Below are 55,005 nucleotides of genomic sequence, written 5' to 3' on the forward strand. Positions count from 1 at the left end.
GCCCACCACGCTCGATCGCGACATCGACTCGCTGCTCCCGCTGCGACAACACTGATCGATTCGCCGCAACAAGGTGTCACCGCCGGACGCTTACGGCTGGAAAGCCCTGGGCGCAGTGGAGCCGCTTGGCGCGCCTGCGTCCCGGCCGGCGCAGACGACAACCGCCGCCGCGCCCTGTCCGCACCTTCCGTGCCCGTGCTCAGGGCGGCGTCGTGCCCCAGTCGGTGCCCGTTGCCATGTCCAAGGTGTGCGCAACCTGCCGCGTCCGCGCCTTATGCCAGCGAGGTGATCCGGAGAACCACACGCGATCGGGAACTCCAACCCGGCCACCCCAACCGCAGAGAGCGGTTGATCGCGCGGCGCCGCTCAGTTGACCCGACGCCGCTCGTGCGAAGGTGCAATCCTCAGCTGTTCCCGATACTTCGCGACGGTCCGTCGGGCGACGTTGAGCCCGCGCTGCTTGAGCAACACCGCGATGGCCTGGTCGGACAGCGGCTTGGCCGGGTTTTCGGCGGCGATGAGTTCGCCAATGACCGCGCGCACCGCGGTGGCGGCGGCATCGCCATCGTCGCCGGCATAGCCGGTCGAGAAGAAGTGGCGAAGCTCGTAGACGCCGCGCGGCGTATGCAGGTATTTGCGTGCGACCGTGCGGGAAATGGTCGACTCGTGCAGGCCGAGTTTCGCCGCGATGTCCTTGAGCATCAGTGGACGCATGGCCTGCGGACCGTTGTCAAGGAAGTCGCGTTGCGCTTCGACGATGGCGCTGGCGACGCGGAACAGGGTGTCCTGGCGCTGTTGCAGGGCGCGCAGCAGCCAGCGTGCTTCCTGAAGGCAACCGCGCAGGTAACTGCGCGCCTCGCGCCCGGCCTCCCGTGCCATGCGCAAGTAGTCGCGGTTGATGCGCAGCTGTCCCTGCGCGTCTCCCGGAAGCGCGACGCGCCAGCCATCGCCGTCGCGCAGGGCGTAGGCGTCGGGCTGGATGTATTCGGGCGCGGTGGCATCGAATCGGGCGCCCGGCTTGGGATCCAGCGAGCGGATCAGTGTCAGGCCGGCGTCGATGTCCTCGGGTTCCTCGCCGAGCGTGCGCGCCAGCTGGGCGCGGTCGCTGCGCGGCAGGTTCTCGAGATGGGCATCGACCAGCTGTCGGGCGACGGCGTGTCCGTGCGTACGGTCGGCATCCAGCAGGTCGAGCTGGACCAGCAGGCAATCGCGCAGGTCGCGGCTGGCGACACCAGGCGGATCGAAACGCTGCAGGCGATGCCGCACCGCCTCGATTTCGTCGAGCTCGACGATGTACGTGGGTGCCAGTGTCTGTGCGATTTCCTGCGGATCCACGCGCAGGTAGCCATCGGCTTCCAGTGCCTCGATCAGCGCGACGGCGATCGCCTGGTCGCGCGGGCTTGCGGGAGAAAGCTGCAGTTGCCATAGCAGGTGGTCGGCAAGGCCGCCCGCAGGCTCCTGCGCCCAGTCGATGGGATCGCTGTCGCCGTCGCCGCTGCTGGCGCGCGGCCAGTCGTTGTCGGGCAGGTCAGGGCTGTAATCCAGGTCGGCGACGTAATCGTCCTCGCCGCCACTCTCCGGTTCCTCGCGGACTTCGGTAGGGGGGTCGGTGGTTTCGCGGGTGGGTTCCGGACCGGCGTGTGCCTCGTCAGGCATGGCGGTTTCCGGCTCTTCCAGTTCGAGCACCGGATTGCTTTCCATCTGTTCGCGCAGTTCGACTTCCAGCTCGGCCTGCGACAGCTGCAGCAGCTTGAGTGCCTGCCGGAGTTGCGGGCTCAGGCGCAGCTGCTGGGTGAGGCGCAGTTCGAGGCTGGCGCGCATGCCTCAACCCCTTCCCGCGGCACTGCAGGCGAACAAGGCAAGCCTCGGGTGACACGATTGCATGGTCATAGCCTGAATTCGTGTCCCAGGTAGATCTCGCGGACTTCGCGGTTGGCCAGGATGTCGGCGGGGCTGCCTTCGGCCAGCACTTCGCCGTTGTTGAGGATGTAGGCGCGGTCGGTGAGGCTGAGTGTCTCGCGAACGTTGTGGTCGGTGATCAGGATGCCGATGCCGCGTGACTTCAGGTGCCGCACGATGCGCTGGATATCGAGGACCGAGATCGGATCGACGCCGGCGAACGGTTCGTCGAGCAGGATGAAACGCGGCTTGCCGGCCAGGGCCCGCGCGATCTCGACGCGACGGCGTTCACCGCCGGACAGGCTGATGCCGAGGTTGTCGCGCAGGTGGGCGATCTGCAGTTCCTCAAGCAGGTCGTCGAGCAGGTCGGCGCGTGCACGCGCGTCGAGGTCTTCGCGCAGCTCCAGGATCGACAGCAGGTTGTCGGCGACCGTCATCCGGCGGAACACGGACGGTTCCTGCGGCAGGTAGCCGATGCCGCGCTGCGCGCGTTCGTGCATCGGCTGCCGCGTGATGTCCTCGCCGTCCAGGCGGATGCTGCCGGCATCGGTCGGAACAAGTCCGACGATCATGTAGAAGCAGGTCGTCTTGCCGGCGCCATTGGGGCCGAGCAGGCCGACGACTTCACCCTCGGCGACGTGCATGCCGAAATTCCGGACGACGTCGCGGGCCTTGTAGCGCTTCCGCAGCCCTTGCGCGCTGAGCATCAGTCCGCTTCGCTTCCGGTTGCCGCCTGCGGCTGCCTTGGCGGTATGACGAATCGCACGCGACCGTCCTCACCACTTGACTGGCCCTGCACGCGACCGCGGGTGATGTCGTAGCTGACGCGCTCGCCGGTAAGCGTTCCGCGCGGATCCTCGATGCGCACGCCGCCGGTCATCACGATCGTATTGCTGGCGCGGTCGAAATCGATGCGGGCGGCGCGCGCGCGCATGAAGCCGGCGCCGTTGTCGAGTGCCTGCTCGAGCCGGGCCGGCGTGCCTTCGAGCACGACGCGCGATACTTCCTGGCCACCGCCGGGCTGGTGGACTTCGCCCCGATCCGCTTCGATGAGCAGGCTGCCCTGGCGGATTTCGACCTTGCCGATCAGCTGGTGGACGCCGGATTCCAGGTCGATGTCCGAATCACGGGCCGTGATGTCCATGGCCTGGTTGCGGTCGCTCTCCAGCGCCATCACCGGCAAAGCGGACAGCATGAGCGCCAGCAGGAGGCCGAGTTCAGCGCGGTGGCGAATGCAGTTGGAAGTCATTGAGTTGCAGCCGCGAAGTGGTGAAATCGGCGCGCAGGCCGGAAGCCCGCAGTATAGAGGTGCCCTGTACGAGGGTCACCGGTGAATCGGTTTCCGCACGTTGCTCCTCGGGAAAAGCGGTGAGGTATTCGGTGCGTATGTCGATCGGGCGGGGATCATCGGGGAAGCTGTAGAAGCGCACGCCTCCCTGCAGTTCAAGACGTTCGCCATTGGACTCGATGCGACTGTTCTCCGCCTTCGCCTGCCACTGCGGCAGGCCTTCGCGCAGGATGACCATCTCCGGCTGCCGTACCATGAAGTGACCGTCGCCACCATGGCGATCCATGCGCGGCGAGTTCACGTCCAGCGACAGCTGTCCGTTGTCCTTGAACACCTTCAATTCGAACCGGTCCAGGCTGTATTCCGGACGCAGTGGACCGATGAAGGGTGGCGCCTCCGGCTCGGGCTGGAACAGCCACAGCAGCCACTGCGTCGCGGCAGCGAAGCCGGCGACGACAGCGAATGCCAGCCAGGTGCGACGTTCAGCCATGTCCGAACCGCTGTCCGATGTCGGCGAGGCGACCCTGCGCGTGCAGGATCAGGTCGGCGACCTCGCGCACCGCGCCGGCGCCGCCCTGGGCGCGAGTCAGGTAATGGCAGTGGCGATGCAGGAACGGGTGCGCGTTGGCGACGCCGATCGCCAGACCCGCACGTTTCAGTACCGGCAGGTCGGGCAGGTCGTCGCCGGTATAGGCGGCCTGTTCCGGTGACAGCTTCAACGCGGCGAGGATGCGCTGGAAGCAGGCCAGCTTGTCGCCCTGGTCCTGGTAGACCAGTTCGATGCCCAGCTCCGCGGCGCGACGGCTGACGACGGGGCTGAAGCGCGCGGTGATGATGGCGACGCGCACGCCGGCTTCTGCGAGCAGCTTCATGCCCAGTCCGTCGTGGACATGGAAGGCCTTGTATTCGCGGCCGTCGTCGGTGAACCACAGGCGGCCGTCAGTAAACACGCCATCGATGTCGAAGGCGGCCAACCTGATTTTCGCGGCCTGCTTGAGGACGCGTTCGGGAACCTGCTCCAGCTCGGGCCACATGCGCAACGATGCTCGCTGTCTCGGGACCCCGGATGGTAGCAAGATGCGTGCCCTTGCAGCCAAACCCCACCTAAGTGCGTGTGCATGGAACTTTTTTCACGTCGCAGTGCGGGCGCTGCGATGACGCTGGCGAGGTCCGGGACGACCGCTGCGGCACCAGGGTGGCGGGGCGGGTCAGGACGACCGTGCGCCGGACGCCCGTCGACGCGTCCGACCCGGTTTCGATCCGGCGATCGGCACCGCCCACAAGCCAGCCAGTGCAAACGCTCCGATCCGTCGGCCGGATGCCCGAGGCGTTCCCCTGTCCCGACGGGGCGGGCTCAGTCCTCGAAGTCGCCCGCGAACAACAGGTCGTAGCCGGCAAGCAGGGCGAGTGCCGCGATATTGCCGCGTACGATGGCACCCCCGACATCCCGCGCGTGCGGACCCAGGTTCGACGGCGTGTCCGTTTCCTTGTGGTAATGCGGATATGTGGTGCCGCCGCGGTGGATGCTGTGAGTGGCGGGGCGCCCGGCCTGCAGGTAGGGCGCATGGTCCGAGCAGCAGCATCCCGCCGTCGATGTCGAAGTGGTGACCTGCAGTACCGGCGCATAGGTGGCGAAGGCATCGCTGAGCGTGGCCAGCAACTCGGCGGCGCCGGTGGCCTGGGCGGAACGTGTGCAGGCAAGCACGCCGGGTGGCGGGCCGCTCACCCAGCCGATCATGTCCATGTTGAGCATCGCCTGGACCTTGCCCAGGTCGCCGCTGGCCGCCAGTGTCTCGACATGGCCCTGGCTGCCGTACAGGCCCTGTTCCTCGCCCGAATAGCACATGAAGAGGACCGATCGCGCCGGTCGATAACGTGCCAGCACGCGTGCCGCCTCGATCACCCCGGCGCAGCCGGATGCATTGTCGTCCGCGCCCGGCGACGGGGAAGGCGAGCTCAGGGTGGCGTTGCGCGAGTCATAATGCGCGCCGATGATGACCCACTCGTCGGGCGTCGTCGTGCCTTCGATGCGGCCGATCACGTTGGCCAGCGGCGCCGGCGTGGCGAAGGGAACGGTGAACACCGGTTCGCTGACGCTCAGCCCGGCCTCCGCGAACTGCGCGCCGATCCACTGCCGCGCCGCCGGCAGCGTCGGCGAGTAGCTGGAGCGATCCCAGCCGGCCAGCGCTGTGACCGTTTCAAACCAGCGGTCCGCGTCGACCTTGCTGGCGATGTGGGCGATGCCGGGATCGGCCGCCGGCGGGCCCTGTTCCAGGTCGAAGCGGTGCAGGCGCGCGATCACGCTGTTGCGCTCGATGCCGACGAATTCCGGCACGCCAAGGTGCGGATTGATGCGGCCCGCAGTCAGGCCGGCCGGCGCGAACGAGACCGGCTGGTTGACCAGTTCGAAGGTGTCGCTGACCAGCAGCAGGTCCTCGGGCGCCAGTGCCTGGCGATGGTCGATGCAGCCGCGAGGTCGCAGCGCGAGGCGGTCTGCGCGCAGGTTGTCGACGTCGCGCAGCAGCAGGTGCGGCGGCACCGATGCGTGCAAGGCCTCGACGTCGCCGGCCAGCAGCAGGACTTCGCCGACCTCCAGCCACCAGTCCGCGCCGTCGCTGCCCTTCAGCGCCTCGACCTGGGCGCTGTCGCCGACCGCGACGAGATCCACCAGCACGCCGCGCTCCGGCGTCGATGCGGCGCAGGCGAGCCCCGCTGAAAGTGCGGCGGCCAGCGCCGTGACAAAACGGAACGACATCGGCTTTGCTCCTCCCCGGTTGGGCGTCGCGCGCCCTTTCTGGGAAGTCTACTGCGCCACTCCGGCCGCAGGCAGTAAAGGATGCACCTGGCGGCCATCCAGCCAGGTGGAGTGCACGACGGTCGCGCGGACCTGGGCTGGCGGGACAGAAAACACGTCACGGTCGACGATGATGAAATCGGCGCGCTTGCCAACCGCCAGGCTGCCCAAGTCGTCCTCGGCGAAGCCGGCATAGGCGGCGCCCGACGTGAAGCCCTGGAGCGCGGCAAGCAGGTCCAGACGCTGGTCCGGCAGCCATCCGCCCTCGGGCTGGCCTTCGGCATCCTGGCGCGTGATCGCCGCATAAAGCCCATGGAACGGGTTCACCGCTTCGACCGGGAAATCGGAGCCGAACGCCATGCGCGTGCCGTGGCTGCCGAAGCGTTGCCAGGCGTAGGCGCCGCGCAGCCGCTGCAGGCCCACACGCGCCGCCGCCCAGGGCATGTCGCTGGTGGCGTGCACCGGCTGCATGGAGGCGATGACCTTTTCCGCCGCGAAGCGGGCGATATCGTCGGGATGGACGATCTGTGCGTGTTCGATGCGTGCGCGCCGTGCGTCACGGCCTTCGGCGTCCAGTGCCGCGTAGACATCCAGCACCAGGCGATTGCCACGGTCGCCGATGGCGTGGGTGGCGACCTGGATGCCGCAGCGGTCCGCCCTGGTGACGGCGGCGGCGAGCCGGTCGGCGGCGGTGACCAGCAGGCCGCGGTTGCCGGGATCATCGGCGTAGTCACGCAGCAGGGCGGCGCCACGACTGCCGAGCGCGCCATCCATGTACAGCTTCACCGCACGCATCTGCAGGCGTCCGCCGGGATGCGCGTAGGCGCCGTTCTCGCACAGCCAGTCCAGCGTCGCGCCGTCGCCATCGGCCATGGCGTAGATGCGGATGGGCAGGCGGCCGGCATCGGCCCGTTCGCGCATCAGCGCCAGTGTGTCCAGGTCGACACCGGCGTCGTGGACACCGGTGAGGCCCAGCCTCGCCGCTTCGGCGACCGCCATGTCCAGCGCGCGCTGGCGCAATGCGCGATCCGGCGGCGGCATCGCTTCGTCCACCAGGTTCATCGCGGTGTCGATGAATACGCCGGTCGCCCTGCCATCGCCGCCGCGCAGGATGAGTCCACCTTCGGGTTGCCAGTCGCCTTCCAGTGGGCGCTTGACCGTAGCCAGGGCGGCGCTGTTCGCCCAGCCGGCATGGCCGTCGACGCGACGCAGCCAGACCGGCCGCCCGGGAAACGCCTCGTCGAGATCGGCCGCCGTCGGGAAGTCGGTGTTCTCCCAGCGGTTCTGGTCCCAGCCGCGACCGGTGAGCCAGGCGCCGTCCGGCAGGTTTGCCTCGAACTCACGCAGGCGCCGGACGATGTCGGCCTTGCTCGTGGCGCCGACGAGATCGGCGCTGAGCAGCGCCGAACCGAGTCCGGCCACGTGCCCGTGCGCATCGATCAGGCCAGGCAACACATGGGCACCTGCCAGGTCATGGCGGGCGGCGTCCGCGTAGCGTTCGAGCAGGTCCGAACTGTCGCCCAACGCGATGACGCGGCCGCCGTCATCGACCAGCATGGCCTCCACCAGCGGTTGCGCTTCATCGAGGGTGCGGATGCGGCCATTGTGGAACAGTGTGGCGGCGTGCCCGGTGCATGAAAGCGCGAGGGCGAGGGCGGCGAACAGCGTACGGCGCATCACAGCTCTCCGTTCAGGGCCAGCAGCGCGCTCATCACGGCGATGCCGGCGGTTTCCGTCCGCAGGATGCGGCCGCGCAGGCGCAGTCGCCGCCAGCCGGCGCGCTGCAGGTGGCCCAGCTCGACGCGGTCGAAGCCGCCTTCCGGACCGATGGCGAGGGCGACCGCTGCCTGGTCGCCCAGCGACAGGTCGGACAGTGACAGATCGCCTTCCGGATCCAGCACAAGCCGCGTGCATGCCGGGGGTTGCGCAGCGGAGTCGGCGAAGGCGAGCAGCGGCTGCGGCCCACTTATATCGGGAATGCGCGCGCGCCCGCATTGTTCGCAGGCGCTGGTCACGACCTGGCGCCAGTGCGCCAGCCGTTTGCCGGCGCGGTCGCCGTCCAGTTTCACCTCGCAGCGCTGGCTGGTGACCGGCACCACCGCGGCCACGCCCAGCTCGGTGGCCTTCTGCAGAATCCAGTCCATCTTTTCGCCACGCGCCAGCGCCTGCACCAGCGTGATGCGCAGCGCCGCTTCGTCCGCAGCCGCTGCGGTGCGATCCAGGATCTGCGCACCGAGCGACGGGCCGGCGCCCGCAAGGCGCGCCGGATAGTCGAAGCCGTCGCCGTTGAACAGCGTGACGGCATCGCCTTCACGCAGGCGCAGCACGCGCCCGAGGTGCTGCCGGGCCGATTCCGGCAGCGCGACGGTGGCGCCCGGTTGCAGGGGAAGATCGACGAAGCTCCTGAACCAGCGCATCAGGCCACCATCCTGTCGATGCCGGTGGCGGTCACTTCGACCATGTGGCGGATCTCCTCGTCGCTGGCGCAGTAGGGCGGCATGAAGTACACGATATCGCCCAACGGCCGCACCAGCACCCCGTTGTCCAGGCCATGCGCGTACAGGCGGCGACCGCGGCGCTCCGCGGCCGGGAACGGCGTCCGGCTTTCGCGGTCGGCGACGACCTCGACGGCGGCGATCAGCCCGGTCTGGCGTACATCGGCGACATTCCGGTGGCCGCGCAGCGGTTCCAGCGCCGCGGCCAGTGTCACGGCACGCGTGCGGACCCGTTCCAGCACCGGTTCCTCCCGGAAGATGCGCAGCGTCGCCAGCGCCGCGCTGCAGGCGATCGGATTGCCGGTATAGGAATGCGAATGAAGGAATGCCTTGCCGGATTGCCAGTCGGCGTAGAAGGCGTCATAGACGGCAGGGGTGGTGACCACCGCCGCCAGTGGCAGGAAGCCGCCGGTAAGGCCCTTGGACAGGCAGAGGAAATCCGGAGAAATGCCGGCCTGTTCGCAGGCGAACAATGTGCCCGTTCGCCCGAATCCGACCGCGATCTCGTCGGCGATCAGATGGATGTCGAAGGCATCGCACAATGCCCGCAGGCCACGCAGGTAATCGGGATGGTGCATGCGCATGCCGCCGGCGCACTGGACCAGCGGCTCGACGACCACCGCCGCGACTTTGCCGGCATGGCGTTCCATCAGTTCGCGCAGTGCCGCCAGCCGCCGCTGCGCGCACTGCGCGGGTGTTTCACCCCGCTCGGCCAGGTAGGCGTCCGGCGAGGGCGCCCACAGCGGTTCGACGAGCAGTGGCCGGTAGGGTTGGCGATACAGGCCCAGGTCGGTGACCGACAGCGCGCCCAGCGTTTCACCGTGGTAGGCGCCGGTCAGGGCGATGAAGCGCGTGCGTTGCTGGCCGCGGTTCAACCAGCAGTGCACACTCATCTTCAGGGCGACCTCGATCGCGCTGGAACCGTTGTCGGCGTAGAACACCCGCTCCAGGCCCGGCGGCGTGATGGCGACAAGCCGTTCCGCCAGTTCCACCGCCGGTTCGTGGCTGAAGCCGGCGAGCAGCACATGGTCCAGCCGGTCCAGCTGCGACTTGATGGCGGCGACGATGGCCGGATGGCGGTGGCCGAACAGGTTCACCCACCACGAGCTGATGCCGTCGAAATAGCGGCGGCCATCGAAATCGGTCAGCCAGGCACCCTCGGCGCTGGCGATCGGGATCGGCGGCAGCGCTTCGTGGTCGCGCATCTGGCTGCATGGATGCCACAGGACCCCCAGGTCGCGAGCGGCGAGGGCGGCATTGCCGCCGGTGGCGGGCACCTGCTTTGTTATCATCGCGGCAGCTTGGAATCCGAGGTGGGCGTAATGGCGCGGGATCGTAACATTCAGACCACGGGCGGTCGTCGCCGGTCGGTGCACTCCGGTTTCACCCTGATCGAGATCCTCGTGGTCGTGGTGATCCTCGGCATCCTCGCCGCGGTCGTGGTGCCGAACCTGATGGACCAGCCCGACAAGGCCGCCGAAGTGCGCGTGCGACAGGACATCCAGTCGCTGATGACTGCGCTGGATATGTACAAGCTGGACAATTTCACCTATCCCAGCACGCAGCAGGGCCTGGAAGCCCTCGTCCAGCGGCCGGGCGGATCGCCGGCGGCGCCGAACTGGAAGCAGGGGGGCTACCTGCGCCAGCCGCAGATTCCCCGCGATCCCTGGGGCAATGCCTACCAGTACCTGTCGCCGGGACGCAGCGGACCCTACGAGGTCTACTCGCTGGGTGCCGACGGCCAACCCGGCGGCGACGGCCGCAATGCCGACATCGGCAGCTGGGACCTGCAGAAGAGCTGAGCCTGGCGGCCGGAGCCCGACCGTGCCTGCGCCGCGTGCCGGCTTCACGCTGATCGAAGTGCTGGTGGTGGTCGCCGTGCTGGCGGTCATCGTCGGCGCCGTCGTCATGTCGGCCACCGGCATGGACCCGCGTCGTGCCGGACGCGAAGGCGAGCGCTTGCACCTGCTGCTGCAGCTGGCCTGCGAGCAGGCCGAACTGGACGGTCGCGAAGTCGGCCTGCACATCGGCGCCACCGGTTACGGTTTCAGCCTCGCCGCCCGGGACCGCTGGGCGCCGTTCGCGTCCGGCCATCGCCTACAGGAACGCCACATCCACGGATCGGTGCTGGATGTGCCCTCCATGGCGTTGCCCGCCACGCCGGATTTCGAGCGCGCCCCGCAGGCGACCTGCTGGCCGACGGGCGAGCTGTCGCCGCTGGAGATCCGCGTCGTCCACACCGGCCTCGCAAGGGCGCGCGTGCGCACCGGTGCCGATGCACGGCCACTGCTGGAAACCAGCGAGGATGGTCGCGAGTGGCGACTGGCAGGGGTGCGGCCATGACGGTCGGCCACAGGCAGCGCGGTTTTTCGCTGCTCGAAGTGCTGGTCGCGCTGGCGGTACTTGCACTGGCCCTGTTCGCGCTGTCACGCAGCGCCTCGGTCACGGTGCAGGCGGCCGCGCACCGCGAGGAAGCGCTGCTCGCCAGCCTGGTGGCCGGCAACGTGCTGGCCGAGATCCGGCTGTCGGAAGTCAGCCCGGCGCCGGGCCGTCGCGAAGGCCAGCAACGCCAGGGCGGCCGCGAGTTCTACTGGCGCGCCAGCATCACCGACAGCGACGTGCCGGGGATCCGCCGCATCGACATCGCCGTCGCCGTCGATCCGGCACGCGATGACAGCCGCGTGCGCCTGACCGGGTTTGCCGGCCAGCCATGAACACGCGCCTTCGCCGGTCGCATTGCCCCGCGTCGATGCCGGCCTGCCGGTCCGCACGCGGCGCCGGCTTCACGCTGGTCGAACTGCTGGTCGCGCTGGTGATCTTCTCGACCATGGCGGTGATCGCCTATTCCGGGCTCTCGGCGGTCACCACGACGCACGAGCGGCTGAGCGAACGCGAAGTGACGCTGGCAGACATCGGCCGTGCGCTGTCGCTGATCGAGCGCGACCTGCGCAGCCTCGCGCCGCGACGCGTCTGGGCCGCGAATGCGCCGCTGCCGCCGTTGTCGGCGCAGGGACCGATGCTGGAAGTCAGCACCTTCGGTCGCGGTCGCGTGCTCGGACCGGACCTCGGCCTGGTCGAACGCATCGGCTATCTGTCCGATGGCGATGCCCTGTACCGGCAGCGCTGGCCGGCACCGGACCGGCTGCCGGCGACGCGTCCGGACCAGCAGCGCCTGCTCGCCGAGGTCGAAGAGCTGCGCTGGCGCTTCCTGGACCTGCAGGGGCGCTGGCAGGACCGCTGGCCCGTGCCCGGCGCCGCCGATGCCGATGCCTGGCCGCGTGCGGTGGAATTCGTGCTCGTCCATTCACGGCTCGGCGAACTGCGCCGACTTGTCGAACTGCCGGAGGCGCCGCAGCCATGAGGAATCCCGGCTTCGCAAGGCAGCGCGGGGTGGCACTGCTGGCCGCCGTGCTCGTCGTGGCGCTGGCGACGATCCTCATTGCCGGACTGCTCGACCGCGGCCGCATCGGACAGGCGCGCGCGCTGCAGTATTCGCGCACGGCGCAGGCCTATGCCTATCAGCAGGGCCTGGAACTGTGGGCGTCCAGGCTGCTGCGTGACGACGTCGCCAGCGGCAGCGCCACCGATCACCTGGCCGAGCCGTGGGCGCAACCCATGCCGCCGGTGGACATTCCGGAAGGACGCATCTTCGGCGCCATGCGCGACCTTGACGGCTGCCTGAACCTCAATGCGCTGTGGTCGCCGGCCGACAGCCAGGATGCAAGGGTGGCCCGGGCGCGTTTCGCGCGCCTGCTGGTGGTACTCGAACTGGACGCCACGCTGCTCGATGCCGTGGTGGACTGGCTGGACAGCGATGACATCGCCGAAACCGGTGGCGGCGAGACGGCCCGCTACGTCGCCCTTGATCCCCCGCGGCGTCCGGCCAACGGGCCGTTCGCGCACGTGTCGGAACTGCGTTCGGTGCTGGGCGTCGACAGTGAGCGCTACCAGCGGCTGGCGCCGCACGTCTGTGCCCGTCCCGACCGTGATGCGCAGATCAACATCAACACGGCCACCGCGCCGGTGCTGGCCAGCCTCGCCGACGGTATCGGCATGGCACTGGCGCGTCGTCTGCACCGTGACGGCCGCGCCAGTTATGACTCGCCGGCCGATCTCATCCGCGAACTGGCCGAGGCCGGCATCCCGGTGCCGCCCGGCGAGTCGCCCTACCTGCGCACCAGCAGCCGCTACTTCGTCGCCGAAGCGGAAATCCAGCAGGGCGAGATCAGTGCGCGCCTTTACAGCCTGATCGACCGCCACCAGGGCATCCGCGTGCTGGCGCGTTCGCAGGGACGCTTCTGAGTCCGTGTCCACGACGATGGCCAATGAATCCGGCGCAACCGCCGGCCGACGCACGCGGGAACACGGCCAGGGCGGCCAAGGCGTCCGAAGCGCGCCGCCGAGAACCACCGGATCGCGCGCGGCCGATCATGTAGCGGCGTCACCGGCTATGCTTGTGCAATGAGTTCAACACGACTGCTGATCGATCTGGATTCCGGCCAGGGCTGGCTGGCGCGCAGCGCTGGCGCTTCCAGCTGGCGGCGCGGCGATGCCGTGCCCGCCGATGCCGAAGTCACGGTGGTCGTCCCGGCCGAGACCGTGGCCCTGCATCGGCTGCGGGTGCCGACGAGACGTGCCGCCGAACTGCGGCAGGCGGTGCCGTTCGCCCTGGAGGAACGGCTGGCGGAGCCGGTCGAACAGCTGCATTTCGCGCTCGGAAGCCGTGAAGGCGACGACATCGACGTCGCCGTGGTCGCCCGCCGTGACATGCAGGCCTGGTTGCAGCGACACGACGAGGCGCCGCTGGACGATGCCGTCACCATGGTGGCCGACGCGCAGCTGCTGCCGCGTTCGGCGGGAGCCATCCACCTCGCGCGCATCGGCGGGCGCCTGCTGGTCGCGCCGCCGGATGGCGCACACGTGGTGCCGGCGCCGCAGTGGCCGCAATGGCGCGAACTGTTGCCAGGGCTGCCGTTGCGCGTGCTCGGCAGCGATGCCGCATTCCATGAGACCGAAACAGTGCAGGAAGTGGCGCTGCCGGTCTTCCTGCGTTTCGCCGCCACGCGCATCGACAGCGCGCCCAACCTGCGCCAGGGTGCGTTCGCCGCGACGCCGCACCGTGGCAGTCATCCGCGGCAGTGGCGCTGGGCCGCGGTGTTCGCCGCGCTGGCGCTGCTGCTGGTCGTCGCCGATGCGGCAACCGGCTACCTCATCGAGCGCAACCGCCGGGTGCAATTGCAGGGGCAGGTGCGCGAAGTGTTCGAGCAGGCCCTGCCGGGACAGCGCATGACCGCCGACCCTGCCGCGCAGCTGGCTTCGGAGGTCGGCCGCAGTGGGGCCGCATCGGCGACCGGCAATCCGCTGGCCCGCCTGGCGGCAGTCGCGCCGCTGATCACCCAGGGCAGCCGCTACCGCGTGCATGCCGTCGATTACCGTGGCGACGCGATCGAACTGGAAGTCCTGGCCGCTGACGTCGGCCAGCTTGACGCGCTGCGCGAAACGATCGCGGCGCGCGGCCTGCCAGTGGCGGTCACGGGCGTCGATCCACACGACGACGGCGTCCGCGGTCGCCTGCGCCTGGGCGGAGCCGGATCATGAATCCGCTGCGTACCTGGTGGCAGGCGCGTGAAGCGCGTGAGCGCAGGATCCTGCTGGTCGGCGGACTGTTGACGGCGGTGATGCTCGGCTGGGCGCTGCTCTACAAACCGCTGGCCGATGCGCGCCGCAGCCTGGCTGAAGGAAACCAGCGCCTGGCCGCCGACCTGGTGACGATGCGCGCCGACGCGGCACGACTCGCCGGTGGCGGCATCGAGGACGGCACCCGCGAGCGCGCCGGTCGTTCGCTGCTGGCGCTGGTCGATGCCGGCATCCGTGACATCGGCCTGTCGGCCGGCCTTAAGCGCATCGAGCCGGCCGGCGAGGGCCGGGTGCGCCTGCGCCTGGAAGCGGTCCCTTTCGATCCGCTGGCAACCTGGCTGGAAACGCTGGCCCAGCGCCATGGCATCGTTGTCGCCGAGATGGCGGCCACCGCGACCGAATATGTCGGCCAGGTCGATATCCAGCTCGTGCTGCGCGAACCCTGAGCGCGGCACCTCGTTTCAAGTCGAGACCTTCCCATGCGTCTGATCCGCCGTCTTCTTCTGCTGCTGGTCATCCTCGCCATAGCCGTCGCGGCCGTGGCCTGGTACCTGCCGGCCAGCTTCGCCTACCGCCATTTCGGTCATCACCTGGGACCGTCGGTGGTCCTGCAGGAACTGGGCGGAAGCGTCCGCCAGGGCCGCGCCGGCCAGGTCCTGATCAACGGGTATCCGGTCGGTGCGCTGGAATGGGACCTGTCCATCCGCGGCCTGTTGCGCGGTGACATCGGCGGCAACTGGAACCTGCTGGGGTCGGCCTGGAATGCCCGAGGCAGCACCGCGCGCATGGCCGATGGCCGCCTTCGCGTCACCGACATGCACATGCAGTTGCCGGCACTGCTGCTGCAGCCGGTCATCGACATTCCGTCCCTCAACTTCCTCGGCACCGTCGACGTCGAACTGGACACGCTTCTGCTGCGCGGGCTGATCATCGACGAGGCTCGCGGACGTGCGCGCTGGGTCGATGCCGGCGTCACCGGGCAGGCGCAGGCGCAGTTCGGTCCGATCAATGCGCACTTCGCGACGACTGCGCCCGGCCATGTCATCGGCGAAGTGCAGGACGAAGCCGGACCGCTGGAAGTGGACGGCCAGTTCGAGCTCACCGGCGTCGCCTACCACGCCGAAGTGATCCTGCGCAGCCGCAGCCCTTCCGACCCGGTGGCGCAGATGCTGTATTACGTCGGCCAGGCCTTGCCGGATGGCGGATCGCTGCTGCTCATCGATGGCGAACTCAAGCGCCAGGGTGACGGAGTGCGCCGATGAGCGACCCAAGGCAGGTTCTCCCGCGCGCCTTGCCGCTGGCCCGGGCCGCCGCACAGACGGCGGCGTCACGCATCCTTCCGCATTACCGGCGCGCCGACCTGCAGGTCGACGGCAAGGCCGACGACACGCCCGTGACCGAGGCCGATCGTGGTGCCGAGCGGGTCATCCGGGACTATCTCAGCCAGGCCTTCCCGGAACATGCGATCTGGGGCGAGGAATTCGGTGGCGACGCCGACGCCAGCGGCTGGCTGTGGCTGGTCGATCCGCTCGACGGCACCAAGAGCTTCGTGCGCGGCAACCCGGTATTTTCGACACAGATCGCGCTCTGGCACGACGGCGTCCCGATGCTCGGGGTGTCGCATGTGCCTGTCGGCGGCGAAAGCGCCTGGGCCTGCCGTGGCGACGGCGCCTACATCGACGGCGAACGTGTGCGCACCGCGGCCACGACGACGATCGAATCGGCGGCCATCTCGCTGGGCAACATCAAGACGCTGGCCGCCGGTCCACGCTGGCCGGCGCTGGCCGGCATCGTCCAGCGGGCCTGGCGGGTGCGGGGCTACGGCGATTACCTGCATTACCACATGCTGGCGCGCGGCAGCCTGGATGCCGTGATCGAATCGGACGTGCATGTGCTCGACGTGGCAGCGCTCTGCCTGATCGTCGAGGAGGCCGGTGGCGTGTTCACCGACCTCGAGGGTGCGCCGGTCGGCCGCGGCACGCGCAGCGTACTGGCCGCGGCGACGCCGGCGTTGCATGCGGCGCTGTTGAGTGGGCTGGGCGGCGCCGCGTGATTCTCGCTGCGCCGCATTGCGGCGTTCGTTCGGTGCGCGGGCTGGCTACAATGCCGGCATGCGCAAGCTGCCGATCATCCATGCACGCCGACCCCTCGATCCCAGTGGCCGCTTCGCGGTCGAGGAGATCGACCTTGAATTCAGCAACGGCGAGCGACGCACGTTCGAGCGCCTGAAGTCCGGTGGCCTGGGTGCCGTGATCATCGTGCCGATGGCCGATGACGACACCGTGCTGCTGGTGCGCGAATACGCGGCCGGGCTTCACCGCTATGAGCTGGGCCTGCCGAAGGGACGCATCGACGAAGGCGAGACGCCCGCCCTGGCAGCGGACCGCGAACTCAAGGAAGAGATCGGTTTCGGGGCGCGCGAGTTGACCACGCTGCTCCCGCTGGCGCTGGCGCCCTCGTACATGGCGCATCGCACGCACGTCGTGCTTGCGCAGGATCTCTATCCGGAAAAGCTGGAAGGCGACGAGCCCGAGGAACTTGAAGTGGTGCCCTGGCCGCTGTCGCGGCTCAACGCGCTGGTCAACGAGCCGGATTTCAGCGAAGGCCGATCGCTCGCCGCCTTGTTCATCGCCCGCGAATACCTCGCCGGTCGCTGGCAGCCGGGCGCGCAATGAGCGTGCCGGACTTTGCCGCCGAAGCCTGCCGGCTTGCGCGTGCGGCGGGCCAGGCGATCCTTGCCGTGTACCGGCGGGACTTCGATGTCGCCATCAAGGACGACCATTCGCCATTGACCGAAGCCGACCTGGCGTCGCATCGCCTTCTGGTCGACGGGCTGTCGGCGATCGCGCCCGGGCTGCCGGTCGTGTCCGAGGAATCCGCCGTGCAGGTGCCTGCGGTCGAACGCCTGCGCTGGCCGCGCTACTGGCTGGTCGATCCGCTCGATGGAACGCGCGAGTTCATCAAGCGCAACGACGAATTCACCGTCAACATCGCGCTGGTCGAAAACCGCCGCCCCGTTTTCGGCATCGTCCATGCGCCGGCGCTGGACGAGCTGGCGTGGGCGGCGCGCGGCGTAGGCGCATGGCATGAGCAGGGCGGCATCCGCAGCGCGCTGGCCGGTCGTCCCTTGCCGGAAGTCCCGGTGGTCTGCGTCAGTCGCTCGCACGCCAGTGCGCGCACCCAGACCGTGCTCGATGCGCTGGGCACGCACGAGGCGCTGGCGGCCGGGTCGGCACTGAAGTTCATCCGCCTCGCGCAGGGCAGGGCGGATCTGTATCCGCGCCTGGGCCCGACCAGCGAGTGGGATACCGCCGCCGGGCAGTGCATTGTCGAAGAGGCCGGCGGCAGCCTGGTCGATTTCGCGGGCGTGGCGTTCCACTACAACCGCGGCGAGAGCCTGCTCAATCCGGGTTTCCTCGCGGCGGCCGACGGCCGCGTCGACTGGGCGCGGCGATTGCAGCCGGTGTTGCCGCGGGAGGCGCAGGCATGAAGCGCGACATCTCCGACCTGCTGCGGATCATGGCGCAGCTGCGCGACCGCGAACAGGGTTGCCCCTGGGACATCGAACAGGATTTCGCCAGCATCGCGCCGTACACGATCGAGGAAGCCTACGAGGTCGCCGACGCCATCGATCGCGGTGATTTCCCGGCCTTGCGTGACGAGCTGGGCGACCTGCTCCTGCAGGTCGTGTTCCACGCGCGGATGGCGGAAGAGGCCGGCCACTTCGATTTCGGCGAGGTCGTGGCGGCGATCTGCGACAAGATGTGGCGTCGCCATCCGCATGTGTTTGGCGAGGCCAGCGTCCCCGATGCCGCCGCGCAGACCGAACTCTGGGAAGCCATCAAACGCCGCGAGCGTGGCGATGCCGGCGATGCCAGCGCACTGGCCGGTGTGGCGCGCGGCCTGCCGGAATGGCAGCGTGCGCTGAAGCTGCAGCTGCGCGCGGCGCACACCGGCTTCGACTGGCCGGACGCGCACGCGGTGCTGGACAAGCTTCGCGAGGAGATCGGCGAAGTGGCCGCCGAGGTTGATGCCGGCGAGGCTCCGGGATCGCAGCGGCTGCTGGATGAGGTCGGCGACCTGCTGTTCGTGGCCGTCAATCTGGCGCGCAAGACCGGTGTCGACGTGTCGGCGGCGCTGCGTCACGCCAACCGGAAGTTCGAACGGCGCTTCCGGGCCATGGAAGCGCTTGCCGATGAAGAAGGCCGGCCGCTGGCCGAGCGCAGCCTGGAGGACCAGGAAGCACTCTGGCAGCGGATCAAGCGTTGATGGATGCGCTACCGCCCGTCAGCGCGAACGCTGGCGGGTGCGGGGGTTGAGCAGGTCGACGGGCGCGCTCGCTGCCGATGGTTGCTGCCGCGTCGCCATCCGGTAGCTGATCGGCACGGTGACCGTTGAAGGCACCGGTTGGCCATTGATGCGGTCCGGCTTGAATGTCCATTCGGCGACGGCGGCCTTTGCGCCGCTGTCCAGCAGCGAATGGCCGCTGGACTGCAGGATCTCGATGTCTTCCGCCTTGCCCTCCGGGGTGACCCTGACGCGAAGCGAGACCTCACCCTGCTGGCGCCGGCTCACGGCCTGCGGCGGGTAGGGCAGGGCCGAACGCTCGACGACCGGGCCCATGCCGGCGTACTGGATCTCGACCGGCGCACCGCGTCCATCATCGGCGCCCATCCGCACCTCGATCTGCATGTGCGTCGCCAGCGTGACGGCATTGCCGCTGGCATCGAGAACAGGATCGAAGCGCCACGCCGGCACCACCCGGCGGACTTCCCGCAACAGGCGGGCGTCGAGGGCATCGTCGGGAACCACCAGGCGTGAGATGCGCCCTTCGCGGTCGATGTCCGCCTCGGCGGTGAGGGTCGTGCGCTGCACGGCGTGACGCGCGGCCCAGGCCGGAAAGAGATCCCGTGCGACGGTGCCCACCCGCGTCTCGCCACCGATGCGGGCAGCGGTGTCCGCGCGTCCCAGGCGGACATCGCTGCGCACCGCCGTCGAGTACCAGGCGATCGCCTGATCCTGTTGCCCGGCATCCCACAGGCCCAGCGCATAGGCCAAGGGAATCCAGTCCGGATGACGATCGACGGTCGATGCGGCGTCGTACCAATGCGCCAGTGCGCAGGTCGCGTCACCCGCGGCCATGCAGGCGTGGCCGCGGGCCCAGGCCAGGCGCCGCGACAGAACGGGATCGTGCGCAGCCTCGGCGGCGACCCTCTCGAACCGTGCTTCCGGATCGCGACCGTTCTGCGCAGCGAGGATGCCCAGGTCGATACCCGCTGCGATGTCGCCATCGTTCCGGTATCGCGCCTGCAATGTCTGTTCGAGCGCGCGGCGGCCGGCACGGTCGTAGGTCAGCATTCTCGGCACGTTCATGACATCGACATCGAGGAAGTCGACGCCGGCCGGCGGCAGGCCGACGCAATCGGCAATATCGGCAGGGCGGCAGTCCATCGCCGCCGCCTGCGCCACCCACATCAAGCCGGCTGCCAGCCAGCCGTTCCGGACAAGCCCCATGAAATCTTCTCGAGTGACGGGCAAATGCCCCAAATGGAGGATGCATTGTGGCCGGGCCGTCAGGACAGCGCAAATATCCGGAGCGCAGCCTCGTGCCGGGCGGGTCCATGTCTGTCGCAGAGCGCGGGTCAACCGGAATCCACGCCAAACGGCGCTTTGCCCGGATGCGCCGTCCTGCGCATCCGGGCAGGCAGGCCAGTACACTATGCGGCTCGCTTTTCGACGACACGCCGACCATGGAACTGAATCCGCTGTTTTCCGCACTCGACGACCTCAAGGCGCGCGTCGACGCGCTCAGGGGGTATCTTTGACTACGATCTGAAGAAGGAGCGGCTGGAGGAAGTCAGCCGCGAACTCGAGGATCCCGGCATCTGGAACACGCCGGAGAAGGCGCAGGAACTGGGCCGCGAGCGCGCCCGCCTGGCGCAGGTGGTCGAGGGCCTGGACGAATACGGCAACGGTATCCGGGACACCCGGGAGCTGCTGGAGCTGGTCGCGGAGGAAGGGGACGAGGGCAGCCTGGAGTCGATCCGGGCCGATATTGCGCGCCTGGGGCAGGGCGTGGAGAAACTGGAGTTCCAGCGCATGTTCTCCGGCCAGATGGACGCGGCGAACGCCTTTGTAGACATCCAGGCCGGTGCCGGCGGCACCGAGGCGCAGGACTGGGCGGAAATGCTGCTGCGCATGTACCTGCGCTGGTGCGAGTCGCGTGGCTGGAAGACTGAACTGGTGGAAGCCAGCGGCGGCGACGTCGCCGGCATCAAGTCGGCGACGATCCGGATCGAAGGCGACTATGCCTATGGCTGGCTGAAGACGGAAACAGGGGTCCACCGTCTGGTGCGCAAGAGCCCGTTCGACTCCGACAACCGCCGCCACACCAGTTTCACCTCGGTGTTCGTGTCGCCGGAAGTCGATGACAGGATCGACATCGAGATCAATCCGGCCGACCTGAAGACCGACGTCTACCGTTCCTCCGGCGCCGGTGGCCAGCACGTCAACAAGACCGAGTCGGCGGTGCGCATCACCCACGTGCCCAGCGGCATCGTGGTGGCCTGCCAGACCGAGCGCAGCCAGCACGCCAACCGCGATCGCGCCATGAAGATGCTCGCCAGCAAGCTGTACGAGCTGGAGATGATGAAGCGCAACGCCGAGAAGAACGCGGTGGAGGCCAGCAAGTCCGACATCGGCTGGGGCAGCCAGATCCGCAACTACGTGCTCGACCAGTCGCGCATCAAGGACCTGCGTACCGGCGTCGAACGCAGCGATACCGACAAGGTGCTGGACGGTGACCTGGACGAATTCGTCGAAGCCAGCCTGAAGGCCGGGCTGGAAGCCGGATCGAAACGCAGCGACGCGGCCTGACCGGCCACCTGAACCAGCGATGCCGGCGCAGGCCGGAGCGAAGTCCACCCGAACAGGGATTGCAGCAGTGAGCAGCAACGAACAGCCAGCCGCACAGGCCGTCGACGAGAACTACGTGATCGCGGAGCGCCGCGAGAAACTGCGCGCGCTGCGTGACGGCGATGGTCCGGCGTTCCCCAACGATTTCCGCCCCGACGCGCTGGCCGGCGAACTGCAGTTCGAATTCGCCGACGGCGGACGCTGGGACGCCGCGGCCCTGGAAGCCCTGGGCCGGCGCGTCCGCATCGCCGGCCGCCTGCTCGCCAAGCGCGTGATGGGCAAGGCCAGCTTCGCGAAGGTCCTCGACCGCAGTGGCGACATCCAGGTGTTCCTGCAGGCGACCGCGCTGGGTGACGCCTATGACGCCTTCAAGGGCTGGGACGTCGGCGACATCGTCGCCGCCGAAGGCGTGCTGATGCGCACGCGCACCGGCGAACTGTCGGTGCGCGCCGAGTCTCTGCGCCTGCTGACCAAGTCGTTGCGGCCGCTGCCGGACAAGTGGCATGGGCTGACGGATACCGAAACGCGGTACCGCCAGCGTTACGTCGACCTGATCGTGACGCCGGAATCGCGCGCGGTGTTCCAGCTGCGCTCGCGCATCATCCGCTACATCCGCGATTATCTGGAGGCGGCGCCGCGCGGCTTCATGGAAGTCGAAACGCCGATGATGCACCCGATTCCCGGCGGCGCCACCGCGCGGCCCTTCGTCACCCACCACAACGCGCTCGACCTGCAGATGTACCTGCGCATCGCGCCGGAGCTGTACCTGAAGCGGCTTGTCGTCGGCGGCTTCGACCGCGTCTACGAGATCAACCGCAGCTTCCGCAACGAAGGCGTATCGACGCGGCACAATCCCGAATTCACCATGCTGGAGTTGTACCAGGCCTACGCCGACTGCAACGACATCATGGACCTCACCGAGGACATGCTGCGCTCGATGGCGGCGACGCTGTTCGCCGATCGCGACCAGCCCCTGCAGTTGAGCTGGGAAGGCGTGGCCGTCGACCTGGATACGCCGTTCCGCCGCCTGCCGCTGGCACAGGCGGTGCTGGAGCGCAATCCGGAGATCGGCGAACACGAACTGCGTGATCGCGAGGCCTTGGCGCGGCACTGCGAACGCCTCGGCATCCACGTCAAGCCGGGCTATGGCTGGGGCAAGCTGCTGCTTGAGATCTTCGAGAAGACCGCCGAACACCTGCTGGTCGACCCGACCTTCATCACCGCCTATCCGGCGGAAGTGTCCCCGCTGGCTCGCCGCAATGACGCCGATCCGGAGATCACCGACCGCTTCGAGCTGTTTGTGGCCGGTCGCGAACTGGCCAACGGGTTTTCCGAGCTGAATGACGCCGAGGACCAGGCCGAGCGCTTCCGGGCCCAGGTTTCAGCCAAGGACGAGGGCGACGACGAGGCGATGCACTTCGACGCCGACTACATCCGTGCGCTGGAGTATGGAATGCCCCCGACCGGCGGCCTGGGCGTCGGAATCGACCGCCTGGTGATGCTTTTCGCCGACCGCGGCTCGATCCGGGACGTCCTCCTGTTCCCCTATCTCCGACCCGAAACGCCGAACTGAGGTGCCGACCGGCCGGGGCAGGCCTGCGGTGGCTTGTCTACCCTTGGCATTGGCATAGGTGTACAGTCCGTACAGGCCTTCCATCCGGGACACGGCCCGCATGCAGGTTGTGCGGGCGGACGTCACAGGTACACCGTGAATGTAGTCATCGTCGACGACCAGCTGTCCGCAAGGACGATGCTGCGCCACATTATCGAGGGCATCAGCCCCGATATCCGCATTGCCGACTTTGGCGATCCGGAGCAGGCCATGCAGTGGTCGGAGCGTGGCAATCCCGACCTTCTGCTGCTTGATTACCGGATGCCGAAGATCGACGGCCTGGAATTCGCGCGCCGCTTCCGCCGCAATCTCGCCTATCGCGACGTGCCGATCGTGCTGATCACCGTGGTCGGCGACGAGCCGGTGCGCCAGGCGGCGCTCGATGCCGGCGTCATCGATTTCATGGTGAAGCCGATCCGTCCGCGCGAGTTGCGCGCACGCTGTCGCAACCTGCTGCAGCTTCGCCAGCAGGCCGAGTCCGTGAAACGGCGTGCACAGGCGCTGGAGCGCCAGGTGCTGTCGAACATGCACGAACTGGAAATGCGCGAACGGGAAATCCTGTTCCGCCTCGCCAAGGTCACTGAATCCCGCGACAACGAAACCGGACAGCACCTGGAACGCATGGCGCGTTATGCCGGCCTCATCGCCGCGGTCATCGACCTTCCCGACGAGGAAGTGCGGATCATCGAAGCGGCCGCGCCCTTGCATGACATCGGCAAGATCAGCATTCCCGACGCCATCCTCAACAAGCCCGGCAAGCTGACCGAGGAGGAGATGGCGGTCATGCGCCAGCATCCGCGCTTTGGCTATGAAGTGCTGAAGGACAGTTCCAGCCGTTTCGTGCAGGTCGGCGCCGACATCGCGCTGCGCCACCACGAACGCTGGGATGGCAGCGGTTATCCGGATGGACTGTCGGGCACGGACATTCCCCTCAGCGCGCGCATCGTCGCCGTCGCCGATGTGCTCGACGCGCTGACGACGCGGCGTCCCTACAAGGAGGCCTGGACGATGGATGCGGCGCTGGATTTCCTGAAGGAACAGCGTGGCCGGATGTTCGAGCCGCGGCTGGTCGATGCCCTCGTCGAGCATCGCGACCGCGCCGAGGAAATCCACGCCTGTTTCAAGCAGTCCGACAGCGACGACTGACGCCGGACCGTAACGAAGGGACTGCCATGGGAATGCTTTCCGGCATGATGGAGCGGCTGCAGGGCCGCCTGGACAGCGAGCACGAACAGGCGATCGTGCGCATCGCCATCACGGCGCTGTTCCTGGTGTACCTGGGTGGCGCCGCGACCTTCGACACGCACGCGCACTCGGCGCTGTTCAAGGCGCTGCTGGTGGTGCTGGCCGAATCGGTGATCGGCATCGCGGTGATCGCCGCCATCCTGCGCCGGCCGGCGGTATCGTACCCGCGTCGCTTCGTCGGCATGTTCGCCGATTACGGTTCGATCTCGGCGCTGATGCTGCTGCTTGGTGAACTGACCGCACCGCTGTACGTCATCCTGATGTGGGTGACGATTGGCAACGGCCTGCGCTACGGCACGCGCTTCCTGTATTACGCGATCGCCATGGCGGCGAGCGGATTCACGCTGGTGATCCTGCTGACGCCGTACTGGCTGGCGAACAAGGCCATGGCCTGGGGCCTGCTCGTCGGACTGGTGGCGATCCCGATGTACCTGTCTTCGCTGCTGACATCGCTGACGCGCGCCACCGAGCAGGCGCGCCAGGCAAGCGCCGCCAAGAGCCGTTTCCTGGCGAACATGAGCCACGAGTTCCGCACGCCGCTCAACGGCATCGTCGGCATGTCGGGCCTGCTGGCGACGACGCGCCTGTCGCCGGAACAGCGGGAGTGTGCGGAGGTGATCGAGACGTCGGCGAAGTCCCTGCTGGCGCTGGTCGAGGATGTCCTCGACATCTCTGCCATCGAGGCCGGCAAGCTGCACCTGAAGAATGCGCATTTCAGCGTCCGCGCGCTGGTCCGCTCGGTGTCGACCATGATCCGACCGGGTACCGCGGACAAGCACCTTGGCTTCGACGCCCATGTCGCCGAAGGCGTCCCCGACATGCTCGAGGGCGATCCCGGCCATCTGCGCCAGGTGCTGCTCAATCTGCTCAACAACGCCGTCAAGTTCACCGACCAGGGCGGCATAGTGCTCGCCGTGTCGCAGCTGGATTCGCCGGACGGTCGTGCCTGGCTGCGCTTCTCCGTGCATGACACCGGCATCGGCATCGCCGAGGAGGTGCAGTCACGCGTCTTCGAGGCGTTCGAGCAGGGCGATGGCGAACTCAACCGCCGATTCGGCGGTACTGGCCTGGGCACGACCATCGCCAAGAACCTGACCGAGGCAATGGGTGGACGCATCGCCTTCGAAAGCCGCGAAGGCGCCGGCTCGCATTTCTGGATCGACCTGCCATTCCAGCTGGTGCCGACCGTGGCGCCGGCGGCATCCGCACCGGCCGACGACGCCAACAAGGTGATCGCCTTTGATGATCCGTTCGTCCGCCATCGTGCCCGCGTGCGTCCGATGCGCATCCTGGCGGCGGACGACCAGGTCACCAACCAGGCGGTGCTGCGTCGCGTCCTCGAGAAGGCCGGGCACCAGGCGACGGTCCTGGGCAGTGGTGAAGCGGTGCTGGATGCGCTGGAGCAGGAGGATTTCCAGATCGCCATCCTCGACCTGCACATGCCAGACCTGAGCGGCATCGACGTGTTGCGTCAGGCGCGCGTGATGCAGGCCGGGCAGGCACGGCGCACGCAGTTCATCGTGCTCAGTGCCGACGTCACGCCCGAGTCGATCCGCGCCTGCGAACAGGCCGGCGTGGCCTGTTTCCTTCCCAAGCCGGTCGTGACGGCGCGGCTGCTCGATGTCATCGCCGAACTGGCGACCGGCACGGTTTCCCAGGATGCCGGTCAGATCGAAGCGGCCCGCGTCCCGACCACGGAAGTCGATCTCGACGTCCTGCGCGATCTGCGCGACCTGGACATGACCCGGCCGGAGCTGGCCGACTATGTCGAACAGTGCCGCCGCGACATGGTGCGCTGCATGGATGAACTGGACCGCGTCGTTGCCGCCCGTGACTGGGCCGGTTTCCGCGAATTCGCCCATGCCCTCAAGGGCGTGGCCGGGAACCTCGGGCTGGCCGGCTTCGCGGCGAACGTCGGCGACGCCATGCGGCTGCCGGAATGGCGACTGGGGCGTGAAGCCCGGTCAACGCTGGATGCCATGCAGACCGAACTGGAACGGCTCGGTCCGACCATCGCCCGCCTGCCGGAACTGGCGATGCAGGGTGGCGCGGCCGACGACGTCGACCACGACAGCACCGGCTGACCGGGATCGCTGCCCGTCGGGTTTGACTCGCGCGCATGATGATCGACGTGCTTCCTGCCCGGCTTGCTTGGCTGCGGACGAGGCGCTCCCCCTCTGCGCCTGATCCATCCAGGCCTTGGTGGCCTGTCGTACAACATTGACGGATGACCCGCCGGGCAGGTCATCCGCCGTATCCGGCCATCCGGCTCACATCCGCTGCGGGATCGCTTCGTTGCCACCACCACCGCGACGGGTCTGCGCGCGAACCAGGCGTTCCATCGTGCGCAGCGAACGGTGCTCCAGTTTCAGCGCCGTGTCGACCCAGATTTCCGTTACCCGCATCAGCTCATCAAGTGTGACAGGCGTCACAAGTTCGCGCACTTCGCGCACTTCGCGCATCGCGCGCCGCGCCCGGCTCGTGCGCTGGCGGTTGCGGATAAGGTCCTGCACCACGGCGACGCCCTGGCCCCGTGGCACCACCATGTCCACCACGCCCATGCGCTGAAGCTCGCGGACATCGTAGACATTGCCGTCAAGCATCATCTGCTCGGCGCGTACCGGGCCGATGCGCTGCGACAGGAACGAGAACGCGCCCATTCCGGGGAAAAGGTCAAAGAGCACCTCCGGCAGGCCCATGCCGACGCCGTCCTCGGCCACGATCGTGTGGCAGCTCAATGCCGCTTCGAAGCCGCCGCCGAGTGCATCGCCCTGGACGAGGGCGATGGTCTGGGCATGGACGCCCAGGCCGTTGTGGAAAGCATGGACACCGCGCACGCAGGCACGGGCGTAATCGAGCAGGCCGTTGCGGTCGCCGGCACGGATATGGCGGATGAACAGGTCGAGGTCGCCGCCCAGGTTGAAGACGTCGCTGTCCGAGGCGAGTACGACGTGGGGCGCGACGTAGCCGGCGTCATCGTGGTCCAGGCGCAGGCGGTCACCGACCACGCGCTGCCAGGCGCAGATGTCGCTGACCAGTTGCGGGGTGAAACAGGCACGCTGGCCGGGCTCGATGCCGCCGGCATGCATGTGGCACCAGAACGTCCGGCTCTGGTCGGACTGCTCGCAACGGATGGTGGAGTAAGTGCGCTCCTGGGGGAGAACTTCGACGTTTGACATGGTGTGTACCTCTATCGCGCTGGCAGAAAAACCGGGAAATGGTGGGTCGTCTGCCACCTGGTCGTCCTGAAAATACTCCTCGCCGCACAGTGTTGCTACTCGCCGGTTTCAGGGCGTGAAACGCCGCTGCCGGGCGGGCATCCAGGGTGGCGCGCCGGGCTCAAACTTGACTATTGCGTCATCCGCGCGTTTTACTGACCGCACAAGATGGAAGGGGAAACAGTGATGATTCGTGTGCTGCTGGTCGACGACCACGCCATGATCCGCACCGGCTGCCGTCATGTGCTCGAAAACGCGGGTGGATTCGAGATCGTCGGCGAAGCCGAGTCGGCGGAAGAGGCATTGCCGATGGTGAGGTCGCTGCAACCCGACGTGGTCCTCATGGACCTCAACCTTCCCGGCGCCAGCGGCTTGCAGGCCACCGAACACATCACCGCGACGCAGCCGAAGGTGAAAGTGATCGTGCTGACCGTCATCGAGGCGCTGCCGCTTCCGAAGCTGTTGCTCAACGCGGGCGCCTGGGGCTATCTGACCAAGCAGGCTCCCGGCGAGGAACTGGTGCAGGCCGTGCGCCAGGTCAGCCAGGGCCGGCGTTACCTCAGCCCTGAAATCGCCAATGGCCTGGCGATGCTGGGCCTTCGCGGCGGCGAGGCTTCACCGTTGTCGATACTGACGGTGCGTGAGATGGATGTCGCCCTGGCGCTGGCGCGCGGGGACAGCAACAAGAAGATCGCCGGCCTGCTGCACATGAGCGAGAAGACCGTCAGTTCACACAAACTGCGCATCCTCGAGAAGCTCGAGGTGGACAACGTGGTCGCGCTGGCCAACCTGATGTCGCATTACCAGCTGCTGGAGCGGGGCATCGAACCCCGGTCCGGCCTCGACCCGGTGACGGCGTAGGACCGTCACCGGGTGGCTGGTCTTACTCGCCGTCGCTGTCGCGCTGACGCGGCGCCTCGGACTTCGGGGCTTCCGACGACTTCGGTGCGTCTGGCTTTGCGGCTTCCGACGACTTCGGTGCGTCGGGCTTGGCGGCGGAGGCAGGTTCCTGGAACAGCGGTGCCTGGATCGAGGCGGCCGGCGGCGTGACGACCTTCGGCGCCGCCGGTGCCGGGGCGTTCGTCGCCGCTGCCGCCCCAGCCGCCGGAGCCGGCGTCGAGGGCGTCGGCGAAGGTGCAGCCGGTCGAGGCGTTGAAGGCGTGGCCGCCGCCGTGCTGCCGGCGGCCGCGCTTGCGGCAGCCGGTGCCGGCTGCGACCCCGCCGGTCGGGCCGGCTGTTCCGCAGCCGCGTCGTTCGCCTTCGGCGCCGTCTCATCCGGACCCGTGCGCGGCGCGGACGATGGCGACGTCGGCGGTGCATCACTGGATGCGCGCTGCGCAGGCGCGGAAGCCGGTGGCGCAACCGAAGCCGCCCGCGGTGTGGCCCTTGCCTGCGACGCGGCTGCCGCTTCGCCAGCGGGGCGCGGCGCCGGTGCAGGGGACCCGTCCGCTGCAATGGTGGCGGGCGCCGTCGACGGAGGCGGCGTGATCGAACCGCTTGCCAGGGCAGTGCCCGAGGCCGCCTGCGGCGGCATCGGGGCAGTCGAAGTCGCTGGAGCTGCGGTGCTTGCCGACGCAGCCGGAGCAACCGGAGCTGGAGTCGACGCCGCCGGAGCAGCGGCCGCCGATCCCGCCGCGGCTGCCGGGGCGGCTGGCGCGGAGGCCTGCGAAGCTGCCGGTGCGCTCACCGGCCTGCTGGCGTTGTCCGTGCCGGAGGTCGGCGCATCGGCGCTGGCGGCGGCCGCAGCGGCGGGGCGCGGTGCCTGCGGCCGGGCCGGTGCGGATGCGTCCTGCGATGGCGGCTCGGCGGCAGAAGACGACGTGCCTGCCGACTGCGGCGCCGGGTTGGCGGCTGCCGGGCGTGGCAGGCTTTCGCGGCGACTTTCGTCACGGCGACTTTCGTCACGGCGATGGTCGTCGCGGCGGTCGTTGCCATTGACGCCTTCGTCGTCGCCGCTTGCGCCGCCTGCGCTGTCGGCCTGCACCGGATTCAGCGCGTCTTCGCCACCCTCGCCATTGCGGCGGCGTCGACGACCACCACGGCGACCGCGGCGCTTGCGCGTACCGCCTTCGCCGGTCATGCCGTTCTCTCCGGCGGGTGCACCGCCGGTGGCGCCATGCTCCCTGTTGGCCGTTTCCGCCATGGCGGCCGAAGCCGTGGCGGCTGCAGCGGCGACCGCTGCCGGCGCGGCGGCCGGCGCGGCGGGCGGACGTGACGACGGTTCGCCGCTGCGGCCTGCCGATGCAGCGTCGGGGCTGCGCGGCGGCTGTTCATTGCGGGACGTGTTCGCGCCCGGCGGGTTCTGGCGTTTTGCCTGTTCCTGCGGATTGCGCGCCGGCTTGGCGGCGTTCTGCTCGATGGGGCGGGCCTCGTTCTGGCCGCGCTTCTGCGGCGCGTTGGCGCGCTTGGGCTTCTGCTGCGGCTTGTGCGGGTGCGTCGCGTGCGGCCGGCCATGCGCGCTGGCGGCATGCTTGCCGCCGCGGCGGTTGCGGTCCTTGCTTTCCCCGCGCTCGCCGGCCTCCGCGTTCGCTTCAGTGCCACCGGTGAAGAAGGCGAGGATTCGCTTGAACAATCCCGGGCGGGCCGGCGCGGTCTTGGTCAGGGTTGCGGGGGCCTTTTCCCGGGACGGCAGGATGTCGTCGTCCTCGCGGGTCGGCGGTGGCGGCGTCGAGGGCTTGATGCCGCTCACGGCCGGCTGTTCGCCCGGACCGGTGTCATTGGCCATGCTCCGGATGACCGGTGCCGGTGCGACCGTCACGCGCTTGTAGCTCGGCTTGCTGGTGTGCTCGCCGAGGTCGGTGTCGCGCAGGCGCTGGATTTCGAAGTGCGGCGTTTCCAGGCGTTCGTCGGCGACGATGACGACCGGCGCCTCGTGGCGCTGTTCGATGGCGCTCAGCGCCGCGCGCTTTTCATTGAGCAGGAAATTGGCGATGTCGGACGGCACCTGGACCAGCACCTGGCCGGTGTTCTCCTTCATCGCGTGCTCTTCGACCAGGCGCAGGATCGACAGCGACAGCGACTCGACGCTGCGGATGCGGCCATGGCCTTCGCAGCGCGGGCAGACGTCCTGCGTCGATTCGCCCAGCGACGGGCGCAGGCGCTGGCGCGACAGTTCGAGCAGGCCGAACTTGGAAATGCGGCCAAGCTGCACCCGGGCGCGGTCGTAGCGCAGGGCGTCGCGCAGCTGGTCCTCGACCTGGCGCTGGTGCTTGTTCGACTCCATGTCGATGAAGTCGATGACGATCAGGCCGCCGGCGTCACGCAGGCGCAACTGGCGGGCGATTTCCACCGCCGCTTCCATGTTGGTGTTGAACGCCGTCTCCTCGATGTCGGCGCCCTTGGTGGCGCGCGCCGAGTTGATGTCGATGGCGGTCAGCGCCTCGGTCTGGTCAATGACGATCGAGCCGCCGGAGGGCAGGCGGACGCTGCGCTCGTAGCAGTTCTCGATCTGCGTCTCGATCTGGAAACGCGAGAACAGCGGCACCGTGTCCTGGTACAGCTTCAGCTTGCGCAGGCTGCCCGGCATCACCAGCTGCATGAAGTCGCGCGCTTCCTCGTACACCTCGGGGTTGTCGACCAGGATCTCGCCGATCTCGGGGCGCAGGTAGTCGCGCAGCGCGCGCATGATCAGCCGCGATTCCTGGTAGATCAGGAACGGCGCCGGGCGCGTCTGGTTGGCTTCGGTGATCGCCTTCCACAGCTGCAGCAGGTAGTCCAGGTCCCACTGCAGTTCCTCGGCTTCGCGGCCCAGGCCGGCGGTGCGCACGATCAGGCCCATGCCGTCCGGCACCTGCAGGTGGTCCATCGCCTCGCGCAGCGCGGCGCGATCCTCACCCTCGATGCGGCGGGAGACTCCGCCCGCACGCGGGTTGTTCGGCATCAGCACCATGTAGCGGCCGGCCAGCGAGATGAACGTGGTCAGCGCCGCGCCCTTGGTGCCGCGTTCCTCCTTGTCCACCTGCACGATGACGTCCTGGCCCTCGCGGACCAGTTCGCGCATGCCGGCCTTGTTGGGATCGACGCCGGGCGTGAAATATTCCCGGGCGATTTCCTTCAGCGGCAGGAAACCGTGACGTTCACCGCCATAATCGACAAAGGCGGCCTCCAGGCTGGGTTCAACCCGGGAGATCCGCCCCTTGTAGATGTTCGACTTCTTCTGTTCCTTGGCCGGCAGCTCCAGATCGAGGTCGTAGAGCAGCTGGCCGTCGACGATCGCCACGCGCAGCTCTTCGCGCTGCGTGGCATTGATCAACATGCGTTTCATGATGTGCGGTCCTTGCCGGTGCGGCGAGGCCGGGCGGGGCGGATACGGACGATGGATACCGGATCCCGGCCGGCACGCGCCGGCGCCCGCCCGCCGCGATCGCGTCGCGGAGCAGCTGGCAAAGGGTGATCAGCAGTAGGGCCATTTTGTCGCCTGAGCCGCCGGGAGTGCCCGGGGCCGAACCGGATTCGATGCGTGAAGGCAGGCGTCCCGCCTGCGAGGGTGGGTGCGCCCTGGGGCGCAACCGGAAAACCTTTCCAGGTCATCGACCTGTAGCTTGCGGATCCTGCGTGCGACAGGGCAGGGCTCTATCGCGGTGCCGGGCACAGCGCGCATACTATACCAAATCAAACGGTTAGCGCGGCAACGTGAACGACAAGAAGCAGAATGGCCGCGCCCGGCCAGGCCAGGACGGCCGGAATGCCCCGCCGGCAGGCGCTGCCGGCGTACAGATGGTGCGCGTGGAGGAGGGCGGCAACGGCCAGCGGATCGACAATTTCTTGCTCGGTCGCCTCAAGGGCGCACCGCGCAGCCTGGTGTACCGGCTGTTGCGCACCGGCCAGGTCCGGGTCAACGGCGGTCGTGCGAAGCCCGAGACGCGCCTGGCCCTGGGCGATATCGTCCGGGTGCCGCCGGTCCGCCTGCCGGAACCCGACGCCCCGGCCACGGCCTCGACCGGCCAGCTGGAACAGGTCGAGGCGGCGATCATCCATGAGGACCGCCATGTCCTCGTGCTGGACAAGCCCAGTGGCCTGGCCTCGCACGGCGGCAGCGGCATCCGGCTGGGCGCCATCGAGACCCTGCGCCAGCTGCGCGGCGACGAGCGCCTGGAGCTGGTCCATCGCCTTGACCGCGACACCAGCGGCATCCTGCTGCTCGCCAAGTCACGCGCCGCGCTGCTGGCCTTCCAGGACGAGATCCGCCGCGGCCGCGCACAGAAGCGCTACCTGACGCTGCTGGGCGGCACGCTCAAACCTTCGCCCTTCCGCGTCGAGGCGGCCCTGCGCAAGCAGGTGCTGCAGGGCGGCGAGCGCATGGTCCAGGTCGCCGCCGACGGCAAGCCGTCGATCAGCACCTTCACCGCCGCGCAACGCCTGCCGGGTGCGACGCTGGCGGAAGTGCTCATCGAAACCGGCCGCACCCACCAGATCCGCGTGCACGCCAGGCACATCCGCCATCCGGTGGCCGGTGACGAAAAGTACGGCGACCCGGAATTCAACGCGCGCATGAAGGGCTTCGGCCTGCGCCGGCTATTCCTGCACGCCGCCAGCCTGCGGCTGCGCGGGCCGGGTGGCGAGGACTACCTGTTCCACGCGCCGCTGCCGGCGGACCTGCGCACGCCACTGGACGCCCTCGCCAGTCGCGGATGATGTCGCGCGGTCATGACCGCCGAAGCGCGGGATGCGGGTGAAAGTGCAGAATGAACCGCTACACTCGCGGGCATGAGCCATCGACTGGCGTTCATCGCCGCGCGAACCGAAGCCGCCACGGCCGCGAAGGCCGTCCTGCAGGCCCGATACGGACAGGTCCCGGTCGAAGAGGCCGAGGTCATCGTCGCACTGGGCGGCGACGGACTGATGCTGCAGACGCTGCATCGTCATGGCGGCGCCGGGCGACCGGTGTACGGCATGAAGCTGGGAACCGTCGGTTTCCTGCTCAACCAGTACGAGGTCGAAGGGCTGCCCGAGCGCATCGCCGCCGCCAATCCCACCCAGCTGGCCCCGCTGGTGATGCAGGCGGTCAGCGAATCGGGCGCAACCGCGACGGCACTCGCCTTCAACGAAGTGTCTCTGCTGCGGCAGACCCGGCAGACCGCGCACCTGCGCGTGCATGTCAACGACCGCGTACGCCTGGACGAACTGGTCTGCGATGGCCTGCTGGTGGCCACGCCAGCCGGCAGCACCGCCTACAACCTCTCGGCGCACGGCCCGATCCTGCCGATGGACAGCCAGGTGCTGGCACTGACGCCGCTGGCGCCATTCCGCCCGCGTCGCTGGCGCGGTGCCATCCTGCGCTCCGACGCACGCATCGACATCGGAATCCTCGATCCGGACAAGCGGCCGGTCAGCGTCACCGCCGATGCCTACGAAGTCCGCGACGTGGTCGAAGTGAAGGTCAACCAGTCGAAAGAGCACAGTGTCACGCTGCTGTTCGACCCCGACCACAACCTGGAAGAACGCATCCTCAATGAGCAATTCGCCTGACATCGCGACCGTGTCCACGTCGGTGCGCATCCTGTTTGCGCTGGCGACGGCTGTCTCCGGCCCGTCGATGGCGCTGGCGGACAGCGGCAAGCTCGACGTCGCCCTGCGCAACGCGGCGGGCGACGTCGATGTCTTCGTCGAGATGCGGCCCGTGGCCGCTGTACCGCGACCGGTCCGCGAATCCGGCGAGGCGATCGCCGGCTATCGTGCGCGCCTGGTCGCTTTCCTGCGTGAACAGGCCGAGCGCAGCCAGGCCGGCCTGCGCGCCGAGCTGGATGCACGCGGCATCGCCTGGAGGGGTTTCTGGATCGCCGATGCGATCGCGATCCGCATGGATGCCGCCCAGCTGGCGTGGCTGGCATCGCGCGATGACGTCGTCCGCGTGTATCACGACGCGTTGAACCGACGCCTCGACCCGGCTGAATCGGGCGAGCCTGCGCCCAGGGCGCCTGCCGCGGTCGAGTGGGGCGTCGAGCGCATCCGGGCACCGGAGGTATGGGCCGCCGGCGTCACCGGCGAAGGCGTGGTGATCGCAGGCCAGGATACCGGTGTGCGCTGGGACCACAATGCGCTCAAGCGGCAGTACCGCGGCTGGGACGGCAACAGCGCCGACCACGACTACAACTGGCACGACGCCGTCCACCAGACGTACGGCGCCGGCGGCAATCCCTGCGGCATCGATTCGATGGTGCCCTGCGACGACCACAGCCACGGCACGCATACCGTCGGCACCGTCATCGGTGATGATGGCGGCGACAACCGGATCGGCGTGGCGCCGGACGCACGCTGGATCGCCTGCCGCAACATGGAGCGCGGCGTCGGCCGCGCCAGCATGTACGCCGAATGTTTCCAGTGGTTCGTCGCGCCGACCGACCTGGCCGGGGAAAACCCGCGACCGGACCTGGCGCCCGACGTGATCAACAATTCCTGGGGCTGTCCGCCCGACGAGCTGTGCACGGATCCGGCGGTGCTGCAGGCCGTCGTGGAGAACGTGCGCGACGCCGGCATCGTCGTCGTGGTGTCGGCCGGCAATTCCGGAAGCGGATGCGGCACGATCGACACGCCCGCGGCGATCTACGACGCCGCCTTCACCGTGGGTTCCACGACCAGCTCGGAACTGATGTCGGGTTTCTCAAGTCGCGGGCCGGTGCCATTCGCACTCACCACGACAATGAAACCGGATATCGTGGCGCCCGGATCTTCCGTACGTTCGGCGACACGCGCGGCGGTGGACAGCTACGGCCTGTCCTCCGGAACCAGCATGGCCGGTCCGCATGTGGCGGGCGCCGTCGCGCTGCTGATCTCGGCCAATCCCGCGCTGCGCGGTGATGTCGACCGCATCGAGCGGATCCTCGGCGACACCGCGGTGCCGTTATCCATCACGCAGACCTGCAGCGGGGTCGGGCCGACGACCTGGCCGAACTACGTCGCCGGGCATGGTCGCATCGATGCCTGGGCGGCGTTCCGCGTCGCCGAAACCATTTTCACCGACGACTGGGAGGGCAACGCGCCGTGAGCGCGATGTCGCCGCACGCGGTCGACCGTCGGCTGGTGGTCGCGATTTCATCGCGGACGCTGTTCGATCTCGACGACAGCCACACGGTGTTCGAGCGCGCCGGCGTGGCCGCCTACGCGGACTACCAGGTCGCACACGAGAACGAGCCGCTGGCGCCCGGCGTCGCCTTCCCGCTGGTGCGCAAGCTGCTGGGACTGAACCAGCGCGCCGGCAAGCCGCTGGTCGAGGTGATCCTGCTCTCGCGCAACTCCAGCGACACCGGCCTGCGCGTGTTCAATTCCATCCAGCATTATGGGCTGGACATCGTCCGCGCCGCGTTCACCGGCGGTGCGCCGCCTTACACCTATATCGCGCCGTTCGAAGCCGACCTGTTCCTGTCCGCCAACGGCGACGACGTGCGCCGCGCGCTGGCTGCCGGGGTCGCCGCCGCTGCGATCCTGCCCTCGGCCACCGGCGGCGATCCCGACGGCCCATTGCGCATTGCTTTCGATGGCGATGCCGTGCTCTTCGGCGACGAGTCCGAGCGCATCAGCCAGGAGCAGGGCATCGAAGCCTTCCACCGCCACGAATCCGAACACGTCGACCAGCCGCTGTCCGGCGGACCGTTCCGCGGTTTCCTCGCGGCGCTGCATGCGCTGCAATCGCAGTTCCCCGACGACCAGCCGCCGATCCGCACCGCGCTGGTGACGGCAAGGTCGGCGCCGGCACACAAGCGCGTCATCCTCACGCTGCGCGAGTGGGGCGTGCGCCTGGACGAAGCCATCTTCCTGGGGGGACGGCCGAAAGGGCCGTTCCTGGAAGCCTTCGCCGCCGACATCTTCTTCGACGACTCCGGCGCCAACATCGAATCGGCGCGGCAGTTCGTCGCCAGCGGCCACGTGCCGCACGGCGTCTCCAATCCCGAGCAATGAATCCAGCACCCGCCCAAACCGCCATCGGCATCGACGACGTGCTGGATGTGCGCGAAGTGGACGATGGCCGCGCCGTCGCCGGCGAGCTGTTCCAGCGCCGCTACCGCGAGCAGGCGCCCGACTTCCCGCTGCACATCGTCGCCTTCTGGAAAGCGCCGGACGGTCGCGAGCACCCGGTGTGCTACATCCACTTCACGCCGCAGGGCGAACTGATGCTCGGCGGCGGCGCCTGCACCGACGACCACCTGCTGCGACGCCTGCCCGCCGACCATCGCGCCGCGCTACGCGCCGCCGGCGGCGTCTACCGCCATGCGCTCACGCGCTCTGTCGACCTGCTGTCATCGCGATGCAAGGCGATCTTCGGCTATTGCGGCGATCCGCTGGCCGGCCGCATCGACCGCGCCGTCGGCTTCCGCGAGACCGCGCATCCGCACCTGCTCGTCTATTTCACGCGCGATCTTCCGTCCGCCGAGCAGGATGCGCTGATCGCCCAGGCCAACGCCGTCGGGCCGTTCTGACCGTCGCGGCCGTCGCGGCCGTCGCGACGGCTGGACCCGTCATTGCCGTCGGACCGCAGCGGAGCGGGACCGATGGTGGCCGGTTCCGCGTCAAGGCGTTCTGCGAAGCAGGTCACACTCCGTTGCCATGCAGGCGGGTCGTGGACGGCGCGCTCTGAACCGCGCGGCTTCGCAAACCGGCCGCGGAGGGCGGTCGTCTTGAACGTCGAGGAGGGAGACCATGCGGATTTCGGAAGGGCGGTGCATGCGCACGGCCATGGCATTGTGCGTTGCCGCCATGCCGGCGTTGCCCGGCGACGTGCGGGCCGGTACGGACGGCTGGTCGCCGGATCCGGCCCACAACCTGGTGATTGCCGGGCGCAGCGGCGAGGAAGTGCAGGCCAAGATCCTGCCCCTGTCCGACGGCGGCTTCTATGTCAGCTGGTTCGACAACACCGATGGCGGTTATGACGTGCGCCTGCAGCGGCTCGATGTCGACGGCCGCGCCCTGTGGGTCGACAACGGCATGGTGGTGGCGGACCGCAGCTTCGACTGGACCACCGACTACGGCTTCACCGTCGATGCCGATGACCATGCCGTCCTGTCCTTCCAGTGCTGCACGCAGGGCGGGCCCGACGAGCGCCTCGTGCTGGCGCGGATCGCGCCTGACGGCACGCGCGCCTGGCCCGCGCCGGGCATCGACGTCACCCTGGCCGGCGACGCCGCCGCCGTCTCCCAGGTGTCGGCCACCTCTGACGGCGATGTCGTTGTCGCCTGGATGACCGCCACCGGACAGGGCCGGGCGCAGAAGTTCGATGGCAACGGAACGGCGGCGTGGGCGGCGGGTGGGGTCGAGATCGCCGGTCCTGCCGGCGCATCGCGTTTCATCGCCGACGTGCGGCCGGGCGCCAACGGCGACGCCATCGTGTCCTGGAGCAACCAGCCCAACTTCCTGACCCGTGTCCTTTACGCGCAGAAACTCGCGGCTGCCGATGGCGCGGCCCTCTGGGGAACCGGTGTGCGCGTCTCCGAGACCGGCAACCTGCAGGCGGGCTACTTCCCGCCATTCATGGGCGATGGGGAAGGCGGCGCCGTCTTCGCCTACTACGACAACACCGGCGTCGTCTTCGACATCCGCGTGCAGCACATAGACAGTGGCGCCAAGCGCCGCTTCGGCCCAACGGGCGTGCTCGCCACCACCGATGGCACGCGCAACCACGTCAGCTCCGCCGCCGCCTACGATCCCGCGAGCGGCGACATCTTCGTCGCCTGGGTGGATGACCAGACCGTCAGCATGCAGGTCATGCACTCGCTGCGCGCGCAGCGCATCGACGCCGACGGCAACCGGCAGTGGGGCGACGACGGCGTCGAGCTGGTCCCGCCCGCGGTAGCGACAACCGGCGAGAACGCGCTGTCCCGACCGGTGGTCCTGCTGGCGCCGGACGGCGTCATCGTCGCCTGGACAACGGGCAATACATCGGTGACCAGCCATCCGGTCCGCGCCCAGTACCTGGGCCGAGACGGCATCGTGCGCTGGCCACAGCCGGCCGACATCAAGACGGCGCCGACGACGACCGCCAGGCTTGCCGGCGCCAACAGCGCCGCCGGTTACGCCGCCTTCGTGTGGAGCGACGCGCCGGACAACGATCCTGCCGGCAACGATGTCCTCGGCCACCGGCTGGACTACGACGCCAAGCCGGACGATGTCCTGTTCGCCGATGGCTTCGAGCCGGCCGACTGAGGCGCCAGCCATCCGCGGGCCGGCACACCGGACGCGTCCGCTGACGAGGGGCGGTCGCGCGTGTCATCCCGTGCCCGGAGGGCGCTCCCCGCCGGCGGCGCGCAACGCGTCGCGCTTGAGGCACAATGCCCGGCTCATTCTTCCGAGCCGTTGATGAACGCATCGTCCAACCCGGCGCTCCCGCCTGATGCACCGTGGATCGTCTTGAAGTTCGGTGGCTCCAGCGTCGCCCGCGTGGCGCGCTGGGGGTCGATCGCGGAACTGGCGCGCCAGCGTCACGCCGCCGGGCATCGCGTGCTGGTCGTGGTGTCGGCACTGTCCGGCGTGACGGATGCGCTCAAGGCCATTGGTGAATCCGCCGACGTCGGCGAGCGGCGCCGGCTGGCCGAAGCACTGGCGCAGCGGCACATCGATTTCGCCGCCGAGCTGGGCGTCGATCCGGCGCTGCTGGCGCCGTGGCTGGCGCACTTGTCGGAGCTGGCGGCCAGCGGCGGCGGCAGTCGCTGCCAGGGTTTGTATGCCTGGCAGGCGGAGCTGCTGGCGATGGGCGAGCTGATGTCGAGCACGCTGGGCAACGCGGCGCTGCGCCAGGCCGGGCTCAACAGCCGCTGGCTCGATGCCCGCGACTGCCTGCAGGCGCAGCCGCAGCCGAACCAGAACGAATGGGCGCGCTGGCTGTCGGCCAGCGTCCCGGCGCAGCGCGACGACGAACTGCGCGAGCGGCTGGCCGGCCGCAATGCCGACATCTTCATCACCCAGGGCTTCGTCGCGCGCACCGCGGACGGCTGCACTGCCGTCCTCGGCCGCGGAGGCTCGGACACGTCGGCGGCGTACTTCGGCGCCAAGCTGGCGGCGGCGCGGGTGGAGATCTGGAGTGACGTCGCCGGCCTGTTCAGCGCCAATCCGCGTGAAGTCCCAGGCGCCCGGCTGCTCCGCCGGCTGGATTTCCAGGAAGCGCAGGAAATCGCCACGACCGGGGCCAAGATGCTGCATCCGCGCTGCCTGTCGCCCCTGCGCCGCAGCGGCGTGCCTTTGTGGATCCGTGACACCGGAAATCCCGACCTGGCCGGCACCGAAATCGGGCCGGAGGCGCCGGATGCCGCGCCCTCGATCAAGGCGGTGTCGACGCGGCGAGGCATCACCCTGGTGTCGATGGAGACCATCGGCATGTGGCAGCAGGTCGGTTTCCTGGCCGACGTCTTCGAGGTGTTCCGCAAGCACGGGCTGTCGGTGGACCTGATCGGTTCGGCGGAAACCAACGTCACGGTGTCGCTGGACCCGAGCGAGAACCTGCTCGGGTCCGACGTGCTGGCGGCGCTGTGCGAGGAGCTGGCGCAGTTCTGCCGCGTCCGCGCGATCACGCCGTGCACGGCGGTGACGCTGGTCGGCCGTGGCATGCGCGGCATGCTGCACCGCCTGCGCGACGTGCTTGCCGACATGGGTTCGCTGAGCGTGCACCTGATCTCGCAATCGTCGAACGATCTCAACCTCACCTTCGTGCTCGACGAGGCCGATGCCGAAGGCCTGCTGCCGCGCCTGCACGCCGACCTGATCGCGGCCTGCGCGCTGCCGGCCGAAGAGGACGAAGTATTCGGCCCGACCTGGGCCCAGCTGTACGCAGGCGACCGGGCCAGCCGGCCGCAGCCATGGTGGCGCGCGCGCGTGGAGGCGCTGCGCGATATTGCAGCGGCACGCGGCACGCCCGCATATGTCTATGACCTGGGGACGGTACGCGAAAGGGCCCGTGCGCTGCGTGGCATCGGTGCCGTGTCGCGCTGGCACTACGCGATCAAGGCGAATCCGCACCCGGCTATCCTGCGCGCGCTGGAAACCGAAGGCTTCGACTTCGAATGCGTATCGCCGGGCGAGGTCGACGCCGTGCGCGAGGCGCTGCCCGGCCTCGATCCGCAGCGCATCCTGTTCACGCCGACGATGGCCGGCGACGACGAGTTCGCCGACGCGCTCGCGCAGGGCCTGCGCGTCACCTTCGACTGCGTGGAAGCGGTCCGCGCCCTGGCGGATGGTCGCCACGGCGGCCGCAGCATCGCCGTTCGGCTGGACATCGGTCCGGGGCGCGGCCAGCACGCGCATGTGCGCACCGGCCATGACAGCAAGTTCGGGCTGCCGCTGGCGGACCTGCCGGCATTCGTCGAGGCCGCGCAGGCGGCCGGGCTGGTCATCGACACGCTGCACGCCCACCTGGGTTCCGGCGTCTTCGATGCCGGCCACTGGCGCGAGGTCGGCCTGCAACTGGCCAGCCTGGCCGAACGCCTGCCGACGGTGACGACGCTGAACCCCGGCGGCGGCCTCGGCGTCCCGTACCTGCCCGGCGAACCGGCGCTCGACCTGGGTGCACTCGGAGCCGGGCTGGACGAGCTTCGCGCCGCCTATCCGCGGCTGACGCTGGCGATGGAGCCCGGCCGTTACCTGGTCGCCGAAGCCGGAGTGCTGCTGGCGCGGGTGTCGCGCATCAAGCGCAAGGGCCGCCATGTGTACGTCGGTTGTGATGCCGGCATGCACACGCTGCTGCGTCCGGCGTTGTACGAAGCCTGGCATCCGGTGGTCAACCTCGACCGCCCCGATGCGCCGCGCACGATGCGCGCCGACGTCGTCGGACCGGTCTGCGAGAGCGCCGACAACCTTGCCCTTGACCGGCGGCTGCCAGCCGACACCGCCGTCGGCGATGTGTTGCTGGTCGACATCGCAGGTGCCTATGGAGCCGTCATGGCCAGTGATTACAACCGCCGCGGACGACCGCTGGAAATCGTGCTCGATGGAGGTGCGGCATGAGTGGGTGGACTTTCCGCCGCGACGGCATCGGGACCTTCCGCTTCGTGTCCGCCACCTATGACGCGGCGACGGGCCAGGCGCGCCTCGAATACGCCTTCGACGATGGTCCGTCGATGGTGGAGACCATCCGGTTCCCCGGCGCGCCGGCGCCGGCGCATCCCCAGGCAGTGGAGAAAGCGCTGCAGCTGCTGCACCTGATCGCCGGCGTCAGCTATTTCAAGGCGGCGGTGCCGGCGCGCATCGTCGTCGAAACCGCGGTGCCGGATGCCGCGACCGCCGCGCTGCTGGATGCGGTGTATGTCGAGGGCCTGGCCGAGTTCGCCTGGCGCAACGGCCTGGACCTGCGTGGCCGGATCGCGTTTCCGCGCACCGTTGCCGAGGACGCCGGGACGACGGCGCCGGCGCTGGCGCTGCCGCGCCGCAGCCTGGTCGCCATCGGCGGCGGCAAGGATTCGCTGGTGAGTGTCGAGATGCTGCGTGCGCTGGGCGAAGACATGACACTCACCTGGGTCGGCGAATCGCCACTGATCGCCGCAGTGGCCGCGCATACCGGCCTGCCGACGCTCAACATCGGCCGTGCGCTGTCGCCGGTGCTGTTCGAGCTCAACCGCCAGGGCGCATGGAACGGCCATATCCCGGTGACGGCGATCAATTCGGCAATCCTGCTGCTGGCGGCGTTGTTGTATGGTTTCGACTCGGTCGTGTTCTCCAACGAGCAGTCGGCCTCGGCGGCAACCCTGGAAGCGGAGGGCAGGGTGGTCAATCACCAATGGAGCAAGGGCTTTGCGTTCGAGCGCGCGCTGGCGTCGCTGGTGCACGCGCGCATCGCGGCCGACCTGGACTACTTCTCGCTGCTTCGGCCGCTCAGCGAGCTGGCGGTCACGCGCGAGTTCGCGCGCCACAGCCAGTACCACCAGCATTTCTCCAGCTGCAACCGCAATTTCCGCATCCTCGGGGCCAAGCCACGCGAGCGCTGGTGCGGCGCCTGCCCGAAATGCCATTTCGTTTTCCTTGCGCTGGCGCCGTTCATGGCCAAGCCGGCGCTGGTGGCGATCTTCGGTCGCAACCTGCTCGACGATCCGGAACTGGCCGGCGACTTCGACGCCCTGATCGAATGGCAGGCGCACAAGCCGTTCGAATGCGTGGGCGAGGCCGCCGAGTCACGCGCTGCGCTGGCGGCGCTGGCCGGCCGCGCCGAGTGGAAGGAAGATGCACTGGTGCGGCGATTCGCCGCGGAAATCCTGCCGCAGCTGCCGCCCGGCAGCCTTGACATGGCGCCGCTGCTGCGACCCGGCACCGACCATGCCTTGCCATCGCGTTACCAGGGGTTGTTCGATGCGATACAGCGAGCTTGAGTTCCGACGCCTGGCCATCTGGGGAGGTGGCCGCGAGGGGCGGACAGCGATCCAGGCGCTGCGCCAGCGCTTCCCGGACAAGATGCTGACCTGGATCGTGCCGGCGGCCGAACTCAGTGAATCCCGGACCGCGGCGCCCGACGGCATCATCCTCGCCGCCGAAGGCGAGCCGGATGCGGACCTGGCCGGTTACGAAGTGGTGGTGAAGTCGCCCGGCATCAGCGCCTACCGTCCCGACGTGCTGGCAGCCAAGGCCAAGGGCACCCAGTTCACCTCGGGCACGGCGATCTGGTTCGCCGAGCACCACGGCGCCAACACCATCTGCGTCACCGGCACCAAGGGCAAGAGCACGACCTCGGCGCTGATCGCGCACCTGCTGCGCGCCGGTGGCGTGCAGGTCGGCTTCGGCGGCAACATCGGCCTGCCGCTTCTGGCCTTCGATGCACAGCCGCCGGCCGACTGGTACGTGTTCGAATTGTCGAGCTTCCAGACCGCGGACCTCGACTGCACGCCGACCGTGGCCGTGCTGACCAGCCTGGCCGAGGAACATCTGGACTGGCACGGCGATGTCGAGCGCTACCGCAGCGACAAGCTGCGCCTTTTCCGCAATGCCGTGCGCGCGGTCTTGCCGGCGCGCATGGAGCTGCCGGTTTCGACGCGTGGCGAAGTGGTGCGCTTCGGATCGGAAGGGCGCTGGCACATCGCCGAAGGCCACCTCTACCGCGCCCAGCATCGCGTCATGCCGCTGCGCGACCTGCCGCTGCGTGGTCGTCACAACCACATCAACCTCTGCGCCGCCCTGGTGGCGATCGAAGCCGCAGGATTCGACGCCTTCAAGCTGCTCAAGCATGTCGGCAGCTTCCAGCCACTGCCGCACCGGCTTCAGGAACTGGGCCTGCGCGACGGCATCCTCTATGTCAACGACAGCATCGCCACGACGCCGACGGCGACGCTGGCCGCCTGGGACTGCTACCGCAGCCAGCCGATCGCGCTGATCCTCGGCGGCTACGACCGCGGCCTGGACTGGACGTCGGCGGTCACCGCGCTGGGCACGCAGAAGCCGCGCCTGATCCTTGCGCAGGGTGCCAACGGTCCACGCATCGCGGCGTTGATGCGTGCAGCCGGCATCGCCGTGGTGGAAACGCGCGACCTCAAGGCCGCGGTGTCGATGGCACGCCTTGCGCTGTCGAATGGCGGCGTCATCCTGCTCTCCCCGGGTGCGCCGAGTTTCCCGGCCTTCCGCGACTACGCCGAGCGCGGGCGCTGTTTCGCCGCGGCGGCGGGATTCGATCCGAATACCATCGCCAGCATCGACGGACTGGGCGTGCACTGACATGGAAAGCCGACGCTATCGCGTGTGGGACCTGCCGACGCGCCTGAGCCACTGGGCCATCGCGGTGCTGGTGCTGGCGCAGTTCGGCAGCGGCCTGCTTGAAGTCTTGCCCATGGGCTGGCACCTGTGGTGCGGTTATGCGCTGCTCGTCGCCTTGCTGTTCCGGGTGCTGTGGGGATTCGTCGGCAGTCCAAGCGCACGCTTCGGCAGTTTCCTGCGTGGGCCGTCGGCGATGCTGGAATATTCGCGCCAGCTGTTCGAGCCGAAGCCGTCGCGCTGGGCCGGGCACAATCCGCTGGGCGGCTGGTCGATCGTGCTGATGCTGGCGTTCGCGCTGGCGCAGTCGGTCACCGGCCTGTTCTCCGAATCCATCGACCTGGCCGGCCCGCTGGTTGCCAGCGTCGATCGCGCCACCGCGCGCGCCGCCGAGGACTGGCATGGCTGGCTGTACTGGCCGTTGCTGCTGTTGGTCGTGCTGCATGTCGCCGCGGCATTCTTCCACCTGGCCTACAAGCGCGAGAACCTGATTGCGCCCATCTTTGGCGATGGCCGGCTGGAGCTGGAACGCGATCCCGCTTTGGGTTTCGCCGGCGCCACACGCGCGCTGGTGGTGCTGGCGATCGCCTTCACTGTTGTCGTGCTGGTCGCGCGGCTAGCACCGTGATGCCGGCGGCGTGCCGCCGGATGGCATGATCTGCCTTGTTCCGTGCTGCGCGTCTGTCCATCCAGGACAATGACCGAAAATTCCTGACCCCGGTCATCGGGTGGGCGTCGTGCGTTGGCGCCCTGGCTGGTCTGTCCGCTGCGGGTGGATTTTCCGGTCATGACCCACGGATGCTCTTCTTTGCGGACGGGGGCGGAAATGAAAAAACGGTCGATGGTTCTGTCGGGACTTGTCCTGCCATCGCTGGCGTCAGCGGGCAGTGTTGCTGCCGACGGGAGTGGCACTGCTGCCGGTCAGTGCGACGATGGAGTTGCAACCCGCAAAGCGGCCATTGCCGCGGTCCAGGGGCATGCGGCGGCGGTGATGGCGGATCGGTATGCAGCGACGCACGGGACTTCTTTGGCGTTGCATCGGCCGCCCGTGGCGCCTGCTTTACACAGATCCGCTGACACGGGCTTTATTTCCCACGGGTTCCGGGACGTGAAAGCGCCGGAAACCGTCCCGGTAGCTGCACCCAGGGTGGAAATGCTGATCGGCCTGTTTCACGGCGCCCGTCCATGCGGCAGTGGGGGGTCACGTTTCCCGGACGGCATTGAGGCCGTGCGGATCGTCGGCGTTGCCGGCGGCCAGGCGCAGTGCGCCAGCTGCCGTAACGGTCGGCCCATGCGAGGACCCGTCCCAGTGCCGGCTCGGTGACCTGCGGTCCGGCCATGCGGGTGTCCGGAGTGCCCGCTCCGCGGCAGGTTCCCGGGGCCCGCGACCATGGAGTTGCGTCGGGCAGGGCGGGGCAGGCATGGATGGGCTCAAGGGCTATGGCGCGGCGCACAACTCTGGCACACTCGGGCGGATGCTGCGTGTGCTCACCCTCGATACGGTTTCCGCCCAGGCGCTGGCCCGTTTTCCGGCCGGCCACTATCGCGTGGGCGCGGCGATCGACACGCCCGACGCGATCCTGTTGCAGGCGGCGACACTGGATCCGGGCAACTCGCCGGCATCGCTGAAAGTCGTCGGTCGCATCGGCACAGGTGCCGGCCAGGTCGACGTCGATGCCCTGTCGGCACGCGGCATTCCACTGCTGCATGCGCCCAGCGCCAATGCCAACGCCGTCAAGGAGCTGGTATTGGCCGGCATGCTGATGGCGGCGCGGCATCTTCCCGAAGCACTGGCGCATGTCGCCGCGGAAGCCGCGGAGCCGGGCTTCCAGCAGCGCCTGCTCGCGCAGCCGCTGCGTTTCCAGGGCAGCGAACTGGCCGGTCGCACGCTTGGCGTGGTCGGGTTGGGCGTGGTCGGCGTGCAGGTGGCGAATACCGCGCGCCTGCTGGGTATGCGCGTGCTCGGCCTCGATCCCTTCGTCACCGTCGAGGGCGCCTGGCAGTTGTCCGCGGAAGTCATGCGCACCGGATCCATCAACGAACTGTATGCCGGCTCCGACTTCGTCAGCTTCCATGTGCCCTTGAATGACGCCACCCGCGACCTGTTCAATGCCGCATCGCTGGCGCATGTCCGCAACGGCGTGGTGCTGGTGAATTTCGCACGCGCCGGCGTGGTGTCGTCGGCCGCGGTGCGCGAAGGCCTTGCCGATGGCCGCATCGGCCGTTATGTCACCGATTTTCCCGAGCCTGGCCTGACCAGCCTCGACGGCGTCGTCACGCTGCCCCACCTCGGCGCTGCCACGCGCGAGGCCGCGGCGCATTCCGCGGCCATGGTCATCGACCAGACGCGCGACTACCTCGAAAACGGCAACCTGGTGAATGCGGTGAATTTCCCGGGGCTGCGGATGCCGCGCGAAGGCCGTGCCCGGCTGTGCGTGGCCAACCGCAACCAGCCGAACATCCTCGGGCACCTGACGCAGGTACTGGGTTCGGCCGGCGTCAACATCACGCAGATGCGCAATGCGTCGCTGGGCGCGATGGCCTATACCCTGATCGATGTCGATGACGACGTGCCACCAGCGCTGCCGTCCGCCATGGCCGCCATCGACGGCGTCCTCTCCATACGGGTGATCTGAAATGAGTCGTTCGCGCAAGCCGGTTGCCGGCAAGGGCGCTGGAGCCCACGCGGGCGCGCCGGCGAAAAGGACGGCGCCAGACCTGGCGCAGGTGCGCGCGCAGATCGACGAGATCGACCTGCGTATCCAGGAACTGATCGGCGAGCGTGCCCGCTGGGCGCAGCAGGTCGGCAAGGCGAAGGGCCCGCTGAAAGCGGCTGTCGACTACTACCGCCCGGAACGCGAGGCGCAGGTGCTGCGCCGGATCATCGATCGCAACGACGGGCCGCTGTCCGATGCGGAGATCGTGCGCCTGTTCCGCGAAATCATGTCCGCCTGCCTTGCGCAACAGCAGCCCTTGAAGATCGGCTTCCTGGGACCGAACGGCACCTTCTCGGAACAGGCGGCGCGCAAGCACTTCGGTCATTCCGCGCACGGCCTACCGCTGGCGAGCATCGAGGAGGTGTTCACCGAGGTCGAATCCGGAAACGCCGACTTCGGAGTCGTGCCGGTCGAGAACTCGGGGCAGGGCACGATCCAGGTGACGCTGGACATGTTCCTGACCTCGAAGGCGCGCATCTGCGGAGAGGTCGAGCTGCGCGTGCACCAGTACCTGCTTTCACGCAGCGGGCAGCTGGCCGATATCGAGCGCGTGTATTCGCACCCGCAGTCGCTGGCGCAATGCCAGGCCTGGTTGCGGCAGCACCTGCCGAAGGCCGAGCGCGTGCCGGTGTCCAGCAATGCCGAGGCGGCGCGACGCGCGCGCAACGCCGACGACGCCGCCGCCATCGCCGGTGAAGCGGCCGGCCATGTCTATCACCTGAAGGCCGTCGCCGGTCCGATCGAGGACCGTCCCGACAACACAACGCGCTTCCTGGTCATCGGTCGCGAGCTGTTCCCGCCGTCCGGAAACGACCGCACCTCGCTGCTGGTGTTCGTCAAGGACCAGCCCGGTGCGCTGTATGAAGTGTTGCGGCCGTTCGCCGAACATGGCGTCAGCATGAACCGCATCGAGTCGCGGCCTTCGCACCAGGGCCTGTGGCAATACGCGTTCTTCATCGATTTCGAAGGCCATGTCGAAGATGCGCCGGTGCGCGCCGCGCTGGCCGAACTGGAGCGCCATGCCGCGCAGGTGCGGGTGCTGGGCTCCTATCCACTCGCCATCGTCTGAGGGTGCAGCCATGACATTGCCCTGGCAGCGGGAACGCCTGCCGGCCGCGATCGCCGGCCTGCGCGCCTACGATCCCGGCCACGACCTGGTTGCATGGCGGCGCCGTTTCCCCGGCCTGCTGGCCGAACTGGGTTCCAATGAAACCGCCATCGGTCCCAGCCCGGCGGCGCTCGACGCGGCGCGGAGCGCGCTGGCGTCCGTGTACCGCTATCCCGATCCGCTGGGTGGTGATCTCAAGCGCGCGCTGTCGCGCCTGCACGGCGTGGACAGCGATCGGATCGTGCTCGGCAACGGGTCGCACGAACTGCTGATGCAGCTGGCGCAGGCCTTCGTGCCGCGCGATGGCACGATCGTCCATTCGCAATACGGATTCGCTGTCTTTGCCATCGCGGCGGCAGCCGTCGGCGCACACGCCGTCTGTGTCCCGGCTTTGCCCGAAGACCATGCCAGTGCGCCTTTCGGCCATGACCTGGACGCGATGGCGGCGGCCTGCGAGGCCGACACGCGGCTGTTGTACCTGGCCAATCCCAACAATCCGACCGGAACCTGGTTCGAGCTGCCGGCCTTGCAGCATCTGCTCGCCACCGTGCCGGCGTCGACACTGGTTGTCGTCGACGAGGCCTATGGCGAGTTCCAGCCCGACGCCAGGTCGGCCAGCGCGATGAACCTGCTGGCCGCGCATCCAAACCTCGTCGTCACGCGCACTTTCTCCAAGGCCTACGCGCTCGCCGGGCTGCGCGTGGGCTACGCGCTGGGACATCCGGACGCGATGGCGGTACTGGAACGCCTGCGCGAGTCCTTCAACGTCAACGGCATCGCGCTGGCTGCCGCCGAAGCGGCGCTGGCGGACGAGTCGCACCTGCAGAAGGTGCTTGCCCACAACGAACGGGAACGCGAACGGCTGGCACGGGGGTTCACGGCGATGGGCCTGCGGGTCTGGCCGTCGCGGACGAACTTCCTGCTGGTGGGATTCAGCTCGTCGCAACGCAGCGCGCAGATCGAAGGGCGCCTGTGTGAACGCGCGGTCATCGTGCGGCCGATGGTTGGCTATGGCCTGGGCCAGTGCCTGCGCATCAGCGTCGGCAGCACACATGAAAACGACCGCCTGCTGGCGGCCCTGGAGGAAAGCCTGTGAGCGTGACGCTGGACTGGATCGCGTCTGCCGGCGGTCCGCTGCGCGGCACGATCACCGTGCCCGGCGACAAATCGGTCTCGCACCGCGCGGTCATGTTCGCGGCGCTGGCCGACGGCCGAACGGACATCCATGGCTTCCTGGAAGGCGAGGACACGCGCGCGACGGCGGCGATCTTCACGCAACTCGGCGTGCGCATCGAAGCGCCTTCGCCGTCGCGGCGCATCATGCATGGCGTCGGCCTGCACGGCCTGCGCGCACCCGGAGCGCCGCTGGATTGCGGGAATGCCGGAACCGGCATGCGCCTGCTCGCCGGGCTGCTTGCCGGACAGGCCTTCGACAGCGTGCTGGTCGGCGATGCCTCACTCTCGAAGCGTCCGATGCGCCGCGTCGTGGAACCGCTGGCGGCCATGGGCGCGCGCATCGTTACCAGCGCGGCGGGCACGGCGCCCCTGCACATCCAGGGTGGCCAGCGGCTGCATGGAGGCGACCTGGTCCTGCCGGTGGCGAGCGCCCAGTTGAAGTCCGCGCTGCTGCTGGCGGGGCTGTACGCCTCTGGCGTCACGCGCGTGCGCGAGCCGCATCCAACGCGCGACTACACCGAACGCATGCTCAAGGCCTTCGGCGCCGACGTGCGCGAAGTCGATGGTTGGATCAGCCTGCAGCCGGGCGCCGTCCTGCGCTCGCCGGGCCGCATCGACGTGCCGGCGGATTTTTCCTCGGCGGCCTTCTTCATGGTCGCCGCCAGCATCGTGCCGGGTTCGGACGTGCTCATTGAAGATGTCGGCATCAACCCGCGTCGCACCGGCCTGCTCGACACGCTGCGCGACATGGGTGCCGACATCACGGTCGAGCGCAGGCGTGAAAGTGGCGGCGAACCCGTGGCCGACCTGCGTGTCCGTCATGCCGCGCTGCACGGCATCGACGTGCCGCCCGCACGCGTGCCGGACATGATCGACGAGTTCCCGGCACTGTTCGTGGCCGCGGCTTTTGCGCGGGGCACGACGCGGATCACCGGTGCGGAAGAGCTGCGCGTCAAGGAATCCGACCGAATCGCGGTCATGGCCAAAGCGCTGAAGTCGCTGGGGGCGGACATCGCCGAACGTGGCGATGGTGCCGTGATCCAGGGCGGTGCGCCGTTGCACGGAGGCGTTGTCGACAGCGCAGGTGATCACCGCTGCGCCATGTCCATGGTGGTGGCGGCGCAGCGCGCGCAGGCGCCGGTCACCATCGCCGACTGCGCCAACGTGGCGACGTCGTTTCCCGGCTTCGTCGAGCTGGCTTCGGGTGCCGGCATGTCGATCCGACCGCTGGCTTCGTCGCCGTAACGGCCGCTGTCCGGGTCGCGGCGGCGATTGCGGGCTTGTCAGCCAGGCACCGTCGGTCGCGCTTCCACATCCGCGCATCGTCAGTCGCGGATAGTCAGCCGTGGATCGTCAGCCGTGGATAGTCAGCCCGCATCAGGGCGCTTCGAAACCGTCCGCGAAAATGTGGTCCGCCGCCGGTGCGACGGTGGCGCCGATCGGTATCGCAGCAGGCACATGCATCACGCCCGGGGTAGTGAATTCCACGACGACCTCGGCCGGCATCGTGGTCAGCGGCCGGTCCGGTCGCGGCCGGAACTGCAGGTCGAAATGGCACTGCTCGCCGGGCGCCAGCGTCGAGCCCAGGCAGGTGTCTTCGACCTTGGCATATTCCAGACGATAGGCGCCGGTCACCTCGACCTTGGTCATCGTGGCGTCGCTGTCGCCGATGCTCTGGACTGTGAAGCGCCGGCTGGGCGACGAGCTGCCCGGCGAGACGGCACCCAGCCAGGCTTCGCCCGGGTCGACGGCGATGCGTCCGACCGGGCCCTCGGCCACGCCGCTGCAGCGCTCAATGGCGCCACTGGTGCGGGCGTTCCCGAAGCCGTCCTGCCAGTTGAACACCAGCTGCGACCGGAAATCGCGCGGCGCCGAATTCGGCGCGCAGGTGACTTCGACGACGCAGGTTGCGCCCGGTGCCAGCGAAACGCCGGTGCAGGTGTCCGAAGCGATGGAAAAACTGGCATGGCCGCGGGTCACGGAGGTGACCGTAATGGAATCATTCTGCCTGTTGTGGAAAGTGAACGACTGCGGCGCCGACGGCGTGCCCTGAGGATGGTCGCCGAAATCATGCCGCCATGGCGTCACAGCCGGCGGCGCTCCCGGTGCCGACTGCACCACCTGCATGACCATCAGTGTCAGGAAGTCGATCCCATCGACGCCATAGTAGGAATAGACAAGGTATTCGCCCGGCTGGTGCAGGGCGGGGGTGATGTCGAACTGCTGGATGTCCCAGAGGCCGCCGCCTCCACTGGGGCGTGAGGCCAGCATGTGCGGTACCGTGTCGCCACCCCAGAGGTGCTGGCCACGGTAGGGGGTGGAAAACGAGAAGTTGGACGCGTCGCCGGGCAGCAGGCCGGGATACACGCGGATGCGGAAGGTGCCATCGGTCTGATTGCGCTGGCCGTCGGCGACATGCAGCCACAGTTCGGCGCGGCCGCCGACGTAGTGCAGCGGCAGGCGTGACAGCCAGTGGTATCCCTTCCCGGTATCGACGTTGCTGTCCATCGCCTCGTAGTGTTCCACGCGCACGTCGTTGGCGGGATTGCCGTCATCGAAGTACACGATCAGCGATGCCCCGCTGGCACTGTGTCCGGCACCATCGGCCAGCCCTTCAAGCGTGTAGGTGCCGTTGCCCGTCACCAGGGCGGTGACATCGGCCCGGTACAGCGCGGCGCTGTACTTCTGCGGTGCGTTCTGGGTGCCGGAACCCCAGTTGTTGTTGTAACCGCCGGAACCCAGCCGTTCGCCGACGACCGGGTTGCCATTGAAGCGGATCTGCGGCTGCTCGTAGCGGTTGTCGCCACCAACGTAGCCGTGGGCGGGCCAGTCCAGGTCGACGCCATGCCAGTACAGCAAGGCCTTGTTGACGGTGCCGCTGACGCCGGCGAGTACGATTTCGCCGATGCCGCCGCCATTGGCGGCCGGCGCGCCCATGTCGCCGGCCCCGGCGTTGACCATGTCGGTGCGGTCGAGCACGAACAGGGGCGCGGCCAACGGCCGGTCGCCTGGTGCGGCATGAGCGTGGGCGCCTGCCAGCGCGAAAAGTGCTGCGATCACGAAGATGGAGGCGGTGCGCTTCATGTCGTTCTCCGGAAGGCTTTCGGCGGACAACGGAGAATCTGGCCACGCGGGGCCATGCCGGCAGGTCGGCATCCGTGGATGGGCGTCGCCGGACCCGGGACAGCGACGGCGCCGATGTCCGGCGTGCGAAGGGTGGGCGGAAAAGGGCGCCGCTGGACGCTACCTCGTACCGAGGCTGGATTCGGTTCGTGATGGCATCCAGCGGCGAAGCCGGTCAAAGGCCATAACCGGAAGCGTCGCCGGATCGACGATCGGAAAGCCTTGCGGGACTCTCAGGCTGGACTGCATGTCCGGCTTGCCCGCTGTCTGTGTACCTGGATCAGAGTCGGGCCAACGCGATTTCCGCAATCGTGCGCGTCGTTTCCAGCAGCGCGCTGTCCTCCATTTTCCGGATCTTCGCGACCTGGAAGCGTACGGCCGTGGTGCCACTGTGGACCCAGAGGTTGTTCTTGTCCCAATACGCCCGCTCCCCGATGCCGGACACGGGCTGGGCGGTCTGGCCGACCGCTTCGGCATTGGTGCGCACCACCAGGTCGAACTCTTCGGCGGTATAGCCGCCGACCTGTATCCCCACAAGCTCCATGCCCATGGACCCGCCGCGGTACTCGCAGCTGCGGAAGGGGAGGTCGTCGCGGCCTTCCTTGGCTTCGGTCTTTTCGATCGGAGTGACCACGGTTGCCGCCTCTTCGGCGGTGATCAGGGTGCACGGGTCAAGGTCCAGGCGGCGCGGCGTGGGCAGGGCCAGGAGGCGGGCCACCATGTCGTCGGGTGCGACCTTGCCTGGAGCGGCCGGGGCGGCGGGGGAGGCCGCGGCGGAAACGGGGGCTGGTCTTTCCGTTCTCGTCACCGATGCCTCCTGCCCGGGTTCCGGTCCTTCGGCACAGCCGGCGATGGCAGCGCTGATGGCGAGCGTGATCAGGGTTCGCGATTTCATGGTGTTGGTCCTTTGTGGGTGTGGAGAGAAGGGTGAAGTGCGGCTGTTCGGAGTCATGGCCGAAGGGCGGATCGGGCGGGGCTGCCATCCGAAGGCGCCGGCATCGCGGCAGGCAGTTGCGTAGCCACCGCCGTCAGCGGGACGGTTGTCTTCGGCAAGGTCGCTGGTAAGGGGCGCGCCCCTGGAATCCGGGCAGGTGGCGCGCAGGTGGCCCAGGGCATCCGGATCAGCCGCCCCGGTCCGAAGTCGTCATTCCATGGTCGACCGGCGGCGCGCGCAGCACGGAGGAGGAAGAGATGGGCAGGGTGCCACCGCGGGGGACGAGAGCCGCTTTCGCCACATCGATGACGATGGCGGCTTGCGAACCATGGCAAAGCGCATCGTCGGCTTCCCAGGTGTCGACAACCGCATCACCGGTGCCACGGTGAACAAGGTCCGCGTGATGGTTGCCGGCGTTGTCCAGCGCTTCGCGCAGGGAACCGGCGCCATGGATGGCGACGGTGTCGTCAAGGGTGTTGACCGTGATCGTCGCGGCGCTTGCGCTCAGTGACAACGAGATGGGCGCGGCGGCGTAGTGGGTTTTCATCGGCGTCTCCAGGGAAGGGGCGCGGTTAGAACCAGACGGGGAATGCGGGGTCGTCGGGATGTTTTTCGACCGGGCCCACATCGCACCAGCCAAAGGGATCGGCAAAGCCATGGCTCCACGGCCGCCCGACGCCCCGGACGTCGGTGGCGATTGTTTCCTGCGACGGCAGCCGGCACGCGTAATACGGCACGCGATCGACACCGGGGCCGGCCCTGAGCGGTGCCGGAACCCGGCTTCGACCGGCGCCGGCTTCCACGGCGGACAGGTGCCACGGCAATTGGCTGATGTCACCCTGGCCGTGGAGGGCGCAGGTGCGATGCCCATACTCCTGGTTGAAACCGAGCGACTGGAGGGGTGCCGAGCCACAAACCCGCCCACCCTGCGGCGCGCGCAGCACACTGCCGAGGAATTCGCTCAAGCCGGGTCCGGTGTCCAGGTTGAGCGCCGGCGCGCCGCCGGCCATGCCGTTGTCGACGACCGAGGAAAAGCGCAGTCCGAATCGGTTTCCGCCCAGCATGTACAGGGCCGCGGCTTCGCGACCCAGATTACGGGTCAACGAACTGTTCACCAGATCGAGCTCGCCGCCATAAGCCCAGATCGCCCCGGCTTCGCCACCCTCGTTGCTGTCGAAGACGCTGGCGGTGATCGACAGGCTCGCCGGGCGGTCGACGGCAAGGGCGCCGGCCAGGCCGTCCACGCTGCGGTTGTTGACGAAATCGCTTGCGACGATGCTGACCTGGCTGGTTTGCGAGCCGATATACAGCGCGCCGGCCCCCGGACCATAAGGATGGTTGTCGATGAAGCGGCTGCGGTGGATCTCGACGTTGTCGACGCGCGCGGTCGGGCTGAGGACGACGACGCCCAGATAGCCGGTGTTGTCGACGAACTCGCTGTTGTGAATCGACAGGCGTCCGATCTGCGCCATCGGCGTGTCGATTGCCGATCCATTATGCATCCGTCCCGCCGGAAGCTGTGCGAAGCGAATGCCGTCAATGGCGACCTCTCCGGCACGCCAGACCAGCAGGCCGCTGCGCATCTCCAGGTTGGCGAGGCTGAAGGTGCCATCGTCCGGCAGGTCGATGACCAGCGTGCCATCGACGCGGACTTGGTCGGCACCATTCCCGATGATGCTCACGCTGCCGGTGATCCGGGTGGAGGGCGCCAGTACGGCCGTCCCGGCGAGCTGGGGCAGGAACCGGATGACATCGGCGCCCCCGGCTTCACCCGCCATGCAACCATTGACGCGCACGTTGGATTCCGCGGCTGCGATCGCCGCCGCGAGGTTGCAGCGGGAGCGCGTCGGCTCGAAGGTGTCGACGGTGATGACCGCCGCATTGGCGGACAAAGCGAAGCCGAGCGTGGCCGTGGCGAGCGCGCAAATCGAGCGTATGGACATGGGCTTATCCCGGGGTTGTCAGTAGTTGAGGCCGTGCTTGAACAGGTAGTCGTCGAAGGCCGGATTCCATTCGACGGCGCCGACATCGCAATGCGCTGTGCCACTCCCGGTGCTGGATACCGGCCGGAGGTGGCCGCGCGCATCGCTCGTTATCCCGCCGCACGCGGTGCCCGCCACGTCGATCAGCACGCTGTCGATGCGCGGCAGCATGACCGGGGCGGCACCGCCGTAATTCCCGAGCGGCAACAACATCG

48 protein-coding genes are annotated in these 55,005 nt (G+C 68.6%); 31 read left to right on the top strand and 17 right to left on the bottom strand.

Annotated elements, in window-relative coordinates; all coding sequences use genetic code 11:
• Positions 1–366: 366 nt before the first annotated feature.
• The 9 genes from EDC25_RS11685 to EDC25_RS11725 all read right to left on the bottom strand — a co-directional run bounded on the left by EDC25_RS11685 (position 367) and on the right by EDC25_RS11725 (position 9,768).
• Positions 367–1,821 carry an RNA polymerase factor sigma-54 gene (locus EDC25_RS11685; RefSeq protein ID WP_123521488.1) on the bottom strand — a complete coding sequence of 485 codons (1,455 nt, stop codon included), beginning with the start codon at positions 1,819–1,821 and terminating at the stop codon, positions 367–369.
• 65 nt (positions 1,822–1,886) lie between these two features.
• The gene (lptB, locus tag EDC25_RS11690; RefSeq protein WP_123521489.1) at positions 1,887–2,606 is read right to left on the bottom strand and encodes an LPS export ABC transporter ATP-binding protein; all 720 of its coding nucleotides are present in this window, start codon (positions 2,604–2,606) and stop codon (positions 1,887–1,889) included.
• Positions 2,606–3,148 carry a lipopolysaccharide transport periplasmic protein LptA gene (gene lptA, locus EDC25_RS11695; protein ID WP_123521490.1) on the bottom strand — a complete coding sequence of 181 codons (543 nt, stop codon included), beginning with the start codon at positions 3,146–3,148 and terminating at the stop codon, positions 2,606–2,608. The genes lptB and lptA overlap by 1 nt, the downstream gene beginning before the upstream one ends.
• Positions 3,117–3,677 (bottom strand): LPS export ABC transporter periplasmic protein LptC, encoded by a 561-nt coding sequence (gene lptC, locus EDC25_RS11700; RefSeq protein ID WP_123521491.1) that lies wholly within the window; start codon positions 3,675–3,677, stop codon positions 3,117–3,119. The genes lptA and lptC overlap by 32 nt, the downstream gene beginning before the upstream one ends.
• Positions 3,670–4,221, bottom strand: coding sequence for a KdsC family phosphatase (locus tag EDC25_RS11705; protein WP_123521492.1), 552 nt, complete (start codon positions 4,219–4,221; stop codon positions 3,670–3,672). The genes lptC and EDC25_RS11705 overlap by 8 nt, the downstream gene beginning before the upstream one ends.
• Before the next feature lie 320 nt (positions 4,222–4,541).
• Entirely contained in the window at positions 4,542–5,942 is a 1,401-nt protein-coding gene (locus EDC25_RS11710; RefSeq protein ID WP_123521493.1) for a M28 family metallopeptidase, read from the bottom strand.
• Positions 5,943–5,990: 48 nt separating this feature from the next.
• On the bottom strand, positions 5,991–7,658 hold the full coding sequence (locus EDC25_RS11715; RefSeq protein ID WP_123521494.1) for an amidohydrolase: 1,668 nt from the start codon (positions 7,656–7,658) through the stop codon (positions 5,991–5,993).
• Positions 7,658–8,398 carry a 16S rRNA (uracil(1498)-N(3))-methyltransferase gene (locus EDC25_RS11720; protein WP_123521495.1) on the bottom strand — a complete coding sequence of 247 codons (741 nt, stop codon included), beginning with the start codon at positions 8,396–8,398 and terminating at the stop codon, positions 7,658–7,660. Before EDC25_RS11720 ends, EDC25_RS11715 begins: the two co-directional genes overlap by 1 nt.
• The gene (locus EDC25_RS11725; protein WP_123521496.1) at positions 8,398–9,768 is read right to left on the bottom strand and encodes an adenosylmethionine--8-amino-7-oxononanoate transaminase; all 1,371 of its coding nucleotides are present in this window, start codon (positions 9,766–9,768) and stop codon (positions 8,398–8,400) included. The genes EDC25_RS11720 and EDC25_RS11725 overlap by 1 nt, the downstream gene beginning before the upstream one ends.
• A 30-nt stretch (positions 9,769–9,798) precedes the next feature.
• On the opposite strand from EDC25_RS11725, the gene gspG reads away from it, so the two are divergent.
• The 12 genes from gspG (at position 9,799) to mazG (ending at position 18,382) form a co-directional block, all read left to right on the top strand.
• A complete protein-coding gene (gene gspG / locus EDC25_RS11730) occupies positions 9,799–10,278 on the top strand; it encodes a type II secretion system major pseudopilin GspG (RefSeq protein WP_123521497.1) in 480 nt (159 codons plus the stop codon).
• Between the two features lie 22 nt (positions 10,279–10,300).
• Entirely contained in the window at positions 10,301–10,819 is a 519-nt protein-coding gene (locus EDC25_RS11735) for a prepilin-type N-terminal cleavage/methylation domain-containing protein (protein WP_164483974.1), read from the top strand.
• Entirely contained in the window at positions 10,816–11,190 is a 375-nt protein-coding gene (gene gspI / locus EDC25_RS11740) for a type II secretion system minor pseudopilin GspI (RefSeq protein WP_123521499.1), read from the top strand. The genes EDC25_RS11735 and gspI overlap by 4 nt, the downstream gene beginning before the upstream one ends.
• Complete coding sequence (gspJ, locus tag EDC25_RS11745; RefSeq protein ID WP_123521500.1) at positions 11,187–11,837, top strand: type II secretion system minor pseudopilin GspJ; 651 nt, start codon at positions 11,187–11,189, stop codon at positions 11,835–11,837. The genes gspI and gspJ overlap by 4 nt, the downstream gene beginning before the upstream one ends.
• On the top strand, positions 11,834–12,778 hold the full coding sequence (gene gspK, locus EDC25_RS11750; protein ID WP_123521501.1) for a type II secretion system minor pseudopilin GspK: 945 nt from the start codon (positions 11,834–11,836) through the stop codon (positions 12,776–12,778). The genes gspJ and gspK overlap by 4 nt, the downstream gene beginning before the upstream one ends.
• A gap of 159 nt (positions 12,779–12,937) precedes the next feature.
• Positions 12,938–14,074: a type II secretion system protein GspL gene (gene gspL / locus EDC25_RS11755; protein WP_123521502.1), complete on the top strand. Its 1,137-nt coding sequence runs from the start codon at positions 12,938–12,940 to the stop codon at positions 14,072–14,074.
• Positions 14,071–14,559, top strand: coding sequence for a type II secretion system protein GspM (gene gspM / locus EDC25_RS11760; RefSeq protein WP_123521503.1), 489 nt, complete (start codon positions 14,071–14,073; stop codon positions 14,557–14,559). The genes gspL and gspM overlap by 4 nt, the downstream gene beginning before the upstream one ends.
• A gap of 33 nt (positions 14,560–14,592) precedes the next feature.
• Positions 14,593–15,375 carry a type II secretion system protein N gene (gspN, locus tag EDC25_RS11765; protein WP_123521504.1) on the top strand — a complete coding sequence of 261 codons (783 nt, stop codon included), beginning with the start codon at positions 14,593–14,595 and terminating at the stop codon, positions 15,373–15,375.
• The gene (locus EDC25_RS11770) at positions 15,372–16,166 is read left to right on the top strand and encodes an inositol monophosphatase family protein (RefSeq protein WP_123521505.1); all 795 of its coding nucleotides are present in this window, start codon (positions 15,372–15,374) and stop codon (positions 16,164–16,166) included. Before gspN ends, EDC25_RS11770 begins: the two co-directional genes overlap by 4 nt.
• Positions 16,167–16,224: 58 nt before the next feature.
• Positions 16,225–16,788, top strand: coding sequence for an ADP compounds hydrolase NudE (gene nudE / locus EDC25_RS11775; RefSeq protein ID WP_123521513.1), 564 nt, complete (start codon positions 16,225–16,227; stop codon positions 16,786–16,788).
• Positions 16,785–17,603 (top strand): 3'(2'),5'-bisphosphate nucleotidase CysQ, encoded by an 819-nt coding sequence (cysQ, locus tag EDC25_RS11780; protein ID WP_123521506.1) that lies wholly within the window; start codon positions 16,785–16,787, stop codon positions 17,601–17,603. The genes nudE and cysQ overlap by 4 nt, the downstream gene beginning before the upstream one ends.
• Positions 17,600–18,382, top strand: a complete 783-nt coding sequence (gene mazG, locus EDC25_RS11785) for a nucleoside triphosphate pyrophosphohydrolase (protein WP_123521507.1) — start codon at positions 17,600–17,602, stop codon at positions 18,380–18,382. The genes cysQ and mazG overlap by 4 nt, the downstream gene beginning before the upstream one ends.
• An 18-nt stretch (positions 18,383–18,400) precedes the next feature.
• Here the strand turns inward: mazG and EDC25_RS11790 are convergent, their stop codons facing one another.
• Positions 18,401–19,627, bottom strand: coding sequence for an energy transducer TonB (locus tag EDC25_RS11790; protein WP_123521508.1), 1,227 nt, complete (start codon positions 19,625–19,627; stop codon positions 18,401–18,403).
• A gap of 236 nt (positions 19,628–19,863) precedes the next feature.
• Between EDC25_RS11790 and prfB the strand changes: the two genes are divergently transcribed.
• From prfB to EDC25_RS11810, 4 genes are all read left to right on the top strand, one after another.
• Positions 19,864–20,989, top strand: a protein-coding gene (gene prfB / locus EDC25_RS11795) for a peptide chain release factor 2 (RefSeq protein WP_123521514.1) whose coding sequence is annotated in 2 segments (ribosomal slippage) — positions 19,864–19,935 and positions 19,937–20,989 — 1,125 coding nt in all. Because the reading frame shifts where the segments join, the coding sequence is not laid out codon by codon here.
• A 19-nt stretch (positions 20,990–21,008) separates the two neighbouring features.
• Positions 21,009–22,601 (top strand): lysine--tRNA ligase, encoded by a 1,593-nt coding sequence (gene lysS, locus EDC25_RS11800; RefSeq protein WP_123521509.1) that lies wholly within the window; start codon positions 21,009–21,011, stop codon positions 22,599–22,601.
• Positions 22,602–22,736: 135 nt separating this feature from the next.
• Entirely contained in the window at positions 22,737–23,786 is a 1,050-nt protein-coding gene (locus EDC25_RS11805) for a response regulator (protein WP_123521510.1), read from the top strand.
• A gap of 26 nt (positions 23,787–23,812) precedes the next feature.
• On the top strand, positions 23,813–25,969 hold the full coding sequence (locus EDC25_RS11810; protein ID WP_123521511.1) for an ATP-binding protein: 2,157 nt from the start codon (positions 23,813–23,815) through the stop codon (positions 25,967–25,969).
• A gap of 186 nt (positions 25,970–26,155) precedes the next feature.
• Here EDC25_RS11810 and EDC25_RS11815 read toward each other — a convergent pair whose 3' ends face one another.
• Positions 26,156–27,064, bottom strand: coding sequence for a crotonase/enoyl-CoA hydratase family protein (locus EDC25_RS11815; RefSeq protein ID WP_123521512.1), 909 nt, complete (start codon positions 27,062–27,064; stop codon positions 26,156–26,158).
• Between the two features lie 225 nt (positions 27,065–27,289).
• Between EDC25_RS11815 and EDC25_RS11820 the strand changes: the two genes are divergently transcribed.
• Entirely contained in the window at positions 27,290–27,964 is a 675-nt protein-coding gene (locus tag EDC25_RS11820) for a response regulator (protein WP_243695120.1), read from the top strand.
• Between the two features lie 22 nt (positions 27,965–27,986).
• Here EDC25_RS11820 and EDC25_RS11825 read toward each other — a convergent pair whose 3' ends face one another.
• Complete coding sequence (locus tag EDC25_RS11825) at positions 27,987–31,367, bottom strand: Rne/Rng family ribonuclease (RefSeq protein WP_132577538.1); 3,381 nt, start codon at positions 31,365–31,367, stop codon at positions 27,987–27,989.
• 452 nt (positions 31,368–31,819) lie between these two features.
• Here EDC25_RS11825 and EDC25_RS11830 point away from each other — a divergent pair, with 452 nt between their 5' ends.
• The 14 genes from EDC25_RS11830 to aroA all read left to right on the top strand — a co-directional run bounded on the left by EDC25_RS11830 (position 31,820) and on the right by aroA (position 49,996).
• On the top strand, positions 31,820–32,737 hold the full coding sequence (locus EDC25_RS11830; protein WP_123521730.1) for an RluA family pseudouridine synthase: 918 nt from the start codon (positions 31,820–31,822) through the stop codon (positions 32,735–32,737).
• A 72-nt stretch (positions 32,738–32,809) separates the two neighbouring features.
• Positions 32,810–33,571: an NAD kinase gene (locus tag EDC25_RS11835; RefSeq protein WP_123521731.1), complete on the top strand. Its 762-nt coding sequence runs from the start codon at positions 32,810–32,812 to the stop codon at positions 33,569–33,571.
• Positions 33,555–35,087, top strand: coding sequence for a S8 family serine peptidase (locus EDC25_RS11840; RefSeq protein WP_123521732.1), 1,533 nt, complete (start codon positions 33,555–33,557; stop codon positions 35,085–35,087). The genes EDC25_RS11835 and EDC25_RS11840 overlap by 17 nt, the downstream gene beginning before the upstream one ends.
• A 5-nt stretch (positions 35,088–35,092) precedes the next feature.
• Positions 35,093–35,998, top strand: coding sequence for a 5'-nucleotidase (locus tag EDC25_RS11845; RefSeq protein ID WP_123521733.1), 906 nt, complete (start codon positions 35,093–35,095; stop codon positions 35,996–35,998).
• Entirely contained in the window at positions 35,995–36,516 is a 522-nt protein-coding gene (locus tag EDC25_RS11850; protein ID WP_123521734.1) for a hypothetical protein, read from the top strand. Before EDC25_RS11845 ends, EDC25_RS11850 begins: the two co-directional genes overlap by 4 nt.
• A gap of 244 nt (positions 36,517–36,760) precedes the next feature.
• Entirely contained in the window at positions 36,761–38,236 is a 1,476-nt protein-coding gene (locus tag EDC25_RS11855; protein WP_123521735.1) for a hypothetical protein, read from the top strand.
• Between the two features lie 153 nt (positions 38,237–38,389).
• Complete coding sequence (locus EDC25_RS11860) at positions 38,390–41,026, top strand: bifunctional aspartate kinase/diaminopimelate decarboxylase (RefSeq protein ID WP_123521736.1); 2,637 nt, start codon at positions 38,390–38,392, stop codon at positions 41,024–41,026.
• Positions 41,023–42,381 carry a UDP-N-acetyl-alpha-D-muramoyl-L-alanyl-L-glutamate epimerase gene (gene murL / locus EDC25_RS11865; RefSeq protein ID WP_123521737.1) on the top strand — a complete coding sequence of 453 codons (1,359 nt, stop codon included), beginning with the start codon at positions 41,023–41,025 and terminating at the stop codon, positions 42,379–42,381. Before EDC25_RS11860 ends, murL begins: the two co-directional genes overlap by 4 nt.
• On the top strand, positions 42,362–43,714 hold the full coding sequence (gene murD / locus EDC25_RS11870; protein ID WP_132577539.1) for a UDP-N-acetylmuramoyl-L-alanine--D-glutamate ligase: 1,353 nt from the start codon (positions 42,362–42,364) through the stop codon (positions 43,712–43,714). Before murL ends, murD begins: the two co-directional genes overlap by 20 nt.
• Position 43,715: 1 nt before the next feature.
• The gene (locus tag EDC25_RS11875) at positions 43,716–44,378 is read left to right on the top strand and encodes a cytochrome b/b6 domain-containing protein (RefSeq protein WP_123521738.1); all 663 of its coding nucleotides are present in this window, start codon (positions 43,716–43,718) and stop codon (positions 44,376–44,378) included.
• Positions 44,379–45,171: 793 nt separating this feature from the next.
• Complete coding sequence (locus EDC25_RS11880; RefSeq protein WP_205984931.1) at positions 45,172–46,386, top strand: NAD(P)-dependent oxidoreductase; 1,215 nt, start codon at positions 45,172–45,174, stop codon at positions 46,384–46,386.
• Between the two features lies 1 nt (position 46,387).
• Complete coding sequence (gene pheA, locus EDC25_RS11885) at positions 46,388–47,536, top strand: prephenate dehydratase (RefSeq protein WP_123521739.1); 1,149 nt, start codon at positions 46,388–46,390, stop codon at positions 47,534–47,536.
• Positions 47,537–47,546: 10 nt separating this feature from the next.
• Positions 47,547–48,671 (top strand): histidinol-phosphate transaminase, encoded by a 1,125-nt coding sequence (gene hisC / locus EDC25_RS11890; RefSeq protein WP_164484000.1) that lies wholly within the window; start codon positions 47,547–47,549, stop codon positions 48,669–48,671.
• A complete protein-coding gene (gene aroA / locus EDC25_RS11895) occupies positions 48,668–49,996 on the top strand; it encodes a 3-phosphoshikimate 1-carboxyvinyltransferase (RefSeq protein WP_123521741.1) in 1,329 nt (442 codons plus the stop codon). The genes hisC and aroA overlap by 4 nt, the downstream gene beginning before the upstream one ends.
• 132 nt (positions 49,997–50,128) lie before the next feature.
• On the opposite strand, the gene EDC25_RS11900 is transcribed toward aroA, so the two are convergent.
• From EDC25_RS11900 to EDC25_RS11920, 5 genes are all read right to left on the bottom strand, one after another.
• On the bottom strand, positions 50,129–51,835 hold the full coding sequence (locus EDC25_RS11900) for a choice-of-anchor D domain-containing protein (protein ID WP_164484001.1): 1,707 nt from the start codon (positions 51,833–51,835) through the stop codon (positions 50,129–50,131).
• A gap of 319 nt (positions 51,836–52,154) precedes the next feature.
• Positions 52,155–52,769, bottom strand: a complete 615-nt coding sequence (locus EDC25_RS11905) for a hypothetical protein (protein ID WP_132577540.1) — start codon at positions 52,767–52,769, stop codon at positions 52,155–52,157.
• A 226-nt stretch (positions 52,770–52,995) separates the two neighbouring features.
• Positions 52,996–53,355, bottom strand: a complete 360-nt coding sequence (locus EDC25_RS11910; protein ID WP_123521744.1) for a hypothetical protein — start codon at positions 53,353–53,355, stop codon at positions 52,996–52,998.
• Between the two features lie 25 nt (positions 53,356–53,380).
• Positions 53,381–54,751: a hypothetical protein gene (locus EDC25_RS11915; RefSeq protein WP_132577542.1), complete on the bottom strand. Its 1,371-nt coding sequence runs from the start codon at positions 54,749–54,751 to the stop codon at positions 53,381–53,383.
• Between the two features lie 18 nt (positions 54,752–54,769).
• Positions 54,770–55,005 (bottom strand): choice-of-anchor Q domain-containing protein (locus EDC25_RS11920; protein WP_207905713.1); only part of this gene is annotated, 236 nt, incomplete at its 5' end.

The sequence above is a fragment of the Pseudofulvimonas gallinarii genome, assembly GCF_004343305.1.
GTDB lineage: Bacteria > Pseudomonadota > Gammaproteobacteria > Xanthomonadales > UBA2363 > Pseudofulvimonas > Pseudofulvimonas gallinarii.

Coding starts and splice junctions, on each gene's coding strand:
- mazG (WP_123521507.1), top strand. CDS start 17,600: ATGAAGCGCGACATCTCCGACCTGCTGCGGATCATGGCGCAGCTGCGC.
- murL (WP_123521737.1), top strand. CDS start 41,023: ATGAGTGGGTGGACTTTCCGCCGCGACGGCATCGGGACCTTCCGCTTC.
- EDC25_RS11710 (WP_123521493.1), bottom strand. CDS start 5,942: ATGTCGTTCCGTTTTGTCACGGCGCTGGCCGCCGCACTTTCAGCGGGG.
- nudE (WP_123521513.1), top strand. CDS start 16,225: ATGCGCAAGCTGCCGATCATCCATGCACGCCGACCCCTCGATCCCAGT.
- gspG (WP_123521497.1), top strand. CDS start 9,799: ATGGCGCGGGATCGTAACATTCAGACCACGGGCGGTCGTCGCCGGTCG.
- murD (WP_132577539.1), top strand. CDS start 42,362: ATGCGATACAGCGAGCTTGAGTTCCGACGCCTGGCCATCTGGGGAGGT.
- EDC25_RS11820 (WP_243695120.1), top strand. CDS start 27,290: ATGATTCGTGTGCTGCTGGTCGACGACCACGCCATGATCCGCACCGGC.
- EDC25_RS11835 (WP_123521731.1), top strand. CDS start 32,810: ATGAGCCATCGACTGGCGTTCATCGCCGCGCGAACCGAAGCCGCCACG.
- EDC25_RS11720 (WP_123521495.1), bottom strand. CDS start 8,398: ATGCGCTGGTTCAGGAGCTTCGTCGATCTTCCCCTGCAACCGGGCGCC.
- EDC25_RS11905 (WP_132577540.1), bottom strand. CDS start 52,769: ATGAAATCGCGAACCCTGATCACGCTCGCCATCAGCGCTGCCATCGCC.
- gspN (WP_123521504.1), top strand. CDS start 14,593: ATGCGTCTGATCCGCCGTCTTCTTCTGCTGCTGGTCATCCTCGCCATA.
- EDC25_RS11685 (WP_123521488.1), bottom strand. CDS start 1,821: ATGCGCGCCAGCCTCGAACTGCGCCTCACCCAGCAGCTGCGCCTGAGC.
- gspJ (WP_123521500.1), top strand. CDS start 11,187: ATGAACACGCGCCTTCGCCGGTCGCATTGCCCCGCGTCGATGCCGGCC.
- EDC25_RS11725 (WP_123521496.1), bottom strand. CDS start 9,768: ATGATAACAAAGCAGGTGCCCGCCACCGGCGGCAATGCCGCCCTCGCC.
- EDC25_RS11825 (WP_132577538.1), bottom strand. CDS start 31,367: ATGAAACGCATGTTGATCAATGCCACGCAGCGCGAAGAGCTGCGCGTG.
- gspI (WP_123521499.1), top strand. CDS start 10,816: ATGACGGTCGGCCACAGGCAGCGCGGTTTTTCGCTGCTCGAAGTGCTG.
- pheA (WP_123521739.1), top strand. CDS start 46,388: ATGAGTCGTTCGCGCAAGCCGGTTGCCGGCAAGGGCGCTGGAGCCCAC.
- lptA (WP_123521490.1), bottom strand. CDS start 3,148: ATGACTTCCAACTGCATTCGCCACCGCGCTGAACTCGGCCTCCTGCTG.
- lptB (WP_123521489.1), bottom strand. CDS start 2,606: ATGCTCAGCGCGCAAGGGCTGCGGAAGCGCTACAAGGCCCGCGACGTC.
- EDC25_RS11830 (WP_123521730.1), top strand. CDS start 31,820: ATGGTGCGCGTGGAGGAGGGCGGCAACGGCCAGCGGATCGACAATTTC.
- lysS (WP_123521509.1), top strand. CDS start 21,009: ATGCCGGCGCAGGCCGGAGCGAAGTCCACCCGAACAGGGATTGCAGCA.
- gspL (WP_123521502.1), top strand. CDS start 12,938: ATGAGTTCAACACGACTGCTGATCGATCTGGATTCCGGCCAGGGCTGG.
- gspM (WP_123521503.1), top strand. CDS start 14,071: ATGAATCCGCTGCGTACCTGGTGGCAGGCGCGTGAAGCGCGTGAGCGC.
- EDC25_RS11810 (WP_123521511.1), top strand. CDS start 23,813: ATGGGAATGCTTTCCGGCATGATGGAGCGGCTGCAGGGCCGCCTGGAC.
- EDC25_RS11705 (WP_123521492.1), bottom strand. CDS start 4,221: ATGTGGCCCGAGCTGGAGCAGGTTCCCGAACGCGTCCTCAAGCAGGCC.
- EDC25_RS11900 (WP_164484001.1), bottom strand. CDS start 51,835: ATGAAGCGCACCGCCTCCATCTTCGTGATCGCAGCACTTTTCGCGCTG.
- EDC25_RS11875 (WP_123521738.1), top strand. CDS start 43,716: ATGGAAAGCCGACGCTATCGCGTGTGGGACCTGCCGACGCGCCTGAGC.
- EDC25_RS11840 (WP_123521732.1), top strand. CDS start 33,555: ATGAGCAATTCGCCTGACATCGCGACCGTGTCCACGTCGGTGCGCATC.
- cysQ (WP_123521506.1), top strand. CDS start 16,785: ATGAGCGTGCCGGACTTTGCCGCCGAAGCCTGCCGGCTTGCGCGTGCG.
- EDC25_RS11845 (WP_123521733.1), top strand. CDS start 35,093: ATGTCGCCGCACGCGGTCGACCGTCGGCTGGTGGTCGCGATTTCATCG.
- EDC25_RS11715 (WP_123521494.1), bottom strand. CDS start 7,658: ATGCGCCGTACGCTGTTCGCCGCCCTCGCCCTCGCGCTTTCATGCACC.
- EDC25_RS11880 (WP_205984931.1), top strand. CDS start 45,172: ATGGATGGGCTCAAGGGCTATGGCGCGGCGCACAACTCTGGCACACTC.
- EDC25_RS11815 (WP_123521512.1), bottom strand. CDS start 27,064: ATGTCAAACGTCGAAGTTCTCCCCCAGGAGCGCACTTACTCCACCATC.
- EDC25_RS11790 (WP_123521508.1), bottom strand. CDS start 19,627: ATGGGGCTTGTCCGGAACGGCTGGCTGGCAGCCGGCTTGATGTGGGTG.
- lptC (WP_123521491.1), bottom strand. CDS start 3,677: ATGGCTGAACGTCGCACCTGGCTGGCATTCGCTGTCGTCGCCGGCTTC.
- EDC25_RS11860 (WP_123521736.1), top strand. CDS start 38,390: ATGAACGCATCGTCCAACCCGGCGCTCCCGCCTGATGCACCGTGGATC.
- EDC25_RS11855 (WP_123521735.1), top strand. CDS start 36,761: ATGCGCACGGCCATGGCATTGTGCGTTGCCGCCATGCCGGCGTTGCCC.
- hisC (WP_164484000.1), top strand. CDS start 47,547: ATGACATTGCCCTGGCAGCGGGAACGCCTGCCGGCCGCGATCGCCGGC.
- EDC25_RS11915 (WP_132577542.1), bottom strand. CDS start 54,751: ATGTCCATACGCTCGATTTGCGCGCTCGCCACGGCCACGCTCGGCTTC.
- EDC25_RS11910 (WP_123521744.1), bottom strand. CDS start 53,355: ATGAAAACCCACTACGCCGCCGCGCCCATCTCGTTGTCACTGAGCGCA.
- EDC25_RS11770 (WP_123521505.1), top strand. CDS start 15,372: ATGAGCGACCCAAGGCAGGTTCTCCCGCGCGCCTTGCCGCTGGCCCGG.
- gspK (WP_123521501.1), top strand. CDS start 11,834: ATGAGGAATCCCGGCTTCGCAAGGCAGCGCGGGGTGGCACTGCTGGCC.
- EDC25_RS11850 (WP_123521734.1), top strand. CDS start 35,995: ATGAATCCAGCACCCGCCCAAACCGCCATCGGCATCGACGACGTGCTG.